At 72.7% G+C, this 57,671-nt stretch carries 47 protein-coding genes, 3 pseudogenes and 2 riboswitches (1 of these 52 only partly in view); of the genes and pseudogenes, 34 read left to right on the top strand and 16 right to left on the bottom strand.

Features of this window, described 5'->3' with window-relative positions:
* Positions 1 to 744 carry the beginning of a glycogen debranching protein GlgX gene (glgX, locus tag EJG53_RS12260; RefSeq protein WP_125049328.1) on the bottom strand. It extends 1,500 nt beyond the left edge of the window, so only the first 744 of its 2,244 coding nucleotides appear in the window; its start codon is at positions 742 to 744; the stop codon falls past the left edge of the window.
* Positions 745 to 1,292: 548 nt separating this feature from the next.
* Between glgX and EJG53_RS12255 the strand changes: the two genes are divergently transcribed.
* The 7 genes from EJG53_RS12255 to EJG53_RS12225 all read left to right on the top strand — a co-directional run bounded on the left by EJG53_RS12255 (position 1,293) and on the right by EJG53_RS12225 (position 8,234).
* On the top strand, positions 1,293 to 2,474 hold the full coding sequence (locus EJG53_RS12255; protein WP_125044873.1) for a L,D-transpeptidase: 1,182 nt from the start codon (positions 1,293 to 1,295) through the stop codon (positions 2,472 to 2,474).
* Between the two features lie 224 nt (positions 2,475 to 2,698).
* Positions 2,699 to 3,922, top strand: coding sequence for a L,D-transpeptidase (locus tag EJG53_RS12250; RefSeq protein ID WP_244955613.1), 1,224 nt, complete (start codon positions 2,699 to 2,701; stop codon positions 3,920 to 3,922).
* A gap of 134 nt (positions 3,923 to 4,056) precedes the next feature.
* On the top strand, positions 4,057 to 4,824 hold the full coding sequence (locus EJG53_RS12245; protein WP_125044872.1) for an enoyl-CoA hydratase/isomerase family protein: 768 nt from the start codon (positions 4,057 to 4,059) through the stop codon (positions 4,822 to 4,824).
* Between the two features lie 264 nt (positions 4,825 to 5,088).
* Positions 5,089 to 5,640, top strand: coding sequence for an ATP-binding protein (locus EJG53_RS12240; RefSeq protein WP_125044871.1), 552 nt, complete (start codon positions 5,089 to 5,091; stop codon positions 5,638 to 5,640).
* A gap of 463 nt (positions 5,641 to 6,103) precedes the next feature.
* Positions 6,104 to 6,505 carry a hypothetical protein gene (locus EJG53_RS12235; protein ID WP_125044870.1) on the top strand — a complete coding sequence of 134 codons (402 nt, stop codon included), beginning with the start codon at positions 6,104 to 6,106 and terminating at the stop codon, positions 6,503 to 6,505.
* Between the two features lie 59 nt (positions 6,506 to 6,564).
* Entirely contained in the window at positions 6,565 to 7,407 is an 843-nt protein-coding gene (locus EJG53_RS12230) for a DsbA family protein (RefSeq protein WP_125044869.1), read from the top strand.
* The gene (locus EJG53_RS12225; protein ID WP_125044868.1) at positions 7,404 to 8,234 is read left to right on the top strand and encodes a cytochrome c biogenesis CcdA family protein; all 831 of its coding nucleotides are present in this window, start codon (positions 7,404 to 7,406) and stop codon (positions 8,232 to 8,234) included. Before EJG53_RS12230 ends, EJG53_RS12225 begins: the two co-directional genes overlap by 4 nt.
* Before the next feature lie 107 nt (positions 8,235 to 8,341).
* Here EJG53_RS12225 and EJG53_RS12220 read toward each other — a convergent pair whose 3' ends face one another.
* From EJG53_RS12220 to EJG53_RS12210, 3 genes are all read right to left on the bottom strand, one after another.
* Complete coding sequence (locus EJG53_RS12220) at positions 8,342 to 8,689, bottom strand: hypothetical protein (RefSeq protein ID WP_125044867.1); 348 nt, start codon at positions 8,687 to 8,689, stop codon at positions 8,342 to 8,344.
* Between the two features lie 209 nt (positions 8,690 to 8,898).
* Positions 8,899 to 9,729, bottom strand: a complete 831-nt coding sequence (gene nadE / locus EJG53_RS12215; protein ID WP_125044866.1) for an ammonia-dependent NAD(+) synthetase — start codon at positions 9,727 to 9,729, stop codon at positions 8,899 to 8,901.
* A gap of 75 nt (positions 9,730 to 9,804) precedes the next feature.
* A complete protein-coding gene (locus tag EJG53_RS12210) occupies positions 9,805 to 10,359 on the bottom strand; it encodes a GH25 family lysozyme (protein ID WP_125044865.1) in 555 nt (184 codons plus the stop codon).
* A 535-nt stretch (positions 10,360 to 10,894) separates the two neighbouring features.
* Between EJG53_RS12210 and EJG53_RS12205 the strand changes: the two genes are divergently transcribed.
* From EJG53_RS12205 to EJG53_RS12190, 4 genes are all read left to right on the top strand, one after another.
* Positions 10,895 to 11,620 (top strand): phosphatase PAP2 family protein, encoded by a 726-nt coding sequence (locus tag EJG53_RS12205; protein ID WP_125044864.1) that lies wholly within the window; start codon positions 10,895 to 10,897, stop codon positions 11,618 to 11,620.
* 98 nt (positions 11,621 to 11,718) lie between these two features.
* Positions 11,719 to 11,982 carry a hypothetical protein gene (locus EJG53_RS12200; protein WP_125044863.1) on the top strand — a complete coding sequence of 88 codons (264 nt, stop codon included), beginning with the start codon at positions 11,719 to 11,721 and terminating at the stop codon, positions 11,980 to 11,982.
* A gap of 56 nt (positions 11,983 to 12,038) precedes the next feature.
* Positions 12,039 to 12,809 (top strand): class I SAM-dependent methyltransferase, encoded by a 771-nt coding sequence (locus EJG53_RS12195; protein ID WP_167515100.1) that lies wholly within the window; start codon positions 12,039 to 12,041, stop codon positions 12,807 to 12,809.
* Entirely contained in the window at positions 12,806 to 13,816 is a 1,011-nt protein-coding gene (locus tag EJG53_RS12190) for an HNH endonuclease (RefSeq protein ID WP_125044862.1), read from the top strand. The genes EJG53_RS12195 and EJG53_RS12190 overlap by 4 nt, the downstream gene beginning before the upstream one ends.
* A gap of 141 nt (positions 13,817 to 13,957) precedes the next feature.
* On the opposite strand, the gene EJG53_RS12185 is transcribed toward EJG53_RS12190, so the two are convergent.
* The 5 genes from EJG53_RS12185 to gcvT form a co-directional block, all read right to left on the bottom strand.
* Positions 13,958 to 15,340: an L-serine ammonia-lyase gene (locus tag EJG53_RS12185; protein WP_031004352.1), complete on the bottom strand. Its 1,383-nt coding sequence runs from the start codon at positions 15,338 to 15,340 to the stop codon at positions 13,958 to 13,960.
* Between the two features lie 123 nt (positions 15,341 to 15,463).
* A complete protein-coding gene (locus EJG53_RS12180; RefSeq protein WP_125044861.1) occupies positions 15,464 to 17,128 on the bottom strand; it encodes an APC family permease in 1,665 nt (554 codons plus the stop codon).
* 282 nt (positions 17,129 to 17,410) lie between these two features.
* A complete protein-coding gene (glyA, locus tag EJG53_RS12175; RefSeq protein WP_031004354.1) occupies positions 17,411 to 18,670 on the bottom strand; it encodes a serine hydroxymethyltransferase in 1,260 nt (419 codons plus the stop codon).
* A 57-nt stretch (positions 18,671 to 18,727) separates the two neighbouring features.
* A complete protein-coding gene (gcvH, locus tag EJG53_RS12170; RefSeq protein WP_031004355.1) occupies positions 18,728 to 19,102 on the bottom strand; it encodes a glycine cleavage system protein GcvH in 375 nt (124 codons plus the stop codon).
* A gap of 88 nt (positions 19,103 to 19,190) precedes the next feature.
* Positions 19,191 to 20,318: a glycine cleavage system aminomethyltransferase GcvT gene (gcvT, locus tag EJG53_RS12165; protein ID WP_125044860.1), complete on the bottom strand. Its 1,128-nt coding sequence runs from the start codon at positions 20,316 to 20,318 to the stop codon at positions 19,191 to 19,193.
* 32 nt (positions 20,319 to 20,350) lie between these two features.
* Positions 20,351 to 20,459: riboswitch (glycine riboswitch) on the bottom strand.
* Positions 20,460 to 20,555, bottom strand: a riboswitch (glycine riboswitch).
* A 251-nt stretch (positions 20,556 to 20,806) separates the two neighbouring features.
* Here gcvT and EJG53_RS12160 point away from each other — a divergent pair.
* The gene (locus EJG53_RS12160) at positions 20,807 to 21,559 is read left to right on the top strand and encodes an AAA family ATPase (protein WP_167515098.1); all 753 of its coding nucleotides are present in this window, start codon (positions 20,807 to 20,809) and stop codon (positions 21,557 to 21,559) included.
* Positions 21,560 to 21,780: 221 nt separating this feature from the next.
* Here EJG53_RS12160 and EJG53_RS12155 read toward each other — a convergent pair whose 3' ends face one another.
* Complete coding sequence (locus tag EJG53_RS12155) at positions 21,781 to 22,587, bottom strand: hypothetical protein (protein WP_125044858.1); 807 nt, start codon at positions 22,585 to 22,587, stop codon at positions 21,781 to 21,783.
* Positions 22,588 to 22,779: 192 nt separating this feature from the next.
* On the opposite strand from EJG53_RS12155, the gene EJG53_RS12150 reads away from it, so the two are divergent.
* The 10 genes and pseudogenes from EJG53_RS12150 (at position 22,780) to EJG53_RS12105 (ending at position 35,250) form a co-directional block, all read left to right on the top strand.
* A complete protein-coding gene (locus tag EJG53_RS12150; RefSeq protein WP_125049325.1) occupies positions 22,780 to 23,577 on the top strand; it encodes an enhanced serine sensitivity protein SseB in 798 nt (265 codons plus the stop codon).
* A 173-nt stretch (positions 23,578 to 23,750) separates the two neighbouring features.
* On the top strand, positions 23,751 to 24,557 hold the full coding sequence (locus EJG53_RS12145; RefSeq protein ID WP_125044857.1) for an enhanced serine sensitivity protein SseB C-terminal domain-containing protein: 807 nt from the start codon (positions 23,751 to 23,753) through the stop codon (positions 24,555 to 24,557).
* Positions 24,558 to 25,335: 778 nt separating this feature from the next.
* Entirely contained in the window at positions 25,336 to 26,337 is a 1,002-nt protein-coding gene (locus EJG53_RS12140; RefSeq protein ID WP_031004361.1) for an ABC transporter permease, read from the top strand.
* A gap of 71 nt (positions 26,338 to 26,408) precedes the next feature.
* Positions 26,409 to 28,156: pseudogene (locus EJG53_RS12135) on the top strand (ABC transporter substrate-binding protein).
* 77 nt (positions 28,157 to 28,233) lie between these two features.
* On the top strand, positions 28,234 to 29,244 hold the full coding sequence (locus tag EJG53_RS12130; RefSeq protein ID WP_125044856.1) for an ABC transporter permease: 1,011 nt from the start codon (positions 28,234 to 28,236) through the stop codon (positions 29,242 to 29,244).
* Positions 29,245 to 29,363: 119 nt separating this feature from the next.
* On the top strand, positions 29,364 to 30,458 hold the full coding sequence (locus EJG53_RS12125) for an ABC transporter ATP-binding protein (RefSeq protein WP_125049324.1): 1,095 nt from the start codon (positions 29,364 to 29,366) through the stop codon (positions 30,456 to 30,458).
* Positions 30,455 to 31,546 (top strand): ABC transporter ATP-binding protein, encoded by a 1,092-nt coding sequence (locus tag EJG53_RS12120; RefSeq protein WP_125044855.1) that lies wholly within the window; start codon positions 30,455 to 30,457, stop codon positions 31,544 to 31,546. Before EJG53_RS12125 ends, EJG53_RS12120 begins: the two co-directional genes overlap by 4 nt.
* A gap of 165 nt (positions 31,547 to 31,711) precedes the next feature.
* Positions 31,712 to 32,542: a class I SAM-dependent methyltransferase gene (locus EJG53_RS12115; protein ID WP_125044854.1), complete on the top strand. Its 831-nt coding sequence runs from the start codon at positions 31,712 to 31,714 to the stop codon at positions 32,540 to 32,542.
* A gap of 121 nt (positions 32,543 to 32,663) precedes the next feature.
* Positions 32,664 to 34,067, top strand: coding sequence for a M1 family metallopeptidase (locus EJG53_RS12110; RefSeq protein WP_125044853.1), 1,404 nt, complete (start codon positions 32,664 to 32,666; stop codon positions 34,065 to 34,067).
* A gap of 121 nt (positions 34,068 to 34,188) precedes the next feature.
* On the top strand, positions 34,189 to 35,250 hold the full coding sequence (locus EJG53_RS12105; RefSeq protein ID WP_125044852.1) for an alpha/beta hydrolase: 1,062 nt from the start codon (positions 34,189 to 34,191) through the stop codon (positions 35,248 to 35,250).
* Positions 35,251 to 35,260: 10 nt separating this feature from the next.
* Here the strand turns inward: EJG53_RS12105 and EJG53_RS12100 are convergent, their stop codons facing one another.
* Positions 35,261 to 35,878, bottom strand: coding sequence for a trimeric intracellular cation channel family protein (locus EJG53_RS12100; RefSeq protein WP_125044851.1), 618 nt, complete (start codon positions 35,876 to 35,878; stop codon positions 35,261 to 35,263).
* Positions 35,879 to 36,004: 126 nt separating this feature from the next.
* Here EJG53_RS12100 and EJG53_RS12095 point away from each other — a divergent pair, with 126 nt between their 5' ends.
* The 6 genes and pseudogenes from EJG53_RS12095 to EJG53_RS12070 all read left to right on the top strand — a co-directional run bounded on the left by EJG53_RS12095 (position 36,005) and on the right by EJG53_RS12070 (position 46,082).
* Entirely contained in the window at positions 36,005 to 36,865 is an 861-nt protein-coding gene (locus EJG53_RS12095; protein WP_125044850.1) for a thioesterase family protein, read from the top strand.
* Positions 36,866 to 36,918: 53 nt separating this feature from the next.
* Complete coding sequence (locus EJG53_RS12090) at positions 36,919 to 37,359, top strand: CU044_2847 family protein (protein WP_125044849.1); 441 nt, start codon at positions 36,919 to 36,921, stop codon at positions 37,357 to 37,359.
* Positions 37,360 to 37,381: 22 nt separating this feature from the next.
* The gene (locus tag EJG53_RS12085; RefSeq protein WP_244955111.1) at positions 37,382 to 39,706 is read left to right on the top strand and encodes a VMAP-C domain-containing protein; all 2,325 of its coding nucleotides are present in this window, start codon (positions 37,382 to 37,384) and stop codon (positions 39,704 to 39,706) included.
* A gap of 57 nt (positions 39,707 to 39,763) precedes the next feature.
* Positions 39,764 to 40,783: an AAA family ATPase gene (locus EJG53_RS12080; RefSeq protein WP_125044847.1), complete on the top strand. Its 1,020-nt coding sequence runs from the start codon at positions 39,764 to 39,766 to the stop codon at positions 40,781 to 40,783.
* A pseudogene (locus tag EJG53_RS43315) lies at positions 40,780 to 42,264 on the top strand (SAV_2336 N-terminal domain-related protein); the annotation flags it as partial. The gene EJG53_RS12080 and the pseudogene EJG53_RS43315, both read left to right, overlap by 4 nt.
* A gap of 275 nt (positions 42,265 to 42,539) precedes the next feature.
* Entirely contained in the window at positions 42,540 to 46,082 is a 3,543-nt protein-coding gene (locus EJG53_RS12070) for an AfsR/SARP family transcriptional regulator (RefSeq protein ID WP_167515097.1), read from the top strand.
* A gap of 6 nt (positions 46,083 to 46,088) precedes the next feature.
* Here the strand turns inward: EJG53_RS12070 and EJG53_RS12065 are convergent, their stop codons facing one another.
* Positions 46,089 to 46,922, bottom strand: a complete 834-nt coding sequence (locus EJG53_RS12065) for an alpha/beta fold hydrolase (protein WP_125044844.1) — start codon at positions 46,920 to 46,922, stop codon at positions 46,089 to 46,091.
* A gap of 142 nt (positions 46,923 to 47,064) precedes the next feature.
* On the opposite strand from EJG53_RS12065, the gene EJG53_RS12060 reads away from it, so the two are divergent.
* A complete protein-coding gene (locus EJG53_RS12060) occupies positions 47,065 to 48,234 on the top strand; it encodes a cysteine desulfurase family protein (RefSeq protein WP_125044843.1) in 1,170 nt (389 codons plus the stop codon).
* 31 nt (positions 48,235 to 48,265) lie between these two features.
* Here the strand turns inward: EJG53_RS12060 and EJG53_RS12055 are convergent, their stop codons facing one another.
* Positions 48,266 to 48,817, bottom strand: coding sequence for a hypothetical protein (locus EJG53_RS12055; protein WP_125044842.1), 552 nt, complete (start codon positions 48,815 to 48,817; stop codon positions 48,266 to 48,268).
* Between the two features lie 58 nt (positions 48,818 to 48,875).
* The gene (locus EJG53_RS12050) at positions 48,876 to 49,565 is read right to left on the bottom strand and encodes an N-acetylmuramoyl-L-alanine amidase (protein WP_125044841.1); all 690 of its coding nucleotides are present in this window, start codon (positions 49,563 to 49,565) and stop codon (positions 48,876 to 48,878) included.
* 54 nt (positions 49,566 to 49,619) lie between these two features.
* Between EJG53_RS12050 and mnmA the strand changes: the two are divergent.
* A pseudogene (gene mnmA / locus EJG53_RS12045) lies at positions 49,620 to 50,740 on the top strand (tRNA 2-thiouridine(34) synthase MnmA).
* A gap of 52 nt (positions 50,741 to 50,792) precedes the next feature.
* Here the strand turns inward: mnmA and EJG53_RS12040 are convergent.
* A complete protein-coding gene (locus EJG53_RS12040; protein ID WP_125044840.1) occupies positions 50,793 to 51,851 on the bottom strand; it encodes an aldo/keto reductase in 1,059 nt (352 codons plus the stop codon).
* 204 nt (positions 51,852 to 52,055) lie between these two features.
* Here EJG53_RS12040 and EJG53_RS12035 point away from each other — a divergent pair, with 204 nt between their 5' ends.
* Positions 52,056 to 52,850 carry a VC0807 family protein gene (locus EJG53_RS12035; RefSeq protein ID WP_125044839.1) on the top strand — a complete coding sequence of 265 codons (795 nt, stop codon included), beginning with the start codon at positions 52,056 to 52,058 and terminating at the stop codon, positions 52,848 to 52,850.
* Here EJG53_RS12035 and murJ read toward each other — a convergent pair.
* Positions 52,816 to 54,540: a murein biosynthesis integral membrane protein MurJ gene (murJ, locus tag EJG53_RS12030; protein WP_125044838.1), complete on the bottom strand. Its 1,725-nt coding sequence runs from the start codon at positions 54,538 to 54,540 to the stop codon at positions 52,816 to 52,818. The genes EJG53_RS12035 and murJ overlap by 35 nt on opposite strands.
* A 186-nt stretch (positions 54,541 to 54,726) precedes the next feature.
* On the opposite strand from murJ, the gene gdhA reads away from it, so the two are divergent.
* The 3 genes from gdhA to EJG53_RS12015 all read left to right on the top strand — a co-directional run bounded on the left by gdhA (position 54,727) and on the right by EJG53_RS12015 (position 57,527).
* Complete coding sequence (gdhA, locus tag EJG53_RS12025; protein WP_244955110.1) at positions 54,727 to 56,109, top strand: NADP-specific glutamate dehydrogenase; 1,383 nt, start codon at positions 54,727 to 54,729, stop codon at positions 56,107 to 56,109.
* Between the two features lie 94 nt (positions 56,110 to 56,203).
* The gene (locus EJG53_RS12020) at positions 56,204 to 56,746 is read left to right on the top strand and encodes an LOG family protein (RefSeq protein ID WP_125044837.1); all 543 of its coding nucleotides are present in this window, start codon (positions 56,204 to 56,206) and stop codon (positions 56,744 to 56,746) included.
* A gap of 91 nt (positions 56,747 to 56,837) precedes the next feature.
* Positions 56,838 to 57,527, top strand: coding sequence for an SDR family oxidoreductase (locus EJG53_RS12015; protein WP_125044836.1), 690 nt, complete (start codon positions 56,838 to 56,840; stop codon positions 57,525 to 57,527).
* Positions 57,528 to 57,671: the final 144 nt, after the last annotated feature.

Raw genomic sequence — 57,671 nt, 5'->3', positions numbered from 1 at the left:
GTGCACCGGCATCAGCTCGACGGCGGTCACGCCGAGGCGGGTGAGGTGGGAGATCGCGGCGGGGTGCGCGAGGCCCGCGTACGTGCCGCGCAGCTCCTCGGGTATGCCCGGGTGGAGCATGGTGAAACCGCGTACGTGCGTCTCGTACAGGACGGTGTCGGACCAGGGCGTCTTGGGCCGCCGGTCGTCCACCCACTCGTCGTCGCCGTCCTCCGGGGCCTCGTCGGCGACGACGACGCCCTTGGGGACGTACGGGGCCGAGTCGCGGTCGTCGCGCACGGTGTCGGCGACGTGCTGCTGCGGCCAGTCGCGTACGTGCCCGTACACCTGGGCAGGCAGCGTGAACTCGCCGTCCACGGCGCGCGCGTACGGGTCCAGGAGCAGTTTCGCGGGGTTCCAGCGGGCGCCGGTCCACGGGTCCCAGCGGCCGTGCACCCGGTAGCCGTAGCGCTGGCCGGGCCGCACACCGGGCAGGAAGCCGTGCCAGATCTCGTGCGTCAGCTCGGTGAGCGGGTGGCGGGTCTCGTGGTCCTCGTCGTCGAAGAGGCACACCTCGACGGACTCCGCGCCGCCCGCCCAGAGGGCGAAGTTGGTGCCCGCCACGCCGTCGGGGCCCGTACGGCAGCGGGCCCCGAGCGGCTGCGGGCTGCCGGGGCGTACCGGCACGGGGAGCGGAGCGACCCGGTCCGCCGCCTCCGCCGTCTCCGGCGCGGGGGCCGGTCGGGGTGGCCGGTCGGGGGACACGTGGACGCGGTGGCCGTTGACGGGCGCGGCGCCGGCCGCGGGCGCCGTGCCGTTCCCGGACGCCGTGCCGTCGCCGGGCTCCGTGTCGTTACCGGACTCCGCACCGTTTCCGGACTCCGTACCGTTCCCGGGCTTCGTGCCGCTTCCGGACTCCGTACCGTCCCGCTGCCCGTCCCGCAGGCCGTCCTCGCCCCGCACGTCCCGTACCGACTCCTGTTCGGGTGCGCTCGACACAGGCCAGCCTCCCGCGGCTCATGGCTCGGTCGGACGGGACCGCGCGGCGTCCCGGCCGCGCACCCGGCCCGTCCTCCCCTGTGTTCTTCCCGCAACGGGCCGCCGCCTCACGTTTCCTCGGCGGCGGGGGCCTCGTTGGTCTGTCCGTGACCTATCGCGGCGTGACATATCGGGACATGGAGTGGCGGATCCTCGTAGGGCGGGCTCCCGGACGGACGGCCTCCGTACCTTCCGTACCGGCCCCTTCCGTGCGGCGGACCCCGGAGGGGAACCGTCCGCCGCGGCCGCTCCACCGGGGCAGGGGGCCGTCCTCCATGACGGCCGCCACCGTCGCCGTCCTGACGGCCGCCGTGGCGCTGGCCGGCTGCGGGTTCCCCGATGCGGTGACCGGGGGCAAGCCGCGGTCCCCGAATGAGGCGATCAGGGTGTCCCCGGGGGACGGCACGAAGGACGTACGGGACACCGACCGCATCACCGTACGGGTGCCCGACGGGCGGCTGGAGCGGGTCGCCGTCAGCCGCATCGAGGACGACGGGAGTACGCCGGTGCCGGGCCGGATCACCCCGGACGGGCTGAGCTGGCGCCCGTCCGGGCCGGCCCGCCTCGCGCCCGCCGCCCGCTACACGGTCGACGCGGTGGCCATGGACGGGCACGGGCGCCGCACCGCCCGCCACACCACCTTCACCACCTTCGTGCCGCCGCACCGCCTCGTCGGCTTCTTCACGCCCGAGCACGGTGCCACGGTCGGCACCGGCATGATCGTCTCGCTGGAGTTCAACCGGCCGGTCGCCGACCGGGCGGCCGTCGAACGCGCCGTCTCGGTCACGGCCCGGCCCGCCACCGAGGTCGCCGCCCACTGGTTCGGCGCCCGCCGTCTGGACTTCCGGCCGCGCACCCGCTGGCGGCCCGGTACGCGGGTCTCGATGGACCTGCGGCTGCGTGGCGTACGGGCCGCCCCCGGGGTGCTCGGGACGCAGCGCAAGCAGGTCCGGTTCAGGATCGGCCGGGATCAGACCAGCCGGGTTGACGCGGCGGCGCACACGATGACGGTGTGGCGCGGCGGGCGGCGGCTGGCCACGCTCCCGGTGACGGCCGGCAGCCTCAGCAGCCCCACGTACAACGGCAGGATGGTGATCCTGGAGCGGCACCCGGTGACCCGCATGGACGGGGACACGGTGGGCTTCGGTGGCGAGTACGACATCCCGGACGTGCCGCACGCCCTGCGCCTGACCACCTCGGGAACGTTCCTGCACGGCAACTACTGGGCGCCGCCGCGTACCTTCGGCGGCACCAACACGAGCCACGGCTGCATCGGGCTGCGGGACACCCAGGGCGGCGGCCCGGACACCCCGGCCGGCTGGTTCTACGAACGGTCGCTGGTCGGTGACGTCGTGGAGGTCGTGAACTCCCGGGACCGGGTGGTCGCGCCGGACAACGGCCTCGGTGGCTGGAACATGCCGTGGCGGATGTGGCGGGCGGGCTCCGCGCTGCACTGAGAGGCCCCGCGGGACGAAGGCTTTTCCGGCCGACTTCGGGGCGAACCGGACCCCCTTCCGTACGATCCCGCCCCACGCATATCACTTGAAGCCGAACGGTGACATCGCCGGGTGAAGCCACTGTCAGTGGGGTGTGGTTATCTATCGGCTGAGCGTGCGTGGGTAGATATGCGCGTACGGGGGAGTGCGGGCCGGGCGAGGGAACAAAGGGGCCAGTCGTGAACGTGCAGCAGGGGCAGCCGGTGCCGGGGGCGCGGCGGACGGGGCCGTCGAGGAGTGGCGGGGTGCTCGCCCTGCTGCTGTCGGCGCTGCTGATACTCGTCACCGCCTGCGGCGGGAGCGAGGACAAGAAGGGCGGCGGGACCGATCCGGACAAGCAGCCCTCGCAGGCCAGCGTCACGATCACGCCGAAGGACGGCGCCAAGGACGTGGCCACCGACGGCGCCCTGAAGGTCAGCTCCTCGCGGGGCCGGCTGACCTCGGTCAAGGTCCAGGACGACAAGGGCAATCCGGTCGAGGGCAAGGTGACCGGCGGCTCGCTCTGGCAGCCCGTCGGCAAGCTGCGCGCCGCGACGACGTACAAGGTCGACGCGGTCGCCGTCGACGACCAGTTGCGCGAGTCCGCCCGGCACGCGACGTTCACCACCCTGGTCCCGGAGAACACCTTCGTCGGCCGGTACACCCCGGAGGACGGCCAGACCGTCGGCGTCGGCATGCCGGTCTCCATCAACTTCACCCGGGGGATAACCGACCCCGAGCGCGTCCAGCAGGGCATCAAGGTCACGGCCGAGCCGTCGGTGCCGATCGCGGGCCGCTGGTTCGGCAACGACCGCCTCGACTTCCGCCCCGAGAAGTACTGGAAGCCCGGCACGAAGGTCACGCTCGACATCGACCTCAAGGGCGTCGAGGGACGGCCGGGCGTCTACGGCACGCAGACCAAGCACATATCCTTCACCATCGGCCGCAGCCAGGTGAGCACGGTCGACGTGCGGGCGAAGGAGATGTCCGTCGTCCGCGACGGCAAGAAGATCAAGACGATCCCCGTCACCGCGGGCGGGCCGGGCACCGAGACGTACAACGGCCAGATGGTGATCAGCGAGAAGCACGAGGTCACCCGGATGAACGGGGAGACCGTCGGTTTCGGCGGCGAGTACGACATCGCGGACGTGCCGCACGCCATGCGGCTGAGCACGTCCGGCACCTTCATCCACGGCAACTACTGGTCCGGCCGGTCGACGTTCGGCTCCCGCAACGCCAGCCACGGCTGCATCGGCCTCTACGACCAGCGCGGCGGCGGGGACAGCTCCACCCCGGCCGCCTGGTTCTACGCCAACTCGCTGATCGGCGACGTGGTCACGGTCAAGAACTCCCACGACGAGACGATCGCGCCCGAGAACGGCTTCAACGTGTGGAACATGTCCTGGGAGAAGTGGCGGTCCGGCCGGTAGGCGCGGTCCGGCCGACAGAGGTGGTCCGGTCGGCGGCGGTCCGGCGCTGGGCGCGGCTCCGCCGCCGTCGGCGTCCGTACCGTTGACCGAAGGGCGCCGGTCCGCAGCGCGTTAACGCGGACTAACCTGCCCTCATGACTGTGAACTTCGAGGTCGCCGAGGGCGTCGGCACCATCCGCCTGGACCGCCCGCCGATGAACGCACTGGACGTCGCCACCCAGGACCGGCTGCGTGAGCTGGCCGAGGAGGCCACCCGCCGTGACGACGTGCGCGCCGTCGTCATCTGGGGCGGCGAGAAGGTGTTCGCGGCCGGCGCGGACATCAAGGAAATGCAGAACATGGACCACGCGGCCATGATCGGGCGCGCCAAGGCCCTGCAGGACTCCTTCACCGCCGTGGCGCGCATCCCCAAGCCGGTGGTCGCCGCCGTCACCGGGTACGCGCTCGGCGGCGGCTGCGAACTGGCGCTGTGCGCCGACTTCCGGATCGCCGCCGACAACGCCAAGCTGGGCCAGCCGGAGATCCTGCTCGGCCTGATCCCGGGGGCCGGCGGCACCCAGCGGCTGGCCCGGCTCATCGGCCCGTCCAAGGCCAAGGACCTGATCTTCACGGGCCGCCAGGTGCGGGCCGACGAAGCGCTCACGCTCGGGCTGGTCGACCGGGTCGTGCCCGCCGCCGAGGTGTACGAGCAGGCGCACGCCTGGGCGGCCCGGCTCGCGGCTGGTCCCGCCGTCGCGCTGCGGGCCGCCAAGGAGGCCGTCGACGCGGGTCTGGAGACCGACATCGACACCGGCCTGACGATCGAGCGCACCTGGTTCGCCGGACTCTTCGCCACCGAGGACCGGGAGATCGGTATGCGCAGCTTTGTCGAGGAAGGCCCGGGTAAGGCCAAGTTCCGGTGAATCGTGGCTGATTGGCGGGGCTGCTGAGGTGTGGCCGACAACCGATGCCTCGTGTGGGGGAATTGCAGTAAACGCCGGAACGCCCCGGAGGGGGTGCGTCCGCCGTGCACGTTCATCGGGTTGGCACATGAAGTCACCGCAGGTCAGCATGGATTCAGCCGGGTTTCCCCTGCCTTCGGCATATGCCAAGGCAGGGGTCCGGAACCGGGCGTTCCGGGCAGGGCATTCCATCGGTTCCGCCCCCGTGACCCCGCGGTAACAGCCATGATGGGGGGCATGGCGGGCCTCGAAGGAATGGAGCAGCCGCGGCCGCGGAGCGGCTCGGCCGCCGCACGCTGGGGACTTCCCGAAGGTCTTCCCGGTGCGGGCGCCCGGAGCGGCCCGTCCGGCGGCGAGCCCGCCGCCCGGGCGCTGGAACTGGTGGGTGACCCCACGCTGGACGAGGTACGCCTGCCCTCCCGCCCTGAATCGGCCTTCACCGCCCGTCGGCTGACCCACTCCGTCCTCTCCAAGCGGTGGAACGTCTCCCAGCAACTGACGGAGCACGCCGTCCTGTTGGTGTCGGAGCTGGTCGGCAACGCCGTCCGGCACACCGGCGCCCGCACCTTCGGGCTGCGGATGCTCCGCCGCCGCGGCTGGATCCGGATAGAGGTCCGCGACCCGTCCCGCGGTCTGCCCTGTCTGATGCCGGTCCACGAGATGGACATCAGCGGCCGCGGCCTCTTCCTCGTCGACAAGCTCTCCGACCGCTGGGGCGTGGACCTGCTGCCGCGTGGCAAGACGACCTGGTTCGAGATGCGGGTCATCGACCGCTGAGCGGCCGTGGTGGCGGGCGCTTCCGTTCGGGCCGTGAAACGCGACTGGGGCCCTCCCGCGCTGTACGCGGGCGAGGCCCCAGTGTCGACCGCCGGCGGGCGAAAGGGGTGTACCCGCGGGGTCTGGACGACCGTGGCCCGGGTCAATGGGGGGTCGCTGGAACCGACTATCGCAGGCCGGTCGCGACCTTGCCAAAGCGGCAATTGCGGACAAAAGGCATCGAAGGTTGATCAAACGATGCGCGATCAAAGGTGAGCTACGACACCAGCCTTGCATTCAGTGGTTAGGTAATCGATTCCCTCTATGGTTATGCGAAAACAAGCATGGTCTATGCAGGTAACCCGGCGGTGGCGAACGGCGGTCGGCAGCGGGACATCGGGGCCACGGTCCGTAGGATGGGCGGCCGTACACCGGCGCACCCCGGTGCGCGCCCGGCAGAGGGAGACGGAAGGAGGCCAGGGGCATGGAACGCGTACGCCGCTCGGCCGCCGCGACCCTGCTGCTCCTGCTCGCCGTCACCTTCGCGCCCCTGCTGTGCCGGGTGGGCGGCGTCCCGGCGGAGCCGGTCCAGACGGCCGCCGTGGCGCAGGCCGCCGTGCAGGCGGGCGACGGCACCGAGGCCGGACCGGTCGCGCACCAGGCCGTCGCCCAGGCGCCGAAGAAGTGCTCCGGCCAGCACGCCCCCAGCCAGAACGAGTCGGTCCCGGTCCCCACCCCGAACCGAGGTGAGCCGCTGGCACCGGCCGCCACCGCGCCCGCCCCGCTCGCCGCCGCGGCACCCGCCTGCTTCGCGCTGGCCCGCCCGCCCACCGGAACGGCCCCGGCCACCGACCACACCGCGCTCCTGCCCGTACTGCGGATTTAGGCCGCTGCCCGTCAGCCCGGCCCGACCTCCTTCTCACCCAGTACGTCTGGAGCATTCCCATGCCCACTTCCTCGTCATCCGCTTCACCCACCCGGAAGATCGCCGCCATCGGCGCCGTCGTCGCCCTGGTGGTGGCGCTCGTCGCCATCGGTATCGCCGTCGGCAAGGCCGTCGAGGGCGGCTCCGACAGCGGCACCGACGCTCCCCGCGCCGCCGCCTCCGTCTCTCCCCAGGAGGACGACGGCCAGCAGAAGCTGTACGACCAGCTCGCGCAGCAGACCAGCCGACGCGCGGAGGGCGACCCGCTCGCCGTCGGCAAGAAGGACGCCCCGGTCGTCCTCGTCGAGTACGCGGACTACCAGTGCTCGTTCTGCGGGCGCTTCACCCGGGAGACCCAGCCCGAACTGATCAAGAAGTTCGTGGACGACGGCACCCTGCGCATCGAGTTCCGCAACTTCACCATCTACGGCGCCGACTCCGAGCGGGCCGCCCGTGCCTCGTGGGCCGCGGGACAGCAGGGCAGGTTCTGGCAGATGCACGACGAGCTGTACGCCAAGACCAACAAGGGCAGCGCCCTGGCCGAGGACAAGCTCGTCGAGATGGCCCGCAAGAGCGGTGTGGCCGACCTCGACCGGTTCCGCAGCGACCTGAACGGCGCCGCCGCCGAGGCCGCCCTGAAGAAGGACCAGAACGAGGGCTACGGGATCGGCGTCCAGTCCACGCCGTCCTTCCTCGTCAACGGCCGGCCCATCGCGGGCGCCCAGCCCACCGCCGTCTTCGAGCAGACGGTCCGCCAGGCCGCCGAGCAGGCGAAGAAGGCCGGTAAGGCGGATAAGGACGGTAAGGCGGACGGCGCGGCCGGGGCCGAGGGCTCCGGCAAGGCGGAGGAGCCGGCGAAGTGACGGACATCGGCTACCTCGCCGCCTTCCTCGGCGGCGCCCTCGCCCTGCTCAGCCCGTGCAGCGCGCTGCTGCTGCCCGCCTTCTTCGCCTACTCGCTGTCCAACCCGGGCCGGCTGCTGGCCCGCACCGGCGTGTTCTACCTGGGCCTCGCCACCACCCTGGTCCCGCTCGGCGCGGCCAGCACGGCCGCCAGCCGGCTGTTCAACGGCCACCGTGACCTGCTCGTCGCCGTCGGCGGCTGGGTGGTGATCGCGATGGGCGTCGCCCAGATCTTCGGCCTGGGCTTCGCCTTCAAGCGGGCCCAGCAGGCCGCGGCCCGGATCACTCCGCGCTCGGCGGTGTCCACGTTCCTGCTGGGCTGCGTCTACGGCCTCGCGGGCTTCTGCGCCGGGCCGATCCTGGGCGCGGTGCTGACGGTCACGGCGGTCAGCGGCTCGCCGGTCTACGGCGCGTCCATGCTCGCCGTGTACGCGCTCGGCATGGCGCTGCCGCTGTTCGTGCTCGCCCTGCTCTGGGACCGGTTCTCGCTGGGCAGCCGGGGCTGGCTGCGCGGCCGGGAGTTCGGCGTCGGAAAGCTGCGGCTGCACACCACCTCACTGGTGTCCGGTCTGTTCTTCATCGGCATCGGCGTGCTGTTCCTCACCTTCAACGGCACCAGCGCCCTGCCCGGCATCCTGGACGCGGACGCGGAGGTGCGCGTCGAGGAGTGGGTCTCCCGGGTCGGCAACGCCGTACCGGATTACGTCCTCGTCGCCGTGGTGGCGCTCGTCGTCGCGGCCGTACTGGGGCGTATCGCCCTGCGCCCGGAGAAGAAGCGGCAGGACTGAGCGCCCCGGCACGCGGCACGTCCGCACGCCGGCCATGCCTCTCGCACATCGGTCACGCCGCCCCGTACGCCTGCCGGGCCGCCCGGCAGGCGTACGGACGGACGTCTCTAGGCGCTGCGGCGCAGGGAGTGGTCCTGCCGGTCCCAGTGGTACGGCTGGTGCGGGCCGGCGTCCGCGCGGCGGCGGCGGTCGTTGCACAGCAGGCACTTGCCGTACCCCGGGGGCAGCGGGTCGTCGGGGTCGCCGTACAGCGGATCGACCGCGCCGTGCGGATGTATGGCGCAGCCGGTCGGGCCGGTCAGTGTGCTCAGCGAGCTGGCGGCGGTCAGCGCCTGCCGCAGGACGTCGACGAGCTGGTCGGCGTCCCGCCGGGTGGGCGCCGCCTGGAGGGAGGAGGCGATGTCGGATGCGGTCGTCAGCGCGGTCTGGAGTTCGCGCAGGTCTGCGTAACCCATGCTCCGGAGCGTAGAGGCCGCCACTGACAGTTGATCTTCCGAGCGCGTTTCACGGCTTCGCATGCACCGTCCATGCCCGCCGCGGGCCACGATCGAGCACCTTGCGGGTGATCTTCCCCTGGCCGGACCATGACAGGCAGATGACGGGCCGCGCCGGAGCGCCGTGCGAGGGCCGGGACCGGCCCCCGCACCCGTGCCGTCCGGGCCGCTCAGGGGGCCGTCGGCAGCTCCCGCTTGTGGGCCGTGGCGTGGTAGCGGCGCACGATCGCCTCGTACGCCTGCTCGCCGACCGGCTTGCCCTCCAGGAAGTCGTCGATGTCGTCGTACGTGACGCCGAGGGCCTCCTCGTCCGGCTTGCCCGGGTCCAGCGTCTCCAGGTCGGCGGTCGGCACCTTGCGGACCAGCTCGGCCGGGGCGCCCAGCGCGTCGGCGACCGCCCGGACCCGGCGCTTGGTCAGACCGGTGAGCGGCACCACGTCCGCCGCGCCGTCGCCGTACTTGGTGAAGAAGCCGGAGACCGCCTCGGCCGCGTGGTCGGTGCCCACGACCAGGCCGTCCTGGGCGCCCGCGACCGCGTACTGCGCGATCATCCGCTGCCGGGCCTTGGTGTTGCCCTGGACGAAGTCCTGGTGCCGCTCGTCCCGGAAGGTGACCCCGCCGGCCAGCGCCGCCTCCAGCAGGGCGTCGCTCGCCGGGCGGATGTCGACGGTCAGCACCCGGTCGGGCTTGATGAAGTCCAGTGCGAGCTGTGCGTCGTGCTCGTCGGCCTGGACGCCGTACGGCAGCCGCATCGCGTAGAACGTCGCGTCGTGCCCCGCGTCACGGGCCCGCTCCACCGCCAGTTGGCACAGCCGGCCGGCCGTGGTGGAGTCCACGCCGCCGCTGATGCCCAGGACGAGCGCGCGCAGGCCCGTGGCCGTCAGCCGTTCCGTGAGGAAGGCCACGCGGCGTTCGATCTCCGCCTGGACGTCGAACGACGCGGACACCTGGAGATCCCGGGCGATCTCCTGCTGCTGGGACGTGGACGCCGGGTCGGTCACGGCTGCTCCTTCGGACGAGGGACCAGCGCGGTACGCAGGGTGCGTGGTGCTGGTACGGACAGGTCTCCTCAGACTCTATGACGGACAGGCCCATTCCTTCAGGGCGGCCCTGTCCGGGAAGTCGGCCACGTCCTTGTCCAGCGGACGGTCCGTGTACTGGTGGAAGCGCCACGGCGCCTTGATACGCGGGTGCCCGGCCGAGACGTAGTCGGCGATCCACAGGCCGTCACCGGCGTACGAGGTCGTGTCGTGGTGGAGCCAGAAGTCGCGGTTGCAGTACAGGATCACCCGGTGTGTGGGCCGCAGCCGTTTGACCTCCTTCAGGAACTGGTCCTTCTGCGCGTTGCTCGCGTACGTGCCGCCGCCGGTGCGCTCCCAGTCCGCCGCCAGCAGGTCGCCCTCCACGGACGCGCACTTCTCGACGAAGTACTTCGCCTGCGCCGCGATGTTGCCCGGCCACAGGAAGTGGTAGAAGCCCACCACGCAGCCCGCCTGGCGGGCCTTGGCGGCCTGCGCGCCCTGGTGCGGGTTGATGTACGAGCGGCCTTCTGTCGCCTTGATGACGACGAAGTCCAGTCCGTTCGCCGAGTACGAGGGGTTGTGGGAGCTGACGTCGACGCCATGCAGCATGTGCGGCCTCCTGCCGACCGAAAACGATCGATTACGATGCGTCACGTGGTGTTATCAGCAGTTCAACATGTCCACGGCGCCTCGCGCCAGAGTTCGGCGGCGAACTTCCGCTGATCAACGCGTTGTTGGCGGGCGTGCGGCGGTGGTTGACGTTCTTCGACCGAGGATGATCGACTACCGTTTCGGTAGCGATCCGTAGGGGCTCGGGCCCCGGTTTCGGCGCGAGGGCGCGCGGTCCGGCCACGGAGGGGGCGCGTGTCGGTCAGAGAACCGCCAGGGTTCGGCCAGACCGGGCGCCCCCGCGTTTCGGCCGCCCGCCGGCGTGTGCGGCGCTTCGCGCCGGAACGCCCCGCGCGGGACCCGTACCCCCGCCCCCGAAGCTGCCCCGAGCACATGCGTCCGGCACGAACCATCTCTGACCTTGGCAGACTTACCGGATGACGCACGCCGCACGACGCCCCGCCGGCGACCGCCCCGCCGGCCCCTCCACGGCCCGGCCCGCCACCGTGCTTCCCCTGCCCTCGGCGGAGGCCCCATGACGCCGTCCGAAACACGCCCGCGACGGCCGCGCGTCCCCGGTTCGCTCCGCGCCGCCGCGCTGTGCGCCCTGCTCCTCACCGCCACCGCCACACTGCTCGCCGCGCACGGCTGGGCCCCGCTCGGCCCGGAACAGGCGGCGCACACCTGGGCCGTGACCCACCGGCCGGACGCGGCGGGCACGGCCGCCCGCGTGCTCACGGCCACCGGCTCCGGCCCCGTCCCGTACGCGCTGGCCCTCCTGGCGGGCGTCCTCGCGGGCCGGAACACGCGCGAGCGCCTGCACGCGGCCGCCGTCGCCCTGACCGTCCTCCTCCTCGGCCAGGCGGTCCGGTACGGCCTGATGGAGCTGATCACCCGCCCGCGCCCCTCCGCGGCCGACTGGACCGCCCGGGCCACCGGCCACTCCTTCCCCTCCGGGCACTCCACGACGTCCCTCCTGGTGGCCGGCCTCCTCGCGTGGGCGGTGCTGACCCGCACCCGCCGAGCGCCCGCCCGCCGCCTGGCCTGCGTACTGCTCGCCCTCTGGGCGGCGTCCGTCGGCGCCACCCGTGTCTATCTGGGCGTCCACTGGCCCGGCGACGTGCTCGCGGGCTGGCTGCTCGCCGCCGCCTGGCTCTCCCTCACCCTCCACCTCGTACGCACCGGCCGCCTGCCGGTCCCACGCGCCCCTGCTTCCCCGCGCGCCTCCACCGCCGCCCCACAGCCCCCGAACAGTTCATGACCAGCCCAGATGTTCCCCAAGGAAGGCATGGAAAGGCACAGAACCGAGCAACACCCCCGTGGCACCGTACGCACCGCCGGCCCAGGCGGAGGCCCTTCATGGACATCCGACACGACTGCGCGCCACCACGCTGCCCCGCCGCACCGGCACCGGACCCGACCCCGTGCGAAGGGCCGCACGACGCGGCCACGATCATCGACCCGCACGGCCGGGAGGTCGCGGGCTGCGTCCACCACTGCGCCCGGGTGCTGGCCGGCCTGGACGGCGCCCGGGTCCACCCGTTCGCCTCGGCGGGCAGCGCCATGGAGATATACCTCCGGGCCCGCGAACTGCCGCCGTGCGCCTGGGAAATAGGCAAGTGAAGGGACGAACACGCAGGCCGGCGGGTATTGTCAGTGCCGGGCCGTAGTCTGCGGGCATGACGACGAACGGGGAAGCGGCGACGAGCGGGGAAGCCGACGCGGGCGCCGCCGCGCGACAGCGGACGGCCGCACGGAAGCCGACCGTGGCACGGGAGCGGACCCTCGCACGAGAGCAGACCGTGGCACGAGAGCGGACCGTCGCTCAAGAACGGACCGCCGGACGAGCCCCGGGCGTCCAGCCGTACTACGCCCGCTCCGCGGAAGCACTGGCCGAGCGGTACGAAAGCCTCCGCTTCGAGACCGTGCACGAACACTTCCTGCCCCTGCTGCCCGCGGCCCCGGCCCGCGTGGCGGACATCGGCGCGGGCACCGGCCGGGACGCCGCCGCCCTGGCCGCCCTCGGACACGAGGTCACCGCCGTCGAGCCCGTACCGGAACTGCGCCGCGTCGCCCGCCGCCTCCACCCCTCCCCGGCGATCCGGTGGCTGGCGGACTCCCTCCCCGCCCTGCCCCGCCTCGACGGAGCGGCCGGCGCCTTCGACGCGATCCTCCTCTCCGCCGTATGGATGCACCTGGACGCACCGGACCGCCCGGCCGCCATGCGCCGCCTCCACACCCTCCTCGCCCCGGGCGGCCGCCTCCTCATCTCCCTGCGCCACGGCCCCCCGCCCGAGGACCGCCGGATGTACGACATCCCCGCCCCCGAAACCGTCACCCTGGCCACCCACCACGACCTGCGCCCCCTCCAGCAGACCACCGCCACGGACCACCTCGGCCGCGACACCGTCCACTGGTCGTCACTGGCCTTCGAGAAGGAGCGGGCATGACCCAGGACGACTTCTACGCCGCCGACCCGTCCGCCCGCGCATCGTGGCGGATGGCCATCCTGATGGGCCGCAACGCGCGCACCTACAAGTTCGCCCTCGGCGACGCCCTGCTCCGCCAGGCGGCCCAGGGGCACACGGAAATCCCGCTGCGCGACCTGGCCGCCTCGTACGCGATGGCGTTCCTCGACCGCCGGGCTCCCCAGGCGCCGGGGAGCGAAGAGGCGCTCGGCGCGACGGACTTCCTGACCGTGACGGCCCAGGAGGGCGCGGAGTCCCGGCGGCTCGGCCGCCCCACCGACCGGCTGCTGGACGCCGCGGAGCAGTCGATTCCGGGGATGGTCATGCGCAAGTTCCACAACCACGGCGGCGGGGAGACACCGCACCGCTTCTACGACCTCGCCGGGCGCGGGCGGCACCGTACGGTGCGGCTCAGTCCGGCTCTCGGGCAGGTGGCGCGCTCGTACGAGCGGGACGGGCTCGGCGCGGAGCTGGACGCCCGCTGGAGCATCGTGGAGAGCAGCTTCGCGACCGGTATAGGCCGCAGCCTGATCGAGGAAGGCATCTACGTCGATCTGGAAACCCTGCACATCAAGGACCGGCACCGGCGCCGCTCGGTCACCGGTGTGGCCGAGGCCGTGGCCGGGTTCCAGCACGGGCGCTGCCACATCTGCGACGAGCCGTTGGACTCCGGCACACGGACCGCCGTGGACCACGTCTTCCCGCACGCCCTGATGCGCCGCTTCGCCAGTGTCGGCGGCTGGCGCGGCCCCGACCTGGACAGCTTGTGGAACCTCGCGGTGGCCCACGCGCAGTGCAACGGCGCGAAGAGCGACCGCATGCCGAAGCCCGCCGAACTGACCCGCCTGGCCCGCCGCAATGAAGCGATCATGCGCTCCCCGCAGCCCCTCCGCACCACCCTCCGCCGCACCCTGGGGAACGCGGTCCCCGGCCGCCGAATACCGAACTGGACCGCGTTCCTGCATGAGGTCGGGAAGGTGTGCGCCTAGGAGGCCGTCCGTCCGGGGGAGGGAAAGCTGCCCACCGGCCGGGCTGCGGGGACCCGTAGAGGGGCTCCCCGCAGCGCCCCCCCCGGCCTGAGGTGCAGAGACGCGCACCCCGTCAGCCGGCGACCCGGGCCCGAAGGGCCCTCAGCACTCGATGATGTTGACCGCCAGCCCGCCCCGGGCCGTCTCCTTGTACTTGACGCTCATGTCGGCGCCGGTGTCCTTCATGGTCTTGATGACCTTGTCGAGGGAGACGTGGTGGCGGCCGTCGCCGCGCAGGGCCATGCGGGCGGCGGTGACGGCCTTGACGGCGGCCATGCCGTTGCGCTCGATGCACGGGATCTGGACGAGGCCGCCGACCGGGTCGCAGGTCAGGCCGAGGTTGTGTTCCATGCCGATCTCGGCGGCGTTCTCGACCTGCTCGGGGGTGCCGCCGAGGACCTCGGCGAGGCCGCCGGCCGCCATCGAGCAGGCCGAGCCGACCTCGCCCTGGCAGCCGACCTCGGCGCCGGAGATGGAGGCGTTCTCCTTGAAGAGCATGCCGATGGCGGAGGCGGCGAGCAGGAAGCGGACGACGCCTTCCTCGTCGGCGCCGGGCACGAAGTTGACGTAGTAGTGCAGGACGGCGGGGATGATGCCGGCCGCGCCGTTGGTGGGGGCGGTGACGACCCGGCCGCCGGCCGCGTTCTCCTCGTTGACGGCCATGGCGTAGAGGGTGGTCCACTCCATCGCGTTGGCCTCGGGGTTGCCCTCGGCGCGCAGCGCGCGGGCGCCGTTGGCGGCGCGGCGGCGGACCTTCAGGCCGCCGGGCAGGATGCCCTCGCGGGACGTGCCGCGGGACACGCAGTCCCGCATGACCTGCCAGATCTCCAGCAGCCCGGCGCGGATCTCGTCCTCCGTGCGCCACGCCTTCTCGTTCTCCAGCATGAGGGAGGAGATGGACAGGCCGGTCTCGCGGGAGAGGCGCAGCAGCTCGTCGCCGGTGCGGAAGGGGTACTTCAGCACGGTGTCGTCGAGCTTGATGCGGTCCTCGCCGACCGCGTCCTCGTCGACGACGAAGCCGCCGCCGACGGAGTAGTAGGTCTTCTCCAGCAGGGGCGCGCCGCCCGCGTCGTAGGCGAAGAGGGTCATGCCGTTGGCGTGGTACGGCAGGGAGCGGCGGCGGTGCAGGATCAGCTCGGTCGACTCGTCGAAGTCGATCTCGTGGTCGCTGCCTATCTCGGCGCCGAGCAGCCGCAGCCGGCCGCTCTTGCGGATCCGCTCGACCTCGTCGTCGGCGGTCTCGACGTCCACGGTGCGGGGGGAGTGGCCCTCCAGGCCGAGCAGGACGGCCTTGGGGGTGCCGTGGCCGTGGCCGGTGGCGCCGAGGGAGCCGAAGAGTTCGGCCCGTACCGCCGTCGTCTGGGCGAGCAGCCCGTCCTTCTTGAGCCGCCCGACGAACATCCGGGCGGCGCGCATCGGCCCCACGGTGTGGGAGCTGGACGGGCCGATGCCGATGGAGAAGAGGTCGAAGACGGAGATGGCCACGGTGGCGGACTCCCTTGTCTGCTCGTGGTGGACGGTGGAGCACATGGAGCTGAGGGGGCGGACGAAACGGAAGGTACGTTTCTGCGCCGACTGTCGAGCCTAACCCGGACGGCGCACAGACTCTCAGACGGAGGCCATCGGACGGTTGTCCTCCGGCACAACGGCAGACGTCGCAGGGGAGTCGCTTCCGGCGTCGAGAGCGGGGTCGGTGCCGGTCAGACCGGTCTCGTGGGCGCGGACCCCGGCGCGTACGGCCCAGAAGTAGAAGGCGACGGCGGAGAGCGCGACCAGGGCGATGTCCAGGCCGCCGGGGATGACGCCGTGGCCGCCGAAGTCCGGGCTGCCGAGCGCGGACACCGCGGACATCCAGGCGAGGAAGCCGACCAGCCACCAGGCGGGCGCGAACTGCTTGCGCAGATCCGTTTCCCCGCGCCGCCGCAGCACCACCGCCGCGACCGGCGCGGCGACCAGCGTCAGCAGCGCGACCTTGCCGGTGTCCGGCCACTTCGACCAGTACAGCGCGCACGCCGCGAAGGCGAAGGTGAGCGGGCAGAGGACCTTCGCGGCGGGCAGCCGGAACGGGCGCGGCAGGTCCGGCCGGGTCTGCCGGAACACGCCGACCGCGATCGGGCCGATGAGGTACGAGATCACCATGGCGGCCGAGACCACGCTGGCCAGCGCGTTCCAGCTATGCCCGACGGTGATCAGCAGCAGGACCGAGAAGCCGAGGTTGAGCCACATCGCGGGCCGGGCGGTCCCGTACCGGGGGTGGACGGCGGCCAGCTTCTTCGGGAAGAAGCCGGTCTCGGCGAGGTTCTGGACCATGTACGCGGCGGACGCGACGTTGGCGATGTTGGAGCCGGCCGGCGAGATGAAGGCACCGAACTGGAGCATCGTGACGACCCAGTGCAGCATCAGGATCTTGGCCAGGTCGGCGAAGGGCGAGTTGAAGTTCACCCCGTGCCAGCCGCCGGCCTGCGCCAGTTGCTCCGGCGGTACGGCGCCGAGGAACGCCGTCTGCAGGGCGAGGTAGATCACCAGGCCCAGCGAGAGCGCGCCGACCAGCGCGACCGGGATGGCCCGGCCGGGGTTCTTGGCGGCGCCGCCGAGGTTGACCACGGCCTGGAAGCCGTTGAAGGCGAAGACCACACCGCAGGTGGTCACGGCGGTCAGCACGGCCGGCCAGCCGTACGGGGCGAAGCCGCCGTGCGCGGTGAAGTTCGAGGTGTGGAAGCCGGAGGCGATCAGCGCGGCCACGGCCAGCACCGGGATCGCGAACTTGACCAGCGTCAGGACGGTGTTGGCGCGGGCCAGCAACTGGACCGACCAGTAGCAGGTCAGCCACAGCGCGAAGGTCAGCAGCAGCGCGACGCCGCTCCCGGTGAGGGTGAGGTGGTTGGTGGCCGGGTCGACCAGGTCCTGGGCCCAGCCGAAGCCCCAGGAGGACATGTACTGGGTGGCGGCGATGGACTCGATGGGGATCAGCGAGGCGACCGCGATCCACACCGCCCAGCCGGTCAGGAAGCCGAGCACGGGGCCGTGCGAGAGGTGGCCGTAGCGGGCCATGCCGCCGGGGATCGGGTACGCGGCCCCGACCTCGGCGTAGGACATCGCGATCATGCCGATGAAGACGGCGCCGATGATCCAGGCGACCAGCGCCGCGGGCCCCGCGACCTGTGCGGCGGAACCGGCGCCGAAGAGCCAGCCGGAGCCGAAGATCGAACCGATGCCGATCATGGTCAGGGCGAAGAGACCGATCCCCTTGCGGTTGCCCGCGCTCATGTCCATTGCCGTACGTGTTCCGTCCTGCTGTGGTGCGAAGGACCCCGCGTCGTTGAGGGGCCGGTTCTCAGCCTATGGGGCGGAAAATCACCGTAAGGCGGACGGAAAAGCCGTACGCCCGAGGTCAACGACCCCGGGCGCACGGCCTGTTCACCCCGTGGACACCGCCGTGGCGGCACCTTTCGGGGCGTACTTCATGAAACGCGTCACACGGCCGCGGCGAGCGCGCCACAGCGGCGCGCGCCGACGGACCGCGTGGCGCCGGTCACAGCGACGGCCGCAGGGCCGTCACAGCGACGGATACAGCGGGTGCTTCCCGGCCAGGGTGGTCACCCGGGCCTTCAGCGCCTCCGCGTCGTACGACGGCTTCAGCGCCTCGGCGATGATGTCGGCGACCTCGCGGAAGTCCTCCGCCTGGAAGCCGCGGGTGGCCAGCGCCGGGGTGCCGATCCGCAGGCCCGAGGTGACCATCGGGGGGCGCGGGTCGTTCGGTACGGCGTTGCGGTTGACCGTGATGCCGACCTCGTGGAGGCGGTCCTCGGCCTGCTGGCCGTCCAGCTCGCTGTTGCGCAGGTCCACCAGGACCAGGTGCACGTCGGTGCCGCCGGACAGCACGGAGACGCCGGCCTCGGTGACGTCGGACTGCGTCAGGCGCTCGGCGAGGATGCGCGCGCCGTCCAGGGTGCGCTGCTGGCGCTCCTTGAACTCCTCGCTCGCCGCGACCTTGAAGGACACCGCCTTCGCCGCGATGACGTGCTCCAGCGGACCGCCCTGCTGGCCCGGGAAGACCGCCGAGTTGATCTTCTTGGCGAGTTCCTGGGTGGACAGGATCACACCGCCGCGCGGACCGCCGAGGGTCTTGTGCGTGGTGGTGGTCACGACGTGGGCGTGCGGCACCGGGTTGGGGTGCAGCCCGGCCGCCACCAGCCCGGCGAAGTGCGCCATGTCGACCATCAGGTACGCGCCGACCTCGTCGGCGATCCGGCGGAACGCCGCGAAGTCCAACTGGCGCGGGTACGCGGACCAGCCGGCCACGATGAGCTGCGGACGGGTCTCCTTGGCCAGGCGCTCGACCTCGCCCATGTCGACCTGACCGGACTCCTCGTCGACGTGGTAGGGCACCACGTTGTAGAGCTTGCCGGAGAAGTTGATCTTCATGCCGTGGGTCAGGTGCCCGCCGTGCGCGAGGTTCAGACCCATGATCGTGTCGCCCGGCTTGAGCAGCGCGAACATCGCGGCGGCGTTGGCCTGCGCGCCGGAGTGCGGCTGCACGTTCGCGGCCTCGGCGCCGAACAGCGCCTTGATCCGGTCGATGGCGATCCGCTCGACCACGTCGACGTGCTCGCAGCCGCCGTAGTAGCGGCGGCCCGGGTAGCCCTCGGCGTACTTGTTGGTGAGGACCGAGCCCTGGGCCTCCATGACGGCGGCCGGGGCGAAGTTCTCCGACGCGATCATTTCGAGGGTGGACTGCTGACGGTGGAGCTCGGCGTCGACGGCGGCGGCGACGTCGGGGTCGAGCTCGTGGAGGGAGCTGTTCAGAAGCGACATGACTACTTCCTGGGGTTCGCGGGGCGCACGGCCCCGCCGGGCGGCGGGGTGGGCTTGTCAGCCGGTGAAGGCGGTGTACTCGTCGGCCGAGAGCAGGTCGTCCGGCTCGCCGCTGACCTTCACCTTGAACAGCCAGCCGCCCTCGAACGGGGCGGTGTTCACCAGCGAGGGGTCGCTCACCACGTCCTCGTTGATCTCCGTGACCTCGCCGTCGACGGGGGAGTAGAGATCGCTGACGGACTTGGTCGACTCCAGCTCACCGCAGGTCTCGCCCGCCGTGACCGAGTCACCGACCGCGGGGAGCTGCACGAAGACGACGTCGCCGAGCGCGTTGGCGGCGTGCTCGGTGATGCCGATCGTCGAGACGCCCTCCTCGGCGGCCGACAGCCACTCGTGCTCCTTGCTGTAGCGCAGCTGCTGGGGGTTGTTCATGTCTTGATTCTCCTGGATACGGTGGCGTGCTCGGTGCAGGGGTCTTGACAGGTGAGACAGGGGTGCGTCCGGGACGGGGCCGGGGGCGTCACTTCTCGCGCTTGTAGAAGGGAAGCGCCACGACCTCGTACGGCTCGTGGGTGCCACGGATGTCCACCGCCACACCGGCGGTGCCGGGCGCGGCGTGCGCGGCGTCCACGTACGCCATGGCGACGGGCTTGCCGAGGGTGGGCGAGGGGGCACCGGAGGTGACCTCGCCGATGACGGCGCCGTCCGGGCCCACGACCGGGTATCCGGCGCGCGGCACCCGGCGGCCCTCGGCGATCAGCCCGACCAGCTTGCGCGGCGGGTTGGCCTCGGCCCGGTCCCGGGCCGCCTCCAGGGCGGCGCGGCCCACGAAGTCGCCGCCGTTCGTCGTCTTCTCGAACTTCACGACCCGGCCCAGGCCCGCGTCGAACGGGGTGGTGTCCGTGGTCAGCTCGTGCCCGTACAGCGGCATGCCCGCCTCCAGGCGCAGCGTGTCCCGGCAGGACAGGCCGCAGGGGACCAGGCCGGCGTCCTTGCCCGCCTCCGTCAGCGCCTCCCAGAGGGCGACCGCGTCGGCCGGGCGGACGAACAGCTCGAAGCCGTCCTCGCCGGTGTAGCCGGTACGGGCGATCAGCGCCGGGACGCCCGCGACGGTGCCGGGCAGCCCGGCGTAGTACTTCAGGCCGTCCAGGTCGGCGTCGGTCAGACCCTTGAGGATGCCGGGGGACTCCGGGCCCTGCACGGCGAGCAGCGCGTACGCGTCCCGGTCGTCGCGCACCTCGGCGTCGAAGCCGTCCGCCCGCTCGGTGAGCGCGTCCAGCACGACCTGGGCGTTGGAGGCGTTGGCGACGACCATGTACTCCGTCTCGCCGAGGCGGTAGACGATCAGGTCGTCCAGGATGCCGCCCTCGGCATCGCAGATCATGGTGTAGCGGGCGCGGCCGACGGCCACGCCGCCGATGTTGCCGACCAGCGCGAAGTCCAGCAGATCGGCGGCGCCGGAGCCGGTGACGGTGATCTCGCCCATGTGCGAGAGGTCGAACAGGCCGGCGCGGGTACGGACGGCGACGTGCTCGTCCCGCTCACTGCCGTAGCGCAGCGGCATGTCCCATCCGGCGAAGTCGGTCATGGTCGCGCCGAGGGCGCGATGCGTCGCGTCCAGCGCGGTGCGGCGGGGGGCTTCGGTCATGGTGGTGGCTCCCGGGCATGGGTGACAAGACGGTCTCCCCATCTGTCATCGGAACCTGAGAGGTTCACCGGAAGGCCGTGACCGGTCCCGGCTTGCACCTTGGGTGGAGCCACACCACGGCGGCCCGCTTTTCAGATCTGCCTCGCCCGCGCGGTATCGGGGCCTGAGAGATTCAAGGGAGGACTTGCTCCTTCGGCGCCCCGCCGTGACGGCCGGGGACTCTCCCGCGCGGATTCAAGCGGCCGGTATGGAGTTGGCTGAGCGTGGCACCCGTACCAGGACGCACACGGCGGTGTGCGGACCGGCACTTGGCGCGCACATCATCGCACGGGATCGCCGGATACAGGAGCCCTGGTCGTACCGGTGTTCGCAGGGCTGTCACGACAGTGTCCCGGGGCTGTACGGATCGTGGGATTTCCTTGAAGCGCATTACCTTTTCTTGACACTCTGCGGGTAAGGGGACGACGGACCGGGGAGGGGCGATCACGGTGCACAGGCAGGCCGCACTCGCGACAAGTCCGGGAGGCGCGCCCCCGGGCTGTGTCCCGGAACCGGTTCCGGCCGCCGTGCCGGGGCCCCGGCGGCTGCCGCTCGGGGTGGTGCGCCCCGGCCGGACGCGCACCGCGGCGCCGGACGCGCCGGCGGTGGACGTCGTCGACCTCAGGGACCGCGACACCCCGCGCGAGGCGGCCGCGCTGCACTTCGCGGCGGGCGACGTGGTGGTGGTCTCCGGCCTGCCGGGCAGCGGCAAGAGCACGCTCATGATCCGGGTGGTGCCCGCCCTCGACGCGCGCGGCGCCGCCGTGCACCGCATCGACTCGCAGGACGTACGGGAGCGCTGGGAGCGCGGCAGGCTGCGCCGGCTTCCGTACGCGCTCTACCGGCCGCTGGTCCGGGCCTCCCACTACACGGGGCTGCGGCGGGCGCTGCGCTCCGGCGGCAGCGTGGTGGTGCACGACTGCGGCACGCTCACGTGGGTACGCCGCTGGCTCGCGCGCGAGGCCCGGCGCGGGGGACGCGGACTGCACCTGCTGCTGCTGGACGTACCGCCCGAGGTCGCGCTGTCCGGGCAGCGCTCGCGCGGACGCGGAGTCTCCGGTTACGCCTTCGCCCGGCACCGGCGCGCGGTACGGCGGCTCACCGCCCGCGCCCGTGCGGCCCGGCTCCCCGCGGGCTTCACCTCGGCCGTCCTGCTGGACCGGCCGGCGGCGGGGGCGCTGCGGCAGATCGCCTTCGAGTGAAGGCTGCCGACGGGTACGTGTGAGCGCCGCCTTCGGGTGCTTCGGGTACGAGTGCGGCCCGCCTCTCAAGGGCTGGGCGTCCGTACCCCTCGCCTCCGCTCCGGCCTACCGGACACCTGACGGGCCGTACGGAACCTCCCGTACGACCCGTCACTACCGGTCCTAGTCCAGACATATCTCCCGCATCCGCGCCTCCTCCGGACGCTCGGCGCCGGGCCGATCTAGAGGCCCAGTGCCTTGAGCAGCACAGTCGGCAGTGAGAGCACCGAGTTGACCAGCGACGGGACACCCTGCTGCTGCGCCTCGGCGGGCTGCTGGCGCGGCGCGTCGGCGGGCGGCTGCGCGTCGGCGGCCGGCTGCTGGTCACCGGCCGGCTGCGGGTCGGCGGCCTGCTGGGCGCCGTCGCCCGGCCGCGGGTCGCTGATCGGCGCCTTCGGCTGGGCGGCCGGCTGGTCGTCCGCGTCGTCCGCCGGCTCCGCGGCGGGCCGGGCCGGACGGTTGGCCGCCGGAGCGGCCGCGGGCCGGTCGGCCGGCTGCTGCAGGCCGCCGAGGAGCTTGTCCAGGCCCAGGATCGTGAAGATGTCGGTGACGGACCGGGAGACCGAGCCGGTCAGGCTCGTGGAGTCGGTGTCCTCCCCGGGGGCCGGGGCCCGGCGCTCGGCCAGCTCGTCCAACTGCGTGCGCAGGTCCTGCGAGACCCTGCGCAGCCGGACGGAGTCGGCCGTCACCGTACGGTCGGAGTCCTCGTTCAGTTGGTCCGCCAGCCGCTGCGCGTCCTGGAGGACCGTGTCCAGACGGGTGCGGGCGGACCGCACCTGCACGGAGTGGCCGCGGCTGTCGGCCGACTTCTCGGCCAGTTCGGCCGAGGCGTCCGCCAGCCGGCCGATGTCGTCGACGATGATGCTGTGGTTGCGGACCGGCGGCTTGGGGTCTTCCGACGCGGCTGCCGCGGAACCCACGGCGCCGAGGGCGAGGGCGCCGGCGGTGGCGGCGCTGACGAGGGTGGCGGCGGTCCGGTGCGTTGCCATCAGGAGACGTGCCTTTCTGTAGGAACGGAACGGCAGGGCAAGATCACCCTGGAGCCACCTTGAGAGGGGTGTGTACGGTCCGCAACCGCTCGCGCGCGTTCGGTGGTCCCCCGGACGCACCAGGGCCCCGGCCGCCTGCTGGCGTTAGGGTCGTCGACCAGGTAAAGCGCGGTACGGAGCGGGTGGGTGGACATGGACTTTCCGGAGCAGGGCATTCCGCGGCTGGAGTGGCCCGCCAACGAACTGGAGGAGGTGCTCGCCGCCTCGGTGGGGCACCCCGGGGCGGGCGCCCGCATCGTCGAGGTGCTCGGCCGCAGCCGGATATGGGTGCCGCTGCCCAAGGGCGGCGGCCCGGAGAGCGCCGGGATGGGCCGGGCGGGCCTGGACCTGCCCACCGTCGAGATCGGCTCGGCCGCGTATGTCCCCGTCTTCAGCTCCGAGCAGGAGTTCCAGCGGGTGGCCGGGCCGCAGATGTCCTTCGCCGTCGCGCCGGCCGCCGAGTTCGCCCGCGGCCTGCCCCCGCTGCTCGGCATCGCCGTCAACCCGGAGGGCACGGTCGGGGTGCCGCTGCCGCCGGACGCGGTCGCCGAGCTGTGCCGCACCGGCCGCCCGGACCAGCCCGGCGCGCCGAGCGGCGCCCGGGTCCGGCTGTTCGAGCCGGACTGGCAGGAGGAGCCGGTGGACTTCCTGGCCGCGGCCGGGCTGGAGTTCTCGTCGGCCGGGTTCGTGGTCACCGCGCGCCGCGCGCTGGCCAGCGTCGAGGGGGAGGCGCCCGCGCTGTTCGTCGGCGTCCAGGTGGATGCCATGGCCGTCGCACCGCACGACCCGGCCGTACGGGACGCGGTGACCGCCGCCCTCGGGCGGGCGCTCGGCGGGACCCCGCTGACCTGGCCCGTCCAACTGGTCATGCTGGACCTCGCGCAGGGCGACCCGGTCGCCGACTGGATGCTGGAGCGGGTCCGGCCCTTCTACTCCCGCGACGTCGTCTAGCCGCTCAGGCCCCACACCCCCCACGCCCCGCGCCCCGGCACGCCCGGGGTGCTCCTTCCCGTGACCGCAAGCCGTGTGTGCTGATCCGGCCGGGGTCCGGACGCAGGCTCTAAGCTGTTGTTGCAACCGGCAGGCGTACCCCACGTGCCTGCCGACAGGAAGGGACGGACCACGTGAGCGCGGGTGCGCATCAGGGAGCGGCTGCCGGGCAGGTCGAGCAGATGCTGCAGCAGGTCTCGCCCGGCCGGTACGACGCCTACGAGGCGTTGCTGCAAGCGCTCGCCGCCGGTCAGGTCTGGATGCTGCTCTGGCACGGCCAGGCCGGCTCGCCCGATGCGCAGTACGGCAACATGGAGGTCGACGGGCTCGGCTACGCGCCGTGCGTGACTTCCGCCCCCGAACTCGCCGCCAGCGGCTGGAACCGCGCCCACGAGGTCGTCTACGGACGGGACATCGCGGCCACCCTCTTCCCCGACCGCTGGGGCCTGTGGCTCAACCCGCACGCCCCCGGCGGCGGCGTCGGCATCCCGTGGCTGGACCTGCGGCGCATCGCGGGCGGCCTGGACCGGCTGCCGGCCGGCCCGCTGCGGATCTCCGAACCGGCCATCGAGATTCCCCAGTTCTACGCCCTCCTGGGGCAGAACGCGCACCGCACGCCCGCGGTGCGCTCCCTGCGCCGGGCCTGGGTGCAGCCCGCCCTCGGCGCCCCGTACCTGGCCATCGGCCTGGACCTGTATGACACGGGTCAACCGGCCGTGGACTCCGTACGGTTGATGATCCAGCAGTCCATCGGCGCGGTGCCGGAGGGACTGCCCGTCTCGACGGTCGCGATGAACGACGAGTACGACCCGGTCGGCATGTGGATGCGGGCCAACGCGCGCCCGTTCTTCGACCGCGACGCCTACGCGGCGGGCCCGGTACCCGCGCCTGCCCCGGCCCCCGCGCCGTCGTACGGGTACGGCTACCCGCGCCCGTACTGAGCTTGCCGGCCGGGGCCTGGCCGCGGCCCGGGGCAGCGGGCTCGCGGCGTGCGGATCGCGCGCCTATGAGGGCAAATCGAACGGCCACATTCCCCCAGCAGGGGGTTACCCACGGGGCGTGAGCGGGAACCGTGCCGCGCCCCGCCTCACGTCACGCCCTGCCTCACGTGACGTTCCGCCTTACGGTCGCGCCCCGCCCCTCGTCGCCCCGCCGTTACCCGCCCGGCGCCGCCCCTCCACACCGCACCGCCCCGCGACTGACGCCGCCCCCACCGCCCTACAGGCCGAATTGGGCGCTGTCGCCGAGAAGTTGAGCCCTGTTCGGGCCCGTGCGAACCGCTCAGTCGGGGCGGGTGTCCGCATAACGGAGGGCCGTGGGCTACATCACAGTTACGCATCCATTCCCGGCCAGGGCTGGTGAGTGATCGCAACTCGGATGAAGACTCCCGCAGCAGAGGGTTTCGGCCCTGTGTACGAGATGCACCGTTCGTCGTCGCGTGACGTTCCGCGACTTCTGCTCCGCCCGCAACATCCGCAAGACCTGCAACACCTGTACTCGCAACACCTGTACCCGCATTGCCAGCCGTACAAGCATCAGTTGCTCCAGTCTGTTCCAGAGCTCTCCCCGTTGCACCAGCAGCACCACTCGCACCAGGACATTTCCCGCACCAGGGCACCACTCGCACCAGAAGCACCATTCGCACCAGTGATGTGAACCAGGCCGCCGACCGCGGCGCGCAAGGGCCGGCGGCGCCGGCCGAGAGGGGTCAAAGGCACCGTGACCGCACCGATCGAGACCACCGGGGCGGCTGCCGAAGCGCAGCCGGAAGCGGTGCTGGAAGGCGTCGAGAGCAAGAAGATCGAGGGGCGCTCGCTCGGCCAGATCGCCTGGCTGCGCTTCCGGCGCGACAAGGTCGCGGTAGCGGGTGCCATCGTTGTCATCCTGCTCATCGTGATCGCGGCGCTGTCCCGGCCGATCCAGTCCTGGCTGGGCCTGGACCCGAACAGCCCGAACCAGGACCTCATCGACCCCAACACCACGCTGCCCAAGGGCGACTTCGGCGGCATGAGCCTGGACCATCCGCTCGGCGTGGACCCGAAGTTCGGCCGCGACCTGCTCGCCCGGGTGCTGGAGGGCTCCTGGGTCTCGCTGATCGTGGCGTTCGGCGCGACGCTGCTGTCGGTGGCCATCGGCACCGTGCTCGGTGTGGTGGCCGGCTTCTACCGGGGCCGGGTGGACGCGCTGATCAGCCGGCTGATGGACGTCTTCCTGGCGTTCCCGCTGCTGCTCTTCGCCATCGCCATCTCGGCCTCGCTCCAGGGCGGCGCCTTCGGGCTCGAAGGGCTGCCGCTGCACATCTCGGTGCTGATCTTCGTGATCGGTTTCTTCAACTGGCCGTACATGGGCCGGATCGTGCGGGCCCAGACGCTCTCGCTGCGGGAGCGGGAGTTCGTGGACGCCGCGCGCGGCATGGGTGCCCGCGGCCCGTTCATCCTCTTCAGGGAGCTGCTGCCCAACCTGGTGGGCCCGATCATCGTCTACTCGACGCTGCTGATCCCCTCCAACATCCTCTTCGAGGCCGCGCTGAGCTTCCTGGGCGTCGGTATCCAGCCGCCCCAGGCGTCCTGGGGCGGGATGCTCAACCAGGCGGTCAAGTTCTACGAGGTGGACCCGCAGTACATGCTCGTCCCCGGCCTCGCGATCTTCGTCACCGTGCTGGCGTTCAACCTCCTGGGCGACGGCCTCAGGGACGCGCTGGACCCGCGCAGCAGCCGCTGACCCCGCCCGGGCGCCGTACGTCCGGCAGCACCCACCCAAGTTTCCGACCAACGAAGGGGAAACCGACCATTATGCGAAGGTCAGTCCCGGTCGCAACGATCGCGGCCCTCACCAGTGCGGGCCTGTTGCTGTCCGGCTGCAGCGGCAAGAGTTCGAGCAGCGGCTCGGCCGAGGCGAACGCCGCCACCAAGGGCATCGTCAACGCCTCGGACGAGAAGGGCGGCACGCTCACGTACGCGATGAGCGACGCCCCGAGTCCTACGACCCGGGCAACACGTACTACGCCTACGTCTGGAACTTCAGCCGGCTGTACGCCCGCCCGCTCACCACCTTCAAGCCGGGGCCGGGCCCCAAGGGCAACGAGCTGGTGCCGGACCTCGCCGAGTCGATGGGCAAGTCCAGCGACGGCAACAAGACCTGGACGTACAAGATCCGCAAGGGTCTGAAGTACGACGACGGCAAGCCGATCACCTCGAAGGACGTCAAGTACGCGGTGGAGCGCAGCAACTTCGCGCGTGACGTCCTCTCGCTGGGCCCGAACTACTTCCAGACGTACCTCAAGGACAACGAGGGCGGTTACAAGGGCCCGTACAAGGACAAGAGCCCGGAGGGGCTGAAGTCCATCGAGACCCCGGACGACCAGACCATCGTCTTCCGCCTCAAGCAGCCCTTCGCGGAGTTCGACTACCTGGTCAGCGCCCCGCAGACGGCTCCGGTGCCGCAGGCCAGGGACAAGGGCGCGGACTACACCAAGAACATCGCCTCCTCGGGCAGCTACAAGTTCGACACCTACGAGGAGGGCAAGAAGGTCGTCCTCGTCCGCAACCCGAACTGGGACGCCAAGACCGACCCGCTGCGCAAGCAACTGCCGGACAAGATCGTGCTGAACATGAAGGTCGCCCAGTCGACGATCGACAAGGACCTGAAGGCCGGCAACACCCACATCGACATGGCCGGCCGCGGGGTGGACGCCCAGACCCAGGCCCAGCTCCTGACGAGCACCAAGGAGAAGGCCAACACCGACAACGCGCTCGGCCAGCGCCTGTCGTACGTGGCGATCAACCCCAAGGTCGCGCCGTTCGACAAGGTCGAGTGCCGCCGGGCCGTGCAGTACGCGGTCGACAAGAAGGCCGTGCAGACCGCGCAGGGCGGGCCGATCCGCGGTGACGTCGCCACCACCGTGCTGCCCACCGACCTCGCCGGGTACCAGAAGTTCGACCAGTACCCGCAGAAGTACAACGGTGAGAACCTCGACCTGACCGAGGCCAAGAAGCAGTGGCAGGCGTGCGGCGCCGGCAACGTGAGCACCACCATCAGCGCCCGCAGCGACCGCCAGGACGAGGTGGACGCGGCGACCTCGGTGGTCGGTTCGCTGAAGAAGATCGGCATCGACGCCAAGATCCAGACGTACCCGAGCGGCAAGTACTTCTCGGACTACGCGGGCGTGCCGGAGTTCACCAAGAAGAACAACATCGGTCTGATGATGATGCAGTGGGGCTCGGACTACCCGACGGGCTTCGGCTACCTGAACCAGATCGTCAACGGCAAGGCGATCCAGAAGTCCGGCAACTCCAACCTCTCCGAGCTGGACGACCCGGCCATCAACAAGCTGCTCGACGAGGCCATCGCGACCAGCGACAAGGGACAGCGCGAGAAGGACTACGCGGAGATCGACAAGAAGACGATGGAGCAAGCGGTCATCGTCCCGCTGACCTACTTCAAGATCCTGCTGTACCGCTCGCCGAAGGCCACCAACCTGGTGTCCACCTCCGCCTACAGCGGTGAGTACGACTACCTCAACGTCGGCGTCAAGAAGTAGCAGCCCCGGAAGGCAGGTGAAGGCATTGGTGTCCGCGGGCCGGCCGGTCCGGTCCGCGGCGCCGACGCCGCAGTCCCGTGTTCGCGTACATCATCCGCAGGTTGATCAGCGCTGTGATTCTGCTGCTGATCGTCAGCGCGGTCACCTTCGGCATCTTCTTCGTGCTGCCGAAACTGGCCGGACAGACCGCTGACCAGTTGGCCGCGCAGTACATCGGAAAGGCCCCATCGGCCGCGGACCTCGCCGCGGTGAAGGCGAATCTCGGCTTCGACAAGCCGGTCTTCGTACAGTACTGGGACTTCCTGAAGGGCATTTTCGTCGGGGTGGACTACAAGTTCGGCCCGGACGCCGCCACATGCAACGTGCCGTGCTTCGGCTACTCCTTCAAGACCCACCTGGAGGTCTGGCCGGAGATCCAGACCCGGCTCCCGGTGACCGTCTCGCTGGCCGCCGGCGCGGCCGTCGTGTGGCTGGTCTCCGGTGTCGCCACCGGCGTGCTCTCCGCGCTGCGCCCCGGCTCGGTCTTCGACCGGGTGGCGATGAGCATCGCGCTGGCCGGTGTGTCGCTGCCCATGTTCTTCACCGGCGCGCTGGCGCTGGCCCTGTTCACCTACCAGTGGCCGATCATCGAGCGCAGCGACTACGTGCCGCTGTTCGAGGACCCCTTCATGTGGGCCCAGACGCTGGTGCTCCCCTGGATCACCCTGGCCTTCCTCTACTCCGCCCTCTATGCACGCCTGACCAGAGCGGGCATGTTGGAGACGCTGAGCGAGGACTACATCCGTACCGCGCGCGCCAAGGGGCTGGGCGAGCGCAAGGTCGTGGTGCGCCACGGTCTGCGTGCCGCGCTCACCCCCATCATCACGGTGTTCGGCATGGACGTGGGCCTGCTGCTCGGCGGTGCGCTCATCACCGAACAGGTCTTCTCCCTCAAGGGGGTCGGTGCGTTCGCCGTCGAGGCGATCAACGCCAACGACCTGCCGAACATCCTCGGCGTCACCTTGCTCGCCGCGTTCTTCATCGTCATATGCAACCTGGTGGTGGACGTTCTGTACGCCGCCGTCGACCCGCGGGTGAGGCTCTCGTGACCGACTCCCCAGACTCCACCACCGGCCCGGACGCCGGTGCCGCCACCCCGGAGACGACCGTCCCGGACACCACCGTCCCGGAAACCACCACGGCCGGGCCGCCCGTCGCCGCGACGGACCTGACGAAGACGGGCGCCGCCGTCGGCGAACCGGCCGCGGCCGGTTCGGGGGCGCCCACCGCCTTCCTCGAAGTGCGCGACCTTAAGGTGCACTTCCCCACCGACGACGGCATCGTGAAGTCGGTGGACGGCCTCTCCTTCACCCTGGAGAAGGGCCGCACCCTCGGCATCGTCGGCGAGTCCGGCTCCGGCAAGTCCGTCACCTCGCTCGCCGTCATGGGCCTGCACCGGGCCTCCCGGCAGCAGCGCGCCAAGGTGGACATGTCGGGGGAGATCTGGCTGGACGGCAAGGAGCTGGTCGGCGCCGACCCGGACGAGGTGCGCAGGCTGCGCGGCCGCGAGATGGCGATGATCTTCCAGGACCCGCTGTCCGCGCTGCACCCGTACTACACGGTCGGCAGCCAGATCGTGGAGGCATACCGGGTCCACCACGACGTCGACAAGAAGACCGCGCGCAAGCGGGCCGTCGAGATGCTGGACCGGGTGGGCATCCCGCAGCCCGACAAGCGGGTGGACGACCACCCGCACCAGTTCTCCGGCGGGATGCGCCAGCGCGCGATGATCGCCATGGCGCTGGTCAACAACCCCGAACTGCTGATCGCGGACGAGCCGACCACCGCCCTGGACGTGACGGTCCAGGCGCAGATCCTCGACCTCATCCGCGATCTCCAGAAGGAGTTCGGCTCGGCGGTCATCATCATCACCCACGACCTGGGAGTGGTCGCCGAACTGGCGGACCAGCTACTGGTGATGTACGGCGGCCGCTGCGTCGAGCGCGGCCCGGCGGAGAAGGTCTTCTACGAGCCGCAGCACCCGTACACCTGGGGCCTGCTGGGCTCGATGCCGCGCATCGACCGCGAGCAGACCGAGCGCCTGATCCCGGTCAAGGGATCGCCGCCCAGCCTGATCAACGTGCCGAGCGGCTGTGCCTTCAACCCCCGCTGCCCGTACGCGGACCTCCCCAAGGACAACGTCACCCGCACGGTCCGCCCCGAACTGCGCGAGGCCGGCGGCGGAGGACACTTCGCCGCGTGCCACCTGGCGCAGGAGGAGCGGGAGCGTATCTGGACCGAAGAGATTGCGCCGAAGCTGTGACCGAGACTGAAGAGACCGGCGTCGCCGCCGGCACGACGGACGGGACCGACGGGGGCGCCGACGCCGCGCCGCTGCTGAAGGTGCGCGGCCTGACGCGGTACTTCCCGATCACCAAGGGCCTGCTCAAGCGGCAGGTGGGCGCGGTACAGGCGGTCGACGGCATCGACTTCGACGTCCGCCCGGGGGAGACCCTGGGCGTGGTCGGCGAGTCCGGCTGCGGCAAGTCGACGATGGGCCGGCTGATCACCCGGCTGGACGAGCCGACCGGCGGCTCCATCGAGTTCGAGGGCCGGGACATCACCCATCTGTCGCCGGGGCGGCTGCGCCCGATGCGCCGCGACGTACAGATGATCTTCCAGGACCCGTACGGCTCGCTGAACCCGCGGCACACCATCGGCGGCATCGTCGGCACCCCCTTCCGCCTCCAGGGCGTCGAGCCGGAGGGCGGGGTGAAGAAGGAGGTGCAGCGGCTGCTGGAGCTGGTGGGCCTGAGCCCGGAGCACTACAACCGCTACCCGCACGAGTTCTCCGGCGGCCAGCGGCAGCGCATCGGCATCGCGCGGGCGCTGGCGCTCAAGCCCAAGCTGGTGGTGGCCGACGAGCCGGTCTCCGCGCTGGACGTCTCCATCCAGGCGCAGGTCGTCAACCTCATGGACGACCTCCAGGACGAACTGGGCCTGACCTACGTCATCATCGCGCACGACCTGTCCGTCATCCGGCACGTCTCGGACCGGATCGCGGTGATGTACCTCGGCAAGATCGTGGAGCTGGCCGACCGGAAGTCGCTGTACGACACGCCGATGCACCCGTACACCAAGGCGCTGCTGTCGGCCGTGCCGGTGCCCGACCCCAAGCGGCGCACCCAGCGCGACCGCATCCTGCTCACCGGCGACGTGCCCTCGCCGATCAACCCGCCCTCGGGCTGCCGGTTCCGTACCCGCTGCTGGAAGGCGACCGAGGTGTGCTCGACCACCGAGCCGCCGCTGGTGGCGCTGCGCGACGGCCACGAGGTGGCCTGCCACCACCCGGAGAACGTGCCGGAGAGCGTGGGCGCGGGCAGTCCGGGTGCCGCGGGGAGCGGCGGCTGAACCGGCGGTACGTACGGACGCGGGGCCGGTGCGGGGCGGGCGGGAACGCCGTCTCCGTACCGGCCTCCGCGCGTCCGGAGCCGCCCTTGACCGGCCGGTTTTGCCGACCATAGATTCATCGGCGCCCCGGCGGCGCCCGCCGGCCGGTCCCCTGGAGGTAGTGCCTTGTCCGCGCAGCAGGAAGCCCACGACGCCGACGCCACGGCCCCCGACCCCGCGCTGACCGCCTACGCGGCGGTCGCGGCGGACTACGACACCATCGTCGAGGACCCGTACCTGCTGCGCTGGGTCACCTTCTACGGCAAGCTCGTCGAGCGGTACGGGCCGGCCGGCAAGCGGCTGCTGGACGCGGGGTGCGGCACCGGACGCGGCACCCTCGCCCTGCGGGACCGCCTCGGGTACACGGTGACCGGCTGCGACCTGTCGCCGGAGATGATCGAGGCCGCCCGCGCCAAGCCGGAGGCGGCGGGTACCCCGTTCTTCGTCGCCGACCTGCGGGACATGCCGGACCTGGGCTCCTTCGACGTGGTCACCTGCATGGGCGAGCCGCTGGCCTACCTGGCCGGCGAACAGCTCGCCGCCGCCTTCGCGGGCCTGGGCCGGCAGCTCGCGGACGGCGGTGTCGTCGTCTTCGACATGACCACGCTGGGCAGCTTCCGGCGCGACTACGCGGTGACCAAGGTCGTGGACCGGGACGGCCGGTTCGACGTGTGGCGGGGCGGGCCCGTACCGGTCGGGCCGGACGGGACCGTGGACGTCACCCATGACTACTTCGCGCGCACGGGTACGGGCGACGACACCTGGCGCCGGGTGTCCTCCCGGCACCGCTACCACCACCACTCGGACGCCACGGTGCGCCGGGAGCTGGCCGCCGGGGGCCTCCGGCTGATCGCGGCGCACGGTGTGGAGGGCCGCAAGCTGACCGATGAGCCGGACGAGGACGGCTGCCGCAAGATTCTCTATGTGGCCGGAAAGCAGGGAAAGCAGTCCGATTGAGGCGCCAACTGGTCAGCGTGGCATGACAAGTTGGCAAAGTCCGAGGTGAAGAACGACAGCAGAGTGCAGAGTCGGCGCGGTTGTTCACCAGACGACATCCGTGTGTTCGAAGGGACGGCTCATGGCACTCTCCCGTTCAGCACGTCGCCCCGCTCGTCTGCTCCCGCTGGCCACCGCGGTGGCCGCCGCCTTCTCCATCGCCGCGGCCCCCGCCGCCTCGCCCGGCGCCCCGGGCGTCGGCGACCCGTACTTCCCGAACCTCGGCAACGGCGGCTTCGACGCCCTGCACTACGACCTCGGCGTCCGCTACGAGCCCGCCACCGGCCGCCTCGACGGCCGTACGGAACTGACCGCGCGCGCCACCCAGGACCTCAGCTCCTTCGACCTCGACCTCCAGAAGCTGGAGGTCACCTCGATCGAGGTGGACGGCAGACGCGCGAAGTTCACCCGCTCCGGCGACGAGATCACCGTCACGCCCGAGCGGCCCCTGGAAGAGGATGAACGATTCACCGTCGAGGTCGTCTACGGAGGCGTGCCGCTGCCGCTCAGCGGGCCCATCGTCTTCGGCTCCGACTACGGCTGGATGAAGACCGACGACGGGGTCTTCGTGGCCTGCGAGCCCAACGCCGCGTCCACCTGGTTCCCGTCCAGCGACCACCCCGGCGACAAGGCCACGTACGACATCCGCATCGACGCGCCCGCCGGGCTGACCGGCGTCTCCAACGGGCGGCTGGTCGACCGCTACGACGAGGACGGGCGCTCGCACTTCCACTGGCGGGAGCGCAAGCCGATGGCGACGTACCTGGCCACCGCCACCATCGGAAAGTTCAATGTCCGTACGGGCACCACTCCCGGCGGCGTCCCGATCTACGTCGCCACCGACCCGAAGCTGCCCACCGGGACCGTCGACGTCTACGGCGTCACCGCCGCCGCCACCGACTACTTCGCGCAGGTCTTCGGCCCGTACCCCTTCGAGGAGACCGGCGCGATCGTCGACGACATGCCGCAGGCGGGCTTCTCCCTGGAGACCCAGACCAAGCCGGTCTACTCGGCCGTCCGCAGCGAGTCGACCATCGCCCACGAGGTCGCCCACCAGTGGTTCGGCGACTCGGTGTCGGTGCGGGACTGGCGGAACATCTGGCTCAACGAGGGCTTCGCCTCGTACGCGCAGTGGCTGTGGGACGAGCACAAGGGCACCCGCACCGCGTACGACGCCTTCCGCGCGGCGTACGCGGCCCGGCCCGCCGACGCGCCCTTCTGGCAGATCAAGGTCGGCGACCCGCAGCGGGATACCATGTTCGCCCAGGCGGTCTACACGCGCGGCGCGATGACCCTCCAGGTGCTGCGGGAGCGGATCGGCGACCGGGCGTTCTTCAAGCTGCTGCCCGCGTGGACGAAGCAGCACCGCTACGGCAACGCGAGCACCGGGCAGTTCGTCGCGCTGGCGGAGAAGATCTCCGGTCAGCGGCTCGGTGACCTCTTCCACACCTGGCTCTACACCACCGGCAAGCCGGCGCTGCCCTGACGCACCGCGCACCGGCGGGCCCGCGCGGCGGAAACCTTCCGGCGCGCGGGCCCGCCCCCATGGCGGGGCGGATCATGTCACGTACCGTCGAAGGGGGTACGAGCGACGGAAGGGGAGGCGGATGAGCCTGACCGGAACCCCGTTCTTCGTGGTGCTGGTGATCGCGACGGTGCTCGCCGTCCTCGCCACGCTGCTGCTGTGGGGCAGAGTCCGGGGGCCGCACCCCCTGCGCTGGCTGGCCAGAATCCTCCTGATCGGCCTGTGCCAGCTCACCGCCATCTGCGTCGTCGCCGTCGCCATCAACAACAGCTACGGCCTCTACGCCTCCTGGGACGACCTGCTCGGCACCGAGCAGGACGCGATCGCCATGCCGGGGCCGCCGGTCGCGCGCGCCAAGTTCAACACCGGTCCGAACGGCATCAAGGACACGTACTTCCGCGGGGCGAAGTCCCAACTGTCCGGCCAGGTGATGGTCTGGACACCGCCGCAGTACGACGACCCGGCGTACCGGAAGACCAAGTTCCCCGTGGTGATGCTGCTGCACGGCGTGCCCGGCTCACCGCAGTCCTGGCTCGAACAGGGCGGCATGCCCGGCGACCTCCAGCAGCTCGTCGACGGGAACGCGGCGCACCCCTTCATCCTCGCCATGCCCGTCGTCAACCCGGGCAGCGTGGACACCGACTGCTCCGACACCCCGCACCGCAAGACCGCGACCTGGATGGCGACCGACGTCACGGACCTGATCAGCCACCACTTCCGCACCGCGCCGGGGCCGAAGAACTGGGGGCTGCTGGGCTTCTCCACGGGCGGGTACTGCGCGGCCAAGCTGCCGCTCCAGTACCCGAAGACGTTCGGCGCGGGCGTGGCCTTCGACCCCGACCCGCTGACCGGCGACCCGGACGTGCTCACCGACCCGGCGCTGCGGCAGCGCAACAGCCCGCAGTGGCTGGTCCGGCACGCCAAGGCCGACGTGGGGCTGTTCCTCGCGACCTCGGCGCAGGACCCGATCAGCCCGCCCGCCAACATCGAGCGCCTCAAGAAGGCCGCCGAAGGCACCCGGACCCGGGTGAAGACGCTGGTGCTGCCGACCGGCGGGCACAACTACGGGACGTGGACGCGGATGTACCCGGCGGCCTTCGGGTGGCTGAGCCAGGAGCTGACGGCGCCGGAGCCGTCGGCGTAGGGCGCGAGGGTCAGGAGCGCGGTTTCAGTTGCTGCGGGCGCGGCAGGTGGAAGCCGAAGTAGACCGCCGCCATCCGGAGCGCGAAGACCAGCCCGGCGCAGACCACGGCGGCGATGTCGGCGCGCACCTGGAGGTGGTGCAGGCCCAGGTAGGAGGCGGCGCCGGCGAGTGCCGCGATGGCGTAGACGTCCTCGCGCAGCAGCAGCGGCGGGAACTCGCCGCACAGCACGTCGCGGATCACCTCGCCCGCCACGCCGCTCATCACCGCGAGGATGATCACCGCGAGGGGGGTCGCGCCCGCGGCGATGGCGGCGCGGGCGGCGATGACGGTGACGACGGAGAGCCCGACCGCGTCGACGACCAGCAGCGACTTGCGGGGCAGCTCCCAGTACCGCAGGTAGATGATGGTGCCGACGCTGACGCAGACGATCAGCGTGAGCAGCACCCAGTCGTGGGTCCAGTACAGCGGGTGGTCGTCGAGGATCAGGCTGCGCAGGGTGCCGCCGGAGGTGGCGGCGGCGAAGGCGAGCACCAGGCCGCCGAACGGGTCCATGTTGGCGCGGTACGCGGCCAGCACCCCGCTCGCGGCGAAGGCCGAGATGCCGACCAGGTAGAGCACGTGAAGCATGGGCCCATGATCTCAGGCCGCCCGGGGCGTGGCGCGCGCGCCGGACGCCACCAGGGGCGCCGCCCGCGAGCGGTTGAAGGAAAAAGGGTCTACCGGTCAGTAACAAATCCGTGTAGCGTGCCGCGCATGGCACAGGTGACCATAGGTAACAGCGAATTCGACCGCGACACGGCGGTCGTCCGCCGCGCCCCCGGCCACTACGAGGCGGACCTCTCCGCGGGCTGGACGATCATCCACGCGGTCAACGGCGGCTACCTGCTCGCCCTGATGGGCCGCGCCCTCGGCGACGCCCTGCCGCACCCGGACCCCTTCTCGGTCACCGCGCACTACCTGACCGCCTCGGTCCCCGGCCCCGCCGTCATCCGTACCGAGGTCGTCCGCACCGGCCGCACCATGTCCACCGGCACGGCCACCCTCGTCCAGTTCGAGGAGGACGGCAGCGAGGTCGAGCGGCTGCGGGTGCTCGCCGCGTACGGCGACCTCGACACCCTCACCGACGACGTACGGACCACCGCCAAACCGCCCGCCATCCCCCCGTACGAACACTGCCTGGGCACCGAGAGCGCCCCCGGCGGGCAGCCCACCATCCCCGGCAGCACCGCCATCGCCGACCGCCTCACCATCAGGCTGGATCCGGCCACCTGCGGCTGGGCCGTCGGCGCGCCCTCCGGCAACGGCGAGATGCGCGGCTGGTTCGGTCTCGCCGACGGCCGCGACCCCGACCCGCTGTCGCTGCTGCTGACGGTGGACGCGCTGCCGCCCACCGCCTTCGAGATCGGTCTGACCGGCTGGGTCCCCACCGTCGAGCTGACCACCCACGTCCGCCGCCGTCCGGCCCCCGGCCCGCTGCGCGTCGCCATCACCACCCGCAACCTGGCGGGCGGCTTCCTGGAGGAGGACGCGGAGGTCTGGGACAGTGCGGACCATCTCGTGGCCCAGTCCCGCCAACTCGCCCGTGCTCCCAGGTCCGCCTCCACCGTGGCCTGAACAGCTCTTCCAAAGGGGGCGCGGCGGCCCCGGTGACGTGTCAGACTGATCACATGGGGGAAATGGCACTGAGCATCGACGAAGGCACCGGTGAAAACACGGTCGTCTGGCTGCACTTGGCCCCGGCCGGCGCCCACGGTACGAACGGCGCGGCGCGGCCCGCGGAGCCCGAGAAGCCCGGGGAGGGTGACGACGCCGGACTGGAGCTGCCGGACGGCTTCGGCCACTCCCGCCCGGTCAGCGTGGACGGACGGGTCGCCCGGGCGCTGACCCGGGGCGGCGAGACGCTGGAGGGCGCCCTGCGGCCGCTGGGCGCCGTCCTGGGCAGCATCCACCGTTCGCTCGCCGCCGGCGACCACCGGCCGGACGAGGTCACGGTGGAGTTCGGCGTCACCCTCGGCTCGGACCTGAGCCTGGGGGTCTTCTCCGGCCAGGGCGAGGCCAGCTTCAAGGTCTCCGCCACCTGGAACCTCGGCAGCGGCAGCACGACCTGAGGACGGCATGGTGGTGTCCGGCGTGGATCAGCCGCTGTTCCGCTCCTTCGTCTCGGTACGCGACACCGGAAGGGCCGTGGGCGCCGGCGTCCTGCTCGCCGACGACCTCGTGCTCACCTGCGCGCACGTCGTCAACAGCGCGCTGGGCCGGGACCGTTACGACCAGACGCTGCCGGGCCCGGGCCAGGAGGTCCGCGTCCGGCTGCCGCACGTCGCGGCCGACCGGGACCTGACCGCCCGGGTGGAGCCCGCCCTGTGGAGCCCGCCGCGCGCGACGGCGGGCGGCAGCAGACCCGTACCGCCCGGCGCCCACCTCCACCACGGCGACCTGGCCGTGCTCCGCCTGCCGGGCCCCGCGCCCGCCGGGGCCGAACCCGCCCCCTTCCTCCCGCACGCCTACGGCAACGAGGTCATCGCCCTGTGGGCCAGCGGCCACCCGCTGCCCACCGTGCGCGCGGTGCCCCGGGTCTCCGCGCCGCCCTGGGTGGCGCTGGACGTGGTCGGCGGCACCGAGGTCAGGGAGGGGTTCAGCGGCGGGCCGCTGTGGGACCGCGACCGGCAGGCCGTCGTCGGACTCGTGGTGGCCGACCTCCAGGCCCCGGCCGGTGCCCGGCAGCCCCCGGCCGCCGCCACCCTCTACGCGATCAGCGTCCCGGCGATCGAGGCCGAACTGCCCGAGCTGCCGCCGCCCCTGGTGCCCACCGCCCGGCGCGGCGTCCAGCAGTTGCTGGCCGTCCTGGAGACGATCCTGACCACCCCGGACGCGGTCCGCGGCTGCGAGGAACTGCTCGCCTCCCGGCTGCTGCGGCCGTCCCTGGGCCCCGGCGCCGACCTGGACCGGCTGGTCGGCCTGGCCGTGGGGGTCCGGCGCGGCGTGCCCGAACTCCTCCAGGCCGTACGGGAGGTGATGCCGGCCGGCAGCGGGCCGCAGTGGGAACGGCTGCGCAGGGTCGCCCGCGCCGTCAGCCCCGGCGAGTCCCTGACCCGCAAGCAGCAGCGCGACCTGAACGGCCTGCTGGCGCACTGCGGCCGTACGGACCCGCGTCAGTTGCTCGCCGACGTACTGCCGCACGCCATCGAACTGCCCGCCGTCACCGGGCTGGCCGACGCCCTCGACGTCCTGGAGGGCTTCGAGGCCCAGGGCGCGCAGCCCATGCCGCCGCTGCTGCAGGGCGTGGTGCGGATCGGGGTCGACGAGAGCGAGGCGGGCGCGTACCCCGCCGAGGACCTGGAGGCATGGACGGAGCGGACCGCCCTGCGGCTGGGCGTCGACGTGGCCGCCGTACGCCAGTACGCGGCCGACGTGCGGGGCTACCGCGCGGAACGGGCACGGGCCGCGGCCGAGCACCACACCCGCCCGTCATTCCACCCCACGGATCTTCACGCCGCCCGCAACGCGGCTCACCATGACACGCGGCCGCCCGCCGGCTGGGCGGGCGTCGGGAGCGCCGCGGTGGGCACGGCACCGGTGGGCACAGCACCGGTGGAGGCGGCCCCGGCGCCGGTGGGCCCCGCCCCCTCGGCGAACGGCAGCCGCCCGTCCCGGTACGGGACCGAGGGCGGCGCGCGGCTGTCGGAGGTGCCGCGCGTCCAGGTGGAACTGCTGCCCACCGCCACCGGACGGCACTACACGTACCAGGTCTGGGCGTGGAGCGGCGGCGACGCCCCGCACCGCCTCGTCCTCGCCCGGGACACCGAGGTGACCAGCGAGCAGGTGGTGGACGACATCCACCGGGTGCTGGTCGAGGAGATCCGCGAGGACCCCGAGCCGGCCCTCGTCGAGTTCTTCCTGCCCGCCGCCTGGCTCGGGCTGCCGGTGGACCGCTGGGAGTCCTTCGACAGCGACGAGGACGGCCCCTTCGGGCTGGGCTTCACCCGCCGGGTGGTGATCCGCACCGCCCGGCGTTCGCGGGAGAGCTACGCCGGGTGGAAGCGGCGCACCGCCGCCCTGGACACCGCCCGCAGCCTCGTCCTGGACCACGGCAGCACCGACCGCAAGGTGGCCCGCGCCCGCCTGGAACTGCAGCCCGAGGTGGGCACGGTGATCGTCTGCTGTGAGCCGCGGCACCACGGGGCGCTGCTGCGCCAGTGCGTCCAGGCGGGCGTCCACACGGTCCTGTGGCACCGCGAGGAGCACGGCGAGAGCGTCGCGGCGGGCCTGCTCGAACTGGTCGAGGGCGGGCATCACACCCAGCTCCCCGAGACCGTACGGCTGGAGCGGGCCAAGGCGGTCGCCGAGGCCGCGTCCACCGGCCACCGGGGACGCCAGCTCTCCCTGATGTACGACGCGCCCGACCACCGGCCACCGCAACTGGCCCCGGACGCCTGGGTACTGACCCAACCATGACCCACCGGTGACCCAGACGTGACGCAGCATGTGAGCAAGGACGAAGGAGAACGACCCGTGGCCCGACAGAGCACGCCCGACCACGGCCCGCAAGCCGGGCCGGAGCCCGAGGGCTGGTGGGTGTTCCGCGGTCCGGCGCCGCTGCCGGCGGCGCCCCCGTGGCGCTACTTCGCCGCCGCCCGCAGGCGGGCCGAGGCGCCCGCGCCGTACCTGATGGACCGCAACGAGGTGTCCGTCGTCAACGCCGCCCTGCACCTGCACCGCCCGCTGCTGGTCACCGGCCGCCCGGGCACCGGCAAGAGCTCGCTGGCCCGCGCCGTCGCCGCCGAGCTGGGGCTCGGCGACGTGCTGCGCTGGTCCGTCAACTCCCGCTCCACCCTCGCCGACGCGCTCTACCGCTACGACGCGGTGGGCCGGCTGCGCGAGGCGTCGCTGCGCCGCGAGCGGGAGGCGGTCCGTACGGCGCCGCGCCGGCTCCGGGACCACCGCGGCTCCTTCACCACCGACATCGGCCACTACCTGCGCCTGGGCCCGCTCGGTACGGCGCTGGCCGCCACCGACCGGCCCCGGGTGCTGCTCGTCGACGAGCTGGACAAGTCCGACATCGACCTGCCCAACGACCTGCTGGTGGTGCTGGAGGAGGGCGAGTTCGAGATCCCGGAGCTGGCGCGGCTGTCCGAGCAGCACCAGGACGTGCATGTGCTGACCGACGGCAGCCGGGAGCGGGTACGGGTGCACCGCGGCGTGGTGTCCTGCGCGCACTTCCCGGTCGTGGTGATGACGAGCAACGGCGAACGGGAGTTCCCGCCCGCCTTCCTGCGCCGCTGCGTCCGTCTGGACCTGCCCGACCCGACCCCCGAACGGCTGCGCCAGATCGTCGCCCACAACCTGGGGCCGCAGGCGCTCACCGAGGCCGAGGACCTCATCGACGGCTTCCTCCAGCGCTCCAAGACCGAGACGCTCGCCACCGACCAGTTGCTGGCCGCCGTCCACCTGCGGATCACCGGTGCCGACCTGACCAAGGACGAGCTGCTCGCCGCGGTCATGCACCGCCTGGACGAACCCATGTCGCCATGATCGACCGGCTGCGGCAGATCCTCGCGGGCCAGGGCTACGACCTCGACGCGGGCGAACTCCTGGACGTCCTGTGGCTGGCCCGCGCGGTGCGCGAGGGCGAGCTCCGCTCCGCGCTGCCCGCACCGGAGTCCGCGCGGGACACCGGGTCGGACGCGCCCTCGGACGAGCCCGGTCAGGGGGACCCGGCGGGCGCGCCCGAAGACGCTTCCGGCGGTGGTCCGGGGGAGGCGGGCGGTACGGACGGGCCGCGTGAGGACGGTGCGTTCGGCGACCTGCCCGGCGGCGTCCCCGCGACCGTACTTCCGTCGCAGCGTTCCCTGTACGCGATGGGCAGCGAGGGCGGCAGCGCGCTCAGCCGCCGGGCCCGGCCCGCCCGCGCGCCCGGGCGCCGCGCGCTCGCCAGGCCCCAGCACCTGTCCCGGGCCCTGCGCCCGCTGCGCAGGTTCGAGCCGCACCCCCACCGCCGCGTGACCGACGTGGAGGCCACCGTCCGGCTCGCTGCCGAGACCGCGCTGTTCGACGTCGTCTCGCGGCCCGACCAGGAGCGGCGCTGGTCCGCCGTGCTGCTGGTGGACGAGGCGCCCTCGATGCAGGTGTGGAGCCAGTTGGCCGGTGAGCTGCGGTCGGTGCTGGACCGGGGCGGCATCTTCCGCAGCGTGCGGGTGTGCGCCTTCGACCCGCTGGACATGGCCGTCCTGGGCCGGCTGCCGTGGGCCGCGGGCCCCACCCTGACCTTCGTCCTCACCGACGGCACGAGCCCGGGGTGGCGGACCCCGGACGCGGCGCGCGCCGTACGCCGCTGGGGCCGTTACGGGCCGGTGGCGGTGCTGCACCCGCTGCCGCGGCGGCTGTGGCGGGGCACCGCGCTGGACGCCCAGCCCCGGCTGCTGACCTCCCCGGTGGAGTTCGCCGGCCCCGACCGGACCGGCGTGCTCGACCCGCTGACGGGCGAGCCGGACCCCGAGGCCGAGGAGCCGGGCACGGTGGCGCTGCCCGTCGTCCCGCTGACCCCCGGCGGGCTCGGGCAGTGGGCCGCGCTGCTGACCCGTCCCGGCGTCCCGCACCTGATCGACACGGTGCTGCTGGGCGAGGAACCGGAGCAGGACCCGCCGCGGCCGGCCGGCTCCGCCGAGGACCTGGTCGCGCACTTCCGCGGCGCGTTCTCGCCCGAGTCGTACCGCCTGGCCGTACGCCTCTCCGCCATCAACCCGCTCACCGTCCCCCTGATGCAACTGGTGCGCGCCGCCACGATGAGCGACGCCGGACCCACCCAGGTCGCCGAGATCCTCCTCGGCGGCCTGCTGGAACGCGTCACCGCCCCGCGCGGGGCGCGGTCCCTCGGCGGGTTCGGCGGGCCGCTGGGCACCGGCTCCGGGCAGCCCGTCTACGACTTCCGGCCCGGCGTGCGCGAACTCCTCTTCAGCGGTCTCGGCACCCAGCAGTCGCTGGCCGTCGTGGAGGCGGTCGGGCGCGCCCTGGAGCCCTACATGGGCCGGCTGCCCGACTTCCCGGCGCTGGTCGCCGACGACACCGGGGAGATGCGGCTCCAGGAGTCGGCGCAGGCGTTCGCGGTGCTCGCCAGTCCGGTGCTGGAGCGGCTGGGCGGCAGGGTGCCGGATGCTCCCGGCGGGCGCTCGGGGCGGTCGTGGCCGGCGGGGCCGACGAGCCCACGGGGGCGGACGACGGGATTCCGGGCGCCTCCGGCCCATCCTCCGCCGTGGACGCGGCTGTCGCGGCGGCCGAGGCGGCGGCCCCCGTGGAAGCTCCGGCCGAGGCCGTCGGCGGCAGGACGGCCGAAGAGCCTGTCGAAGAGCCCTCCGGCGCGGAGCCGGAGCCCGCCGTCGAGCCCGCCGCGTACCCGTCGGGAGCCCGGCCCGTCCCCGCCCTGCCCGTCGAGGAACTGCGCGAGCCGCTGCGCTTCACCGTGCTCGGGCCGGTCGGGCTGTGGCGCGGCGACCAGCGGATCGACATCGCCTCCCGCCTGGACCGGGCCCTGCTCGCGGCCCTCCTGCTGCGCCACGAAGGCGTCGCCTCCGAGGCCGAACTGCTCAACGCGCTCTGGGGCGGTGACCCGCCGCGCAGCGCCCGTTCGATGCTGGACCACAGCATCGCGCGGCTGCGCAAGGCCCTCGGCGAGGACGAGCACGTCCTGGTCCGCGAGCGTGTCGGCTATGCCCTGCGCGCGGACGCCGGGACCGACATAGAGATGGACCTGGAACGCGCCGAGGGATATGAACGCGCCGCCCGCGCCGCCCGGGACGCGGGGGAGTGGGAGCGCGCCCGCATGCTGCTGGACGCGGCGCTCGGCCTGTGGCGCGGCGAGCCGCTGGCCGGACTGCCCGGCCCGTACGCGCAGTCCGAGCGGCTCCGGCTGACCGAGTGGCGGTACACCCTGGCCGAGGACCGCATCGAGTGCGACCTGTGGCTCGGCCGGTACGACGAGGCCCAGACCGAGCTGTCCGAACTGCTCGCCCGCACCCCGTCCCGCCCCCGCCTGCGTGAACTGCTGGCGCTCGCCCGTGGCCAGGGCCGGACGGGACGGACCGACCCCGCCCCGCGGTCCCCGCGCGCACCGCTGCGCATCACCGTGCTCGGGCCGGTGCGGGTGCTGCGCGACGGGGTGGACCTGGCCACCGGCACACCGCAGCAGCGCGCGCTCCTCGCCGTACTGGTCCTGCGCGCGGGCCGCGTCATCGCCGAGGACGACCTGATCGAGGCCCTGTGGGGCGACGACCCGCCGAACGCCGCGCACGCCGCCCTGCGCACCTACGCCTCCCGGCTGCGCAAGGCCCTCGGGCCGGACGCGGACGTCCTGGTCGCCGAGGACGGCGGCTACGCGCTGCGCCGGACCGCCAGGACCGACCTCGACGTGGACCTGCGCCGGGCCGACGACCTGGTCGCCGTGGCCCGCGACGCCCGCGCGGCCCAGGACTGGGACAGCGCCAGGGACCTGCTGGACGCGGCCGTCGCCCTGTGGCGGGGCGGCCAGCCCCTGGCGGGACTGCCGGGGCCGTATCTGCGTGCGGAGTCCCGGCGGCTGGCCGACCGGCGGCGCACCTTGGTCGAGGACCGCACCGAACTGGAACTGCGCCTGGGCCGGCATGCCGCCGCGGAAGAGGCGCTGACCTGGCTGCTGTACCTGGACCCGGCCCGCGAGCGCACCCGCGAACTCCTCGCGCGCGCCCTGGCCCACGACGAGCCGGTCTCCCCGGGGCTGCGCAGCCTGCTGCGGGCCGGCCGGTACGGACCCCGGCAGGACCGCGCGGGCGGCGGCCGGACGGCCGAGCTGGGGCGGCTGGCGGACCACCTGACGCGGCAGCGGCCCACGGTACGCAACGTCGGCGTCATCTCCGGGGGCACGGGCGTCGGCAAGACGAGCCTGGCGGCGCGGGTGGCCGACGCCGTGCAGGACCGGTTCCCGGACGGACGGCTGTACGCGATCATGCCCGCGGACGGCGATCCGGAAGCCGCGGTACCGCACCTGGCCGCCGTACTGCTGCGCCAACTCGGCTACCGGAGCGAGGAGATCCCCGCCGACGGCGAGGAGCGGGTGGCGTTCTACCGGTCGGCGATCGGCGCGCTGCGCCTGGTCGTCGTCCTGGACGAGGTACGCGCGATCGGGCCCGTGCTGCCCCTGCTCCCGGACGCCACGGGCGCCGCGCTGGTCGTCGGCCGCGACCGGCCGCCGGCCGGCCTGACCGGTGTCCTCTCCGTCCACCTGGAGTCCCTGAGCACCACCGACGCGCTGGAACTCCTCGCGCTGCGGGTGGGCGAGGAGCGGGTCGCGGCCCGCCGCGCGGTGGCGCGCGCGGCGCTGGAGGCGTGCGGCTGTTCGGAGGCCGCGGTCGAGGCGGTGGCGGCGGAACTGATGCTGGACGGCCCGGCGGACCGTACGGCGGCCGAGGTCATGATCAACAACACCGCGCTGCGCCTCACCCACGACCTCGCCCCGCCGGCGCTCGCCGCCTTCCGGCTGCTGACGCTCCCGCACGGCCCCGACCTGCCGGCCGCCGCCGTGGCCGCCCTGACCGGCACCGAACCCGCCGCCGCCCAGGCACACCTGGAGACCTTGGTACGTACCGGCCTGCTCAAGACCCCGGCCCCCGGCCGCTACCGGCACCGCGAGGCGCTCGCCCCGTTCGCGTACGAGGAACTGACCCGCCACACCGCGCAGGAGGACCGCGACGCCGCGCTGTCCCGGCTGCTCGACTGGTACCTCGTCACCGCCCACCGGGCGTACGGCCTGGACTCGCCCGGCGCTCTGCTGCTCGACCGGAGCGCCGCGCCCGCGGGCCCCGTGACGGCCCTCCCGCTCGCGGACCGCAGGGCGGCGTCGGAGTGGTGGGCGACGGACGGGACCGGAGCGCTGGCCGTCGTCCGGCAGACGGCGGGCCTGCGGTCCGGCTCGTACGTCACCCGGTGCGCCGACACCCTGCTGCTCCTCGAACCGCTGCTGGGCACGGGGCTCTTCACGAGCCGGTACGAGCAGGCCGCGGTGGCGGTGATCGCCGGCGCCGGACGCGACGAGAAGCGCGCGGAGGCGCGGGCCCGGCTGGCCCGCGCCCGCGCCTGCCTGGCGGCCGACCGCTTCGCCGACGCGGAGGACGAGGCCCGCCGCGCGTACCGGCTGGGCCTCGACGCGGGCGACCCGGTGACCAGCGGCCGGGCACCGCTGGTGCGCGGCAGCGTCGCGGTCGCGCTCCAACGGCCCGACGCCGAGCAGCACTTCACGCTGGCCAGGAGCCACTGCCAGGTGCAGGGCGACCGGCTGGGCGAGGCCGCCGTCCTGGTGGAGCGCTCCCGGCTGTGCGTCCGCGACCGGAAGGCGGAGCAGGGCGTCGGGCTCGCCCGGCAGGGCGTGGACGTCTACCGGGCCGCGGGCCAGGGCCAGCGCCTCGGTACGGGCCTGTACTTCCTCGCCGTCGCCCAGGCCGAGGCGGGCCGCCACGAGGAGGCGCTGGTCGCCCTCCAGGAGGCGCTGCCCCTCCTGAACGAGGCCGGACAGCGGCTCTGGGCGGGCCTGGCCCAGTTGCGGACCGCCGAGTCCTGTCTGGCCACCGACTGGGCGGACGGCGCTGTACAGGCGGCGGAGGAAGCGGTACGCCTGTTCGCGGTGGCGGACGGCGGGCGGCGGGCGGCCGACGGGCTGAGTCTGCTGGCGCACGCGCTGGAGGCCCAGGGCCAGGCGAACCAGGCCCAGGAGCGCTGGAGCGAAGCGCTCAGCCTGTACGAGACGCTGAACGTACCCGGCCTGGACGGACCGCAGCTCCGGCCGCCGCTGGAGCCCGGCGGGGCATGAGGGTCCCTACGCGGTGAACGCCCCGAGTACCGCCGCCAGCTCCGCGGGCGCGTCCTCCTGCACGAGGTGCCCGGCTCCCCCGAAGAGGTGCAGCCGGGCGCCGGGGATCATCGCCGCGAGGTCGTGGGCCAGCGTGACGGGGTTCCACGCGTCCTGCGCACCCCAGGTGACCAGCGTCGGCGTAGCGACCCTGCGGTACTCCTCCTGTGTGAGGTCCGCGGTGACGTCCAGCCCGTTCTGCTCGATCTGCCGGTAGAAGGCGGGCTGTCCCCGCTCCGTGCACCAGGGTGCGACGAGCTGCTCCAGGACGGCCGGGTGCATGCCGGGGCTGCTCGCGGACGAGATGTACTCCGTCACCAGCGCGCGGTGCAGGGCGGGAGGAAGCTGCGAGAAGACGTCGGGGTGCTCGCCGAGCAGGCGGTACGTGGCGGAGCCCCAGCCGGGCAGGGCGGTCGGGCCGACGAGCGCGAGGCGCCCGTAGCGCACGCCGTGCACCAGATGGGCCCGCAGTGCCACGTAGCCGCCGAAGTCGTGGGCGACGACGGTGGGTTCCCGGTCGCTGAGTCCCCAGTGGGCGAGCAGTTCGGTGAAGACCTCGGCCTGCCGCGCGAGAGAGACGTCCTGCCCCGCGGACATCTCCGACGCGCCGTAGCCCGGCAGGTCCCAGACGTACACCTGGAACCGGGCGGCCAGCGCGCGGGCGACGCCTCGCCAGACGTAGGAGGAGAACGGTGTCCCGTGCAGCAGGACCAGGGGCGGCGCCCCGTCCTCGCCGAGCGTGGTCCAGCGCACTTCGCCGGAGGTACTGCGGTACGAACGGTCCAGAAGCCACTGTGTCATGACCGTAAGCGTAGACACTCCTTACAGGGGTGTCGAGGGGTGCGCGGGGCGGAGATGGCGGGCGCCGGAAGCCGGGGAGTGCGGCCGAGCCCCCACGCGCCCGGCATGCGCCCCCGCGCCTGCTCGTAGAATCGTTCGCACCATGGTTTACCTCGACCACGCCGCCACCACCCCGATGCTCCCGGAGGCGGTGCAGGCGATGACCGCCCAGCTGACCGTCACCGGCAACGCGTCCTCGTTGCACGCCGCCGGCCGGCGGGCCCGGCGCACCGTCGAGGAGGCGCGGGAATCCCTCGCCTCCGCGCTCGGCGCGCGCCCCAGTGAGGTGGTCCTCACCGCGGGCGGCACCGAAGCCGACAACCTCGCGGTCAAGGGCCTGTACTGGGCCCGCCGGGACGCCGACCCGGCCCGTACCCGCGTCCTCGCCAGCCCCGTCGAGCACCACGCCGTCCTGGACGCCGTGGAGTGGCTCGCCGAGCACGAGGGCGCGTCGGTCGAATGGCTGCCCGTCGACGGGTACGGACGGGTGCACGCCGACGCGTTCCGCGCGGCGGTCGCCCGCAACCCCGACGACGTCGCGCTGGCCACCGTCATGTGGGCCAACAACGAGATCGGCACGGTCATGCCGGTCCGGGAACTGGCCGACGTCGCGGCGGAGTTCGGCATTCCGCTGCACGCCGACGCGGTCCAGGCGTTCGGGCAACTGGAGGTCGACTTCGCGGCCTCCGGCCTGGCCGCCATGACCGTCTCCGCGCACAAGATCGGCGGACCGTACGGCGTCGGCGCGCTGCTGCTGCGCCGCGAGTACGCGCCCGTACCCGTCCTGCACGGCGGCGGCCAGGAGCGGCAGGTGCGCTCCGGCACGCTGGACACCCCCGGCATCGCCGCGTTCGCCGCCGCCGCGCGGTACGCCGTCGAGCACCGCGAGGAGTTCGCCCGCGACATCGGCGCCCTGCGCGACGACCTGGTCAAGGCCGTACGGGCCGCCGCCCCGGACGCCGTCCTCGGCGGCGACCCCGACCCGGCGGGCCGCCTCCCCGCCAACGCGCACTTCTCCTTCCCCGGCTGCGAGGGCGACTCCCTGCTCCTCCTCCTGGACGCCCAGGGCATCGCCTGCTCCACCGGCTCCGCCTGCACCGCGGGCGTCGCCCAGCCCAGCCACGTCCTGCTCGCCGCGGGCATGGACGCCGACCTCGCACGCGGCACGCTGCGCTTCTCCCTCGGCCACACCACCACCGAGGCGGACGTGGCGGCGGTGGCGGAGGCGATCGGTCCGGTGGTGGAACGGGCGCGGAGCGCGGGGCTGAGCTGAGGACCGGGGCCGAGCCGCGGGCCGGGGCTCGTCAGACCAGGTCGAGCGCGGCCTGGAGCAGCAGCCGCCAGGCCGGCTCGGCGCCGGTGCCGAAGGCCGCGGCGAGGGTGTAGCCGATCGCGGCGTCCTCCCGCAGCGGCGGCGCCACGTCCGGATGCCAGTCGGCCCAGACGTGCCCGGTGCCGTCCGAGGAGAAGTCAGCGATCCGGCGGCCCTCCTTGACCAGCCGGCTCCCGTTGGGCGAGTCCGGGAGGAGCCGGTAGACGGCACCGCCGTAGATCACCTCCACCCGGTGGGAGCGCCGGGTCAGCCGCCCCTTCCCGGGGGTGAGGTGCGCCGGACGGCCGTCGACGGACAGGTGGAGGTACGCGCCCGCGCGGGTGCCGATCGGTACGTGTCCGGTGGCCGGTGCGCCCGGCGCGCGCCGCAGCTCTGCCGTCGCCACCCGGTCGCCCCGTACGGTGAGCAGGCCGGCGTCGGCGTCCAGGTCCAGCCGGACGCGGCCGAAGACGCGGTCCTCGGCGAGGCCGGGCCGCCGCCCGGTGGCGGTGTTCCGGATGGCCGGGGCTCTGTCGTACGCCATGAGTGGTCCGTTCCGCGAGGGGCGCCGCGCGGCGCCCGGACGCCCCGGCGGCCCCGCGTCACGCCCCCGGCGTGGGGGCCGGCCGGCGCAGCTCGGCGCGCACCAGGTCCAGGTACAGCTTCCAGTTCCAGTGTGGTCCGGGATCGGTGTGATCGGTGCCCGGTACCTCCACATGGCCCACGATGTGCCGCCGGTCGGCGGGGAAGCCGTAGCGGCGGCAGATCCCGGCGGTGAGGCGTGCGGATGATGCGTACATGGCGGCAGTGAAGGAGGACGGGCGGTCCACGAAGCCCTCGTGCTCGATGCCTATGCTGCGCTCGTTGTACGCGCGGTTGCCCGCGTGGTACGCCACGTCCAGCTCACGGACCGTCTGCGCCACCTGGCCGTCCTTGCGCACCACGTAGTGCGCCGCCGCGCCGTGCAGCGGGCTCTGGAAGACCCGCAGCGCGTCCGTGTAGCCGCCCTGGACGACGTGGATGACCACCCGGTCGATGGTGTAGTCGTCCGGGCGGTCGGCCTGCCGCCAGTTCGCCGGGGCGGCCGGGACCCAGCGCGCGCCGCCGTAGTCCACGGCCCCGTCGGTACGCGGCTTCTTGCGGCCCGGCAGCCGCCACCACCAGCGCAGCAGGTCGTCATGCACGGCGTACGCGACGGTGCCCGCCAGGGCCGTGCCCGCGCCGCCGAGCAGCAGGGCCCGTCTGCTGAAGCCCTGACCGGCCGATCGCCCGGATTCCCCCGCGTCTCCCATGCGCTGCACAACGCTTGGGAGCCTGTCGGTGGTTCCGTCTACCCTGGAAGGGTTATGACGACTGACGCTCCCCGCCGCCTCCGCGTGCTCGCCGCCATGTCCGGCGGTGTCGACTCCGCCGTCGCCGCCGCCCGCGCCGCCGAGGCGGGCCACGACGTGACCGGCGTGCACCTCGCGCTCTCCGAGAACCCGAAATCCTTCCGCACCGGGGCCCGGGGCTGTTGCACGATCGAGGATTCGCACGACGCGCGCCGCGCCGCCGACGTCATCGGCATCCCGTTCTACGTGTGGGACCTCGCCGAGCGCTTCCGTGAGGACGTGGTCGAGGACTTCTTCGCCGAGTACGAGGCCGGCCGCACGCCCAACCCCTGCCTGCGCTGCAACGAGAAGATCAAGTTCGCCGCGCTGCTGGACAAGGCGCTCGCCCTCGGCTTCGACGCGGTCTGCACCGGCCACTACGCCACCGTCGTGGAGCACCCGGACGGCAGCCGTGAGCTGCACCGCGCCTCCGACATGGCCAAGGACCAGTCGTACGTCCTCGGGGTCCTCGACGACAAGCAGCTCGCGCACGCCATGTTCCCGCTCGGCGACACCCTCACCACCAAGGCCGAGATCCGCGAGGAGGCCGCCCGGCGCGGCCTGTTCGTCGCCAAGAAGCCGGACAGCCACGACATCTGCTTCATCGCCGACGGCGACACCCAGGCGTTCCTCGCCAAGCGGCTCGGCACGGCCGAGGGCGACATCGTGGACGAGTCCGGCGCGAAGCTCGGCACCCACGAGGGCGCGTACGGCTTCACCATCGGCCAGCGCAAGGGCCTGCGCATCGGCACCCCCGCCCCGGACGGCAAGCCGCGCTACGTCCTGGACATCTCCCCGGTCGACAACACCGTCACCGTCGGCCCCGCCGAGGCCCTGGACGTGACCGCGCTCACCGCCGTCCGCCCCCGCTGGTGCGGCGCCGCGCCGACCGGCCCCGGCACGTACACCGCGCAGTTGCGCGCCCACGGCGGCGAGACCGAGGTCACCGCCGCTCTGGTCGACGGCGAACTGCACGTCACCTTCACCGAGCCGGTCCGCGGCGTGGCCCCGGCCAGGCCATCGTGCTGTACGACGGCACCCGGGTGGTCGGCTCGGCGACGATCGCGACGACGGACCGGGCGCGCGCCGTCGCGTAGGCGCGCGACGGACGGGACGCTCACCGCGCGGTGAGCGCCCCGGGCCGCCGGGTCAGCGCACCCCGCGCACCGACCGCCGGTAGCCGGACCGCCGGTCCTCGATGGCGGTCCAGCGGTCGCCGTAGACGTTCTGGGTGATCCCGGGGTCCGCCAGGAAGTCGTGCGGGAAGCCCAGCGGTACGGCGCTCACCTCGTCCAGCCGCCGCAGGGCGGCCGCGTCCAGCTCGACGTCCACGCTCGCGAGGTTGTCGGCGAGCTGGCTCTCCTTGGTGGCGGCGATGACCGGGATGACGTTCCCGGGCTGCTGCCGCAGCCAGGCCAGCGCCACCTGCGCCGGGCTCCAGCCGCCCTGCTCGGCGATCTCCAGCACCGCCGAGATCGTCGCCTCCTCGTTGTCCGGGGTGTCGCCCACGTCCCCGACGACGTCCAGCCGGCCGCCCTCGCCGCGCCGGTACTTGCCGGTCAGCTTCCCGGCCGCCAGCGGGGCCCACGCCAGGACGGCCAGGTCGAAGGCGCGCGCCTGGGGGAGCAGCTCGCGCTCCGGCGTGCGCTCCAGCAGGCTGTAGCGGAGCTGCGAGCCCGCGAACGCGGTCCAGCCGCGCAGCTCGGCCAGGGTGTTCGCCTGTGCGATCTCCCAGGCGGGCCAGTCGGACACCCCGACGTACAGCACCTTGCCCGACCGTACGACGTCGTCCAGCGCCCGCATGGTCTCCTCGACGGGCGTGAAGTGGTCCCGCGCGTGCACCCAGAGCACGTCGAGGTGGTCGGTGCGCAGCCGGGCGAGGCTCTGCTCCACCGACCGCACCAGGCTCTTGCGGTGGCTGCCCGCCGCGTTGGGGTCGCCCGCGCGGAACGCGCAGGTGTACTTGCTGGCGAGCACGAAGCGGTCCCGGCGGCCTTCGAGGAGCTTGCCGAGGATCTTCTCGGAGCTGCCGTCGGTGTAGTTGTTGGCGGTGTCGATGAAGTTGCCGCCCGCGTCGTCGTACGCGTCGACGATCCGCGCGCTGGTGTCCTCGGGGGCGCCCCAGCCCCAGTCCGAGCCGATGGTCATGGTGCCCAGGCTCAGTTCGCTCACCCGCAGACCGGTCCTGCCGAACAGTGTGTACCGCACGAAGACTTCCCCTTCAGTGGTCGGGTCGTGCGTCAGACGCTAAGAGCTGGAGGGCACTTCAACGCAAGCGCCTGGCCGGGCGCTTGCGCGCGGCCTGACAAATGTCACGGCGATGTGGTTACACCCGTGCCTGCCGGGGCGCGGGGGCGCGCGGCGAAGCTGTAAGCGCAAGGACGGACGGGCGCACAGCGACACGGAGGACCCATGAACAGCCAGGCCCCGCACGGCACGACGGCCGCGACCGGCACCGGCACCGGTGAGGCGGCCGGGTCCGACAAGGCCGCCGGGTCCGGCAAGAAGCTGGAGGGCCCCCGGGCGCTGCTCCTGGACGCCGGTGTCCCGATCGCGTCGTACTACGTCCTGACCGGGGTTTTCGGTCTGAGCACCCTGGCCGCACTGGCCTGGAGCGGCGCCCTGCCCGCCGCGCGTTCCGTGTGGAGCCTGGTCAGGGAGCGCCGTTTCAACGCCATGGCGACGGTGATGACGGTGACCAACGTCGTCGGTCTGCTGCTGAGTCTGATGGCGGGTGACGAGCGGCTGATGCTGGCCAAGGACAGTGCCGTCAGCAGCACCTTCGGCCTGGCGGTGCTGGTGTCCGCGCTCATCGGACGGCCGATGCTGGCGCCGACGCTCAGGCCGTGGCTGACCCGGGGCGACGCGGCCAAGGGCGCCGCGTGGGACCGGCTGACGGCCCGGTCGGCGCGGTTCCGCCGGGTGCAGAGCCGGCACTCCGCCGTGTGGGGCGCCGCCCTGCTGGGCGAGTGCGTGGCGCGGATGATCGGCGCGTTCACGTTGCCGGTGGACACCATGGTGTGGCTGGGGACGGTGATGCTGGTCGTGGCCATCGTCGTCGCCACTGTGGTCAGCGGGGCGGTCGGCGTCCAGATGATGGAGCGGATGCTGGTGGCCGAGGTGGCGGCGGACACGGCGGCCGGAGCGGCGGCCACCGCCCCGGCCGGTTCCGTCAGCGCAGCCCCGGCAGGGACCGCAGCTCGCTGATCCGCAGGGCGCGCGCCAGCAGCAGGAAGAGCAGCGCCATGGTCGCCGCCCCGGCGACCAGGGCCAGCGCCGTGGACCAGAAGGCGTCCCCGGTGGCACCGGCACAGGCGTGGGCCGCCGCCCAGCCCACCGCCCCGGCGGCCAGCGCGGCACCGGTGAGCTTGCCGTACGTACGGCTCAGTCGGTGCCCGTCCAGCCGCCCTTCCAGGCGGCGGCGCAGCAGGTACGCACTGGCCAGCAGACCGACGCCGTACGACACGGCGTACGCGGCGGCCATGCCGACGACCGCCCACCGGGCCGGCAGCAGCAGGTGGCAGGCGGTGGCGAGCGCGATGTTCACAGCGGAGATCCAGGCGGCCATCAGGAACGGTGTACGGGTGTCCTCGAAGGCGTAGAAGCCGCGCAGCAGCAGCGACTGGGCGGAGAACGGGATCAGCCCCAGCCCGAGGGCCTGGAGCATCTGCCCCAGCGGCACGGCGGATTCCGCACTGGCGGCGCCGTGCGCGTACAGCAACTGCGCCATCTCCGGGCCGAAGGCCACGAAGAAGACGGCGGCCGGGACGATGACCGTGCCACTGATCCGCAGCGCGCGGGAGAGGTCGTCCCGCAGGTCGTCCAGGCGCTGTTCGGCGACCGCCCGGGTCATCCGCGGCAGCAGTGCGGTGATCAGCGAGACGGTGACGATGGACTGCGGCAGGCCCCAGATGTTCTGCGCGTACGTGTACGAGGAGAAGCCGACACCGGCCTTGGGCAATTCTTGGTCAGCGGCGGTCGCGTAGTGCGTGACGACGGTCATCGAGACCAGGTTGACCAGCACGAACAACAGTGTCCAGCGCGCCGCGTTGGCACTCTTGCGCAGCCCGGTGCCGCGCCAGTCGAAGCGCGGCCGGAAGCGGAAGCCCGCCTCGCGCGCGTAGGGGATCAGCGCGAGGGCCTGGAGGGCGATGCCGATCGTGGTGCCCACGCCGAGCAGCCGCACCTGCGCGTCGGTGATCTCCGCCACCGTCTCCGGAACGGTCAGCAGGCCCACGTACGCGCCGAACATGGCGATCAGCACGACGTTGTTGAGCACCGGCGTCCACATCATCGCGCCGAACTTCCCGCGCGCGTTGAGCACCTGCCCCAGGATGCCGTACACCCCGTAGAAGAAGATCTGCGGCAGCAGGAACCGGGCGAAGACGACAGTCAGTTCGTAGGCGGCGTGGTTGCCCGGCGTGTCCGTCGTGTACAGGCTGACGATCTCGGGCGCGGCCCACACCGCGAGCAGCGTGCCGACGCCGAGGACGGACAGGACGAGCGTGACCAGCCGCTGCTCGTGCGCCCGTCCGCCGTCCTGGTGCTCCACCCGGGCCCGTACGAGCTGCGGCACGAGCACGGCGTTGAGCGCGCCGCCGATCAGCAGTGTGTACAGGCTCATCGGGACGAGGTTGGCGGTGTTGTACGTGGTGGCCAGCAGGCCCGTACCGAGGGCGGCGGCCTGGAGGACGCCCCGGAACAGGCCGGTCGCGCGGGAGACGACCGTGCCCGCGGCCATCAGGAGGGAGGAGCGGCGCAGACCGCCGGGGGCCGCTCCGGCCCCGTCGTCCGTCTCCCTCTCACCACCGGCCCCTAATGCCGCATCCGCCTCCCTGCCCCCGCTGTGTCCGGCCGTGTTCCGTCGGTGCGTATCCGTACGCGTTCCCTCCACCATGACGGCAACCTAAACCCAGGACTTCACGGACCGCGACTTCCGCCCCGGTGGCCCCCGGCGGTCCGCGGGCCCCTAGGCTCGGCGGTAGCGACGGGACGCACAGGGGCCGCCCGGCCGGGTGCGGCGCCGTGCGCGTGGTCCCGGTCCACCGGTGGCCCTTCGTCGGCGACGAAGGGAAGAGAAGACATGTCGACAGTTCATGCCGGGACCGGTACGGCCGGGCGGGGAACATCGGTGTCGTGGGAGTTCCTGCACCAGGAACTGGTGCGGCGCAACCCCGGAGAGCCCGAGTTCCACCAGGCCGCACTCGAAGTGCTGCAGACGCTCGCCCCGGCGCTGGCGGCCCGTCCCGAGTACGCCGAGGCCGCGATCCTGGAGCGGATCTGCGAACCGGAGCGCCAGATCCTCTTCCGCGTGCCGTGGCAGGACGACTTCGGAGCCGTCCACGTCAACCGCGGCTTCCGGGTGGAGTTCAACAGCGCCCTCGGGCCCTACAAGGGCGGGCTGCGCTTCCACCCCTCCGTCAACCTCGGCATCGTCAAGTTCCTCGGCTTCGAGCAGATCTTCAAGAACGCCCTCACCGGACTGAACATCGGCGGCGGCAAGGGCGGCAGCGACTTCGACCCGCGCGGCCGCTCCGACGCCGAGGTGATGCGGTTCTGCCAGTCCTTCATGACCGAACTCCACCGCCACCTGGGCGAGCACACCGACGTACCGGCGGGCGACATCGGCGTCGGCGGCCGGGAGATCGGCTACCTCTTCGGCCAGTACCGGCGGATCGCCAACCGCTGGGAGGCCGGGGTGCTGACCGGCAAGGGACTCGGCTGGGGCGGCTCCACGGTCCGTACGGAGGCCACCGGCTACGGCAATGTGCTCTTCACCGCCGAGATGCTGCGGCAGCGCGGCGAGGACCTGGACGGCCAGCAGGTCGTCGTCTCCGGCTCCGGCAACGTCGCCGTCTACACGATCGAGAAGGCCCAGGCGCTCGGCGCGAACGTGCTGACCTGCTCGGACTCCGGCGGCTACGTGATCGACGAGAAGGGCATCGACCTCGCTCTGCTCAAGCAGGTCAAGGAGGCCGAACGGGGCCGCGTGGAGGACTACGCGGACCGGCGCGGCGCCTCCGCCCGGTACGTGCCCGGCGGCCGGGTCTGGGACGTGGCCTGCGACGTCGCGCTGCCCTCCGCGACCCAGAACGAACTGGACGCCGACGCCGCCCGCATCCTCGTGCGCAACGGCGTCAAGGCCGTCTCCGAAGGCGCCAACATGCCGACGACGCCCGGCGCGGTGGCCCTCTTCCAGGAGGCGGGCGTGGCCTTCGGGCCGGGCAAGGCGGCCAACGCGGGCGGCGTGGCCACCAGCGCCCTGGAGATGCGGCAGAACTCCGGCCGCGAATCGTGGGATTTCGAGCGCACCGAGGGCGAGCTCGCGGCGATCATGCGCAACATCCACGACACCTGCTACGAGACCGCGGAGCGTCACGGCCTGCCGGGCGACTACGTCACGGGCGCGAACATCGCGGGCTTCGAGCGGGTGGCGGAGGCGATGCTGGCACAGGGGCTGATCTGAGGGGCCGGCTGATCCGAGGGGCTGAGGGCCCGGCGTCCCCGGCGCCGCGCCCGGCGCCGGGGCGCTGTCGGTGGCGGCTCGTAGAGTGGCCGGTATGAACATCTGTGTCTTCTGCTCCGCCGCCGACCTCGACGCCCGCTACACCGCACCCGCCCGCGAGTTCGCCGAGCTGATCGGCAAGGGCGGCCACGCCATGGTGTGGGGCGGCTCGGACAGCGGACTGATGAAGGTCATGGCGGACGGCGTGGAGGCGGCGGGCGGCCGGCTCGTCGGCGTCTCCGTGGACTTCCTCGCGCACAAGGTGCGCCCCGGGGTGGACGACATGGTGGTCACCAAGGACCTCGCCGAGCGGAAGGCCGAGCTGCTGGCGCGCGCCGACGCGATCGTCGTCATGGTCGGCGGCACCGGCACGCTCGACGAGGCCACCGAGATCCTGGAGCTGAAGAAGCACGGCCTGCACACCAAGCCCGTGGTCCTCCTGAACGCCGCCGGGTTCTACGACGGCCTCAAGGAGCAGTTCCAGCGCATGGAGAAGGAGGGCTTCCTGCCGCTGCCGCTCACGGAGCTGGTCTTCTTCGCGGAGGACGGCGCCGGGGCGCTGGCGTACCTGGAGGAGCAGGCAGGCATCCAGGGCTGAGCCCGGGGACCGGCGCCGGGGCGGAATGAATCATTCCGCTCCGCGCGGACGCGCCCGCGCCGCACCGGCCTGCCTCGTTAGGATCGGGCCCATGGGTACGCACTTGATCACGGGCGCAGGATCGGGCATCGGAGCGGCGGTCGCGCGGCGGCTCGCCGACCGCGGCGAGGAGCTCTGGCTGCTGGCGCGCGACGCCGGCCGCGCCAAGGAGCTGGCCGGGCAGTTCCCCGGCGCCCGCACGGTGGTCGGCGATCTCGCCACCCCCGAGAAGCTGGACTGGGCCTTCGGCAAGCAGACCCTGCCGGACCGCCTCGACTCCCTCCTGCACATCGCGGGCGTCGTCGAGCTGGGCGCCGTCGGGGACCTCGGCCCCAAGGCGTGGCAGCGCACGCTCGCCGCGAACCTCGTCTCGCCCGCCGAGCTGACCCGCCAGTTCCTCCCGCAGTTGCGGACCGCCAAGGGTCACGTCGTCTTCGTCAACTCCGGCGCCGGCCTGCACGCGGGCCCCCAGTGGGGCGCCTACGCCGCCAGTAAGCACGGCCTGAAGGCGCTCGCCGACTCGCTGCGCGCCGAGGAGCACGGCAACGGCGTACGGGTGACCTCCATCTACCCGGGCCGCACCGCCACCCCCATGCAGGAGAACGTCTTCCGCCAGGAGGGCCGCGAGTACGACGCGTCCCAGTGGATCGACCCGGAGTCGGTGGCCACGACCCTGCTCACCGCCCTCGACCTGCCGCGTGACGCGGAGATCAACGACCTGACGGTCCGCCCGGGGCGCTGACCGGCTGCCGACGGGGCCGGGGCCGCAAGATCCAGCCCGTCCGGCGATTGGGACATCGGTGACGGATCCGTGGTCCAGCCGTCACCCCGCCCCGGGCCCCGGCAGCCCCCCCGGCCCGCCGTGGCCACCGGCCGCACCACTTAC

Source organism: Streptomyces chrestomyceticus JCM 4735, from assembly GCF_003865135.1.
In the GTDB taxonomy this organism is placed as follows: domain Bacteria; phylum Actinomycetota; class Actinomycetes; order Streptomycetales; family Streptomycetaceae; genus Streptomyces; species Streptomyces chrestomyceticus.
The sequence above is the reverse complement of the archived record's forward strand: the minus strand, read 5'-3'. Positions and strand labels throughout refer to the sequence as shown.

Coding starts and splice junctions, on each gene's coding strand:
- EJG53_RS12255 (WP_125044873.1), top strand. CDS start 1,293: ATGACGGCCGCCACCGTCGCCGTCCTGACGGCCGCCGTGGCGCTGGCC.
- EJG53_RS12245 (WP_125044872.1), top strand. CDS start 4,057: ATGACTGTGAACTTCGAGGTCGCCGAGGGCGTCGGCACCATCCGCCTG.
- EJG53_RS12240 (WP_125044871.1), top strand. CDS start 5,089: ATGATGGGGGGCATGGCGGGCCTCGAAGGAATGGAGCAGCCGCGGCCG.
- EJG53_RS12235 (WP_125044870.1), top strand. CDS start 6,104: ATGGAACGCGTACGCCGCTCGGCCGCCGCGACCCTGCTGCTCCTGCTC.
- EJG53_RS12230 (WP_125044869.1), top strand. CDS start 6,565: ATGCCCACTTCCTCGTCATCCGCTTCACCCACCCGGAAGATCGCCGCC.
- EJG53_RS12220 (WP_125044867.1), bottom strand. CDS start 8,689: ATGGGTTACGCAGACCTGCGCGAACTCCAGACCGCGCTGACGACCGCA.
- EJG53_RS12210 (WP_125044865.1), bottom strand. CDS start 10,359: ATGCTGCATGGCGTCGACGTCAGCTCCCACAACCCCTCGTACTCGGCG.
- EJG53_RS12205 (WP_125044864.1), top strand. CDS start 10,895: ATGACGCCGTCCGAAACACGCCCGCGACGGCCGCGCGTCCCCGGTTCG.
- EJG53_RS12200 (WP_125044863.1), top strand. CDS start 11,719: ATGGACATCCGACACGACTGCGCGCCACCACGCTGCCCCGCCGCACCG.
- EJG53_RS12195 (WP_167515100.1), top strand. CDS start 12,039: ATGACGACGAACGGGGAAGCGGCGACGAGCGGGGAAGCCGACGCGGGC.
- EJG53_RS12190 (WP_125044862.1), top strand. CDS start 12,806: ATGACCCAGGACGACTTCTACGCCGCCGACCCGTCCGCCCGCGCATCG.
- EJG53_RS12180 (WP_125044861.1), bottom strand. CDS start 17,128: ATGGACATGAGCGCGGGCAACCGCAAGGGGATCGGTCTCTTCGCCCTG.
- glyA (WP_031004354.1), bottom strand. CDS start 18,670: ATGTCGCTTCTGAACAGCTCCCTCCACGAGCTCGACCCCGACGTCGCC.
- gcvH (WP_031004355.1), bottom strand. CDS start 19,102: ATGAACAACCCCCAGCAGCTGCGCTACAGCAAGGAGCACGAGTGGCTG.
- gcvT (WP_125044860.1), bottom strand. CDS start 20,318: ATGACCGAAGCCCCCCGCCGCACCGCGCTGGACGCGACGCATCGCGCC.
- EJG53_RS12155 (WP_125044858.1), bottom strand. CDS start 22,587: ATGGCAACGCACCGGACCGCCGCCACCCTCGTCAGCGCCGCCACCGCC.
- EJG53_RS12150 (WP_125049325.1), top strand. CDS start 22,780: ATGGACTTTCCGGAGCAGGGCATTCCGCGGCTGGAGTGGCCCGCCAAC.
- EJG53_RS12110 (WP_125044853.1), top strand. CDS start 32,664: ATGGCACTCTCCCGTTCAGCACGTCGCCCCGCTCGTCTGCTCCCGCTG.
- EJG53_RS12105 (WP_125044852.1), top strand. CDS start 34,189: ATGAGCCTGACCGGAACCCCGTTCTTCGTGGTGCTGGTGATCGCGACG.
- EJG53_RS12100 (WP_125044851.1), bottom strand. CDS start 35,878: ATGCTTCACGTGCTCTACCTGGTCGGCATCTCGGCCTTCGCCGCGAGC.
- EJG53_RS12095 (WP_125044850.1), top strand. CDS start 36,005: ATGGCACAGGTGACCATAGGTAACAGCGAATTCGACCGCGACACGGCG.
- EJG53_RS12090 (WP_125044849.1), top strand. CDS start 36,919: ATGGGGGAAATGGCACTGAGCATCGACGAAGGCACCGGTGAAAACACG.
- EJG53_RS12065 (WP_125044844.1), bottom strand. CDS start 46,922: ATGACACAGTGGCTTCTGGACCGTTCGTACCGCAGTACCTCCGGCGAA.
- EJG53_RS12060 (WP_125044843.1), top strand. CDS start 47,065: ATGGTTTACCTCGACCACGCCGCCACCACCCCGATGCTCCCGGAGGCG.
- EJG53_RS12055 (WP_125044842.1), bottom strand. CDS start 48,817: ATGGCGTACGACAGAGCCCCGGCCATCCGGAACACCGCCACCGGGCGG.
- EJG53_RS12050 (WP_125044841.1), bottom strand. CDS start 49,565: ATGGGAGACGCGGGGGAATCCGGGCGATCGGCCGGTCAGGGCTTCAGC.
- EJG53_RS12035 (WP_125044839.1), top strand. CDS start 52,056: ATGAACAGCCAGGCCCCGCACGGCACGACGGCCGCGACCGGCACCGGC.
- murJ (WP_125044838.1), bottom strand. CDS start 54,540: ATGGTGGAGGGAACGCGTACGGATACGCACCGACGGAACACGGCCGGA.
- gdhA (WP_244955110.1), top strand. CDS start 54,727: ATGTCGACAGTTCATGCCGGGACCGGTACGGCCGGGCGGGGAACATCG.
- EJG53_RS12020 (WP_125044837.1), top strand. CDS start 56,204: ATGAACATCTGTGTCTTCTGCTCCGCCGCCGACCTCGACGCCCGCTAC.
- EJG53_RS12015 (WP_125044836.1), top strand. CDS start 56,838: ATGGGTACGCACTTGATCACGGGCGCAGGATCGGGCATCGGAGCGGCG.